The 56,034-nt window shown below is 70.8% G+C and carries 50 protein-coding genes and 4 pseudogenes (1 of these 54 only partly in view); 19 read left to right on the top strand and 35 right to left on the bottom strand.

Going from position 1 to position 56,034, the window contains the following annotated elements; all coding sequences use genetic code 11:
• Both P3T29_RS23760 and P3T29_RS23755 read left to right on the top strand, forming a co-directional pair.
• Positions 1-1,301, top strand: the 3' portion of a protein-coding gene (locus P3T29_RS23760; protein WP_280718625.1) for a hypothetical protein. It extends 661 nt beyond the left edge of the window; the window shows 1,301 of its 1,962 coding nt (coding positions 662-1,962); the start codon falls outside the window, past its left edge; it ends in the stop codon at positions 1,299-1,301.
• A gap of 20 nt (positions 1,302-1,321) precedes the next feature.
• A pseudogene (locus tag P3T29_RS23755) lies at positions 1,322-1,855 on the top strand (hypothetical protein); the annotation flags it as partial.
• Positions 1,856-1,941: 86 nt separating this feature from the next.
• Here the strand turns inward: P3T29_RS23755 and P3T29_RS23750 are convergent.
• The 4 genes and pseudogenes from P3T29_RS23750 to P3T29_RS23735 all read right to left on the bottom strand — a co-directional run bounded on the left by P3T29_RS23750 (position 1,942) and on the right by P3T29_RS23735 (position 4,881).
• Positions 1,942-2,487: a Uma2 family endonuclease gene (locus tag P3T29_RS23750; RefSeq protein ID WP_280718624.1), complete on the bottom strand. Its 546-nt coding sequence runs from the start codon at positions 2,485-2,487 to the stop codon at positions 1,942-1,944.
• A 283-nt stretch (positions 2,488-2,770) separates the two neighbouring features.
• Positions 2,771-2,923, bottom strand: a pseudogene (locus P3T29_RS23745) (DUF255 domain-containing protein); the annotation flags it as partial.
• Positions 2,924-3,058: 135 nt separating this feature from the next.
• Positions 3,059-3,739, bottom strand: a complete 681-nt coding sequence (locus P3T29_RS23740) for a response regulator transcription factor (protein ID WP_280718623.1) — start codon at positions 3,737-3,739, stop codon at positions 3,059-3,061.
• Entirely contained in the window at positions 3,736-4,881 is a 1,146-nt protein-coding gene (locus P3T29_RS23735) for a histidine kinase (RefSeq protein WP_280718654.1), read from the bottom strand. Before P3T29_RS23735 ends, P3T29_RS23740 begins: the two co-directional genes overlap by 4 nt.
• A 190-nt stretch (positions 4,882-5,071) precedes the next feature.
• Between P3T29_RS23735 and P3T29_RS23730 the strand changes: the two genes are divergently transcribed.
• The 5 genes from P3T29_RS23730 to P3T29_RS23710 all read left to right on the top strand — a co-directional run bounded on the left by P3T29_RS23730 (position 5,072) and on the right by P3T29_RS23710 (position 7,999).
• Positions 5,072-5,770: a hypothetical protein gene (locus P3T29_RS23730; protein ID WP_280718622.1), complete on the top strand. Its 699-nt coding sequence runs from the start codon at positions 5,072-5,074 to the stop codon at positions 5,768-5,770.
• The gene (locus P3T29_RS23725; protein WP_280718621.1) at positions 5,767-6,576 is read left to right on the top strand and encodes a hypothetical protein; all 810 of its coding nucleotides are present in this window, start codon (positions 5,767-5,769) and stop codon (positions 6,574-6,576) included. Before P3T29_RS23730 ends, P3T29_RS23725 begins: the two co-directional genes overlap by 4 nt.
• Complete coding sequence (locus P3T29_RS23720) at positions 6,573-7,496, top strand: ABC transporter ATP-binding protein (RefSeq protein WP_280718620.1); 924 nt, start codon at positions 6,573-6,575, stop codon at positions 7,494-7,496. Before P3T29_RS23725 ends, P3T29_RS23720 begins: the two co-directional genes overlap by 4 nt.
• 31 nt (positions 7,497-7,527) lie before the next feature.
• A complete protein-coding gene (locus P3T29_RS23715) occupies positions 7,528-7,692 on the top strand; it encodes a hypothetical protein (protein ID WP_280718619.1) in 165 nt (54 codons plus the stop codon).
• A gap of 184 nt (positions 7,693-7,876) precedes the next feature.
• On the top strand, positions 7,877-7,999 hold the full coding sequence (locus P3T29_RS23710; protein WP_280718618.1) for a hypothetical protein: 123 nt from the start codon (positions 7,877-7,879) through the stop codon (positions 7,997-7,999).
• A gap of 43 nt (positions 8,000-8,042) precedes the next feature.
• Here P3T29_RS23710 and P3T29_RS23705 read toward each other — a convergent pair whose 3' ends face one another.
• Both P3T29_RS23705 and P3T29_RS23700 read right to left on the bottom strand, forming a co-directional pair.
• Complete coding sequence (locus P3T29_RS23705) at positions 8,043-8,192, bottom strand: hypothetical protein (protein ID WP_280718617.1); 150 nt, start codon at positions 8,190-8,192, stop codon at positions 8,043-8,045.
• Positions 8,193-8,204: 12 nt separating this feature from the next.
• Complete coding sequence (locus P3T29_RS23700) at positions 8,205-9,941, bottom strand: histidine decarboxylase (RefSeq protein ID WP_280718616.1); 1,737 nt, start codon at positions 9,939-9,941, stop codon at positions 8,205-8,207.
• A gap of 111 nt (positions 9,942-10,052) precedes the next feature.
• Here P3T29_RS23700 and P3T29_RS23695 point away from each other — a divergent pair, with 111 nt between their 5' ends.
• Complete coding sequence (locus tag P3T29_RS23695) at positions 10,053-10,544, top strand: Lrp/AsnC family transcriptional regulator (RefSeq protein WP_280718615.1); 492 nt, start codon at positions 10,053-10,055, stop codon at positions 10,542-10,544.
• A 26-nt stretch (positions 10,545-10,570) separates the two neighbouring features.
• Here the strand turns inward: P3T29_RS23695 and P3T29_RS23690 are convergent, their stop codons facing one another.
• Positions 10,571-11,368, bottom strand: coding sequence for a GntR family transcriptional regulator (locus P3T29_RS23690; RefSeq protein WP_280718614.1), 798 nt, complete (start codon positions 11,366-11,368; stop codon positions 10,571-10,573).
• Positions 11,369-11,581: 213 nt separating this feature from the next.
• Between P3T29_RS23690 and P3T29_RS23685 the strand changes: the two genes are divergently transcribed.
• Entirely contained in the window at positions 11,582-13,921 is a 2,340-nt protein-coding gene (locus P3T29_RS23685) for an alkaline phosphatase family protein (protein WP_280718613.1), read from the top strand.
• Between the two features lie 108 nt (positions 13,922-14,029).
• On the opposite strand, the gene dpgD is transcribed toward P3T29_RS23685, so the two are convergent.
• Entirely contained in the window at positions 14,030-14,878 is an 849-nt protein-coding gene (dpgD, locus tag P3T29_RS23680) for an enoyl-CoA-hydratase DpgD (RefSeq protein ID WP_280718612.1), read from the bottom strand.
• Positions 14,879-15,083: 205 nt separating this feature from the next.
• Here dpgD and P3T29_RS23675 point away from each other — a divergent pair.
• Positions 15,084-15,215 (top strand): annotated as a pseudogene (locus tag P3T29_RS23675) (type III polyketide synthase); the annotation flags it as partial.
• Positions 15,216-15,295: 80 nt separating this feature from the next.
• Here the strand turns inward: P3T29_RS23675 and P3T29_RS23670 are convergent.
• From P3T29_RS23670 to P3T29_RS23625, 10 genes are all read right to left on the bottom strand, one after another.
• Positions 15,296-16,060, bottom strand: coding sequence for an isocitrate lyase/phosphoenolpyruvate mutase family protein (locus tag P3T29_RS23670; protein WP_280718653.1), 765 nt, complete (start codon positions 16,058-16,060; stop codon positions 15,296-15,298).
• 14 nt (positions 16,061-16,074) lie between these two features.
• On the bottom strand, positions 16,075-17,217 hold the full coding sequence (locus tag P3T29_RS23665; RefSeq protein ID WP_280718611.1) for a hypothetical protein: 1,143 nt from the start codon (positions 17,215-17,217) through the stop codon (positions 16,075-16,077).
• Positions 17,214-18,470 (bottom strand): 3-deoxy-7-phosphoheptulonate synthase class II, encoded by a 1,257-nt coding sequence (locus P3T29_RS23660; RefSeq protein ID WP_280718610.1) that lies wholly within the window; start codon positions 18,468-18,470, stop codon positions 17,214-17,216. The genes P3T29_RS23665 and P3T29_RS23660 overlap by 4 nt, the downstream gene beginning before the upstream one ends.
• Positions 18,471-18,487: 17 nt before the next feature.
• Positions 18,488-19,987, bottom strand: a complete 1,500-nt coding sequence (locus tag P3T29_RS23655) for a lyase family protein (RefSeq protein WP_280718609.1) — start codon at positions 19,985-19,987, stop codon at positions 18,488-18,490.
• Positions 19,984-22,017, bottom strand: a complete 2,034-nt coding sequence (locus P3T29_RS23650) for an FAD/NAD(P)-binding protein (protein WP_280718608.1) — start codon at positions 22,015-22,017, stop codon at positions 19,984-19,986. Before P3T29_RS23650 ends, P3T29_RS23655 begins: the two co-directional genes overlap by 4 nt.
• The gene (locus tag P3T29_RS23645; protein ID WP_280718607.1) at positions 22,010-22,939 is read right to left on the bottom strand and encodes an EamA family transporter; all 930 of its coding nucleotides are present in this window, start codon (positions 22,937-22,939) and stop codon (positions 22,010-22,012) included. Before P3T29_RS23645 ends, P3T29_RS23650 begins: the two co-directional genes overlap by 8 nt.
• Positions 22,940-22,970: 31 nt before the next feature.
• Positions 22,971-23,648, bottom strand: a complete 678-nt coding sequence (locus P3T29_RS23640; RefSeq protein ID WP_280718606.1) for a class I SAM-dependent methyltransferase — start codon at positions 23,646-23,648, stop codon at positions 22,971-22,973.
• A 70-nt stretch (positions 23,649-23,718) separates the two neighbouring features.
• Complete coding sequence (locus tag P3T29_RS23635) at positions 23,719-26,235, bottom strand: AMP-binding protein (RefSeq protein ID WP_280718605.1); 2,517 nt, start codon at positions 26,233-26,235, stop codon at positions 23,719-23,721.
• Positions 26,222-26,869 carry a thermostable hemolysin gene (locus tag P3T29_RS23630; protein ID WP_280718604.1) on the bottom strand — a complete coding sequence of 216 codons (648 nt, stop codon included), beginning with the start codon at positions 26,867-26,869 and terminating at the stop codon, positions 26,222-26,224. The genes P3T29_RS23635 and P3T29_RS23630 overlap by 14 nt, the downstream gene beginning before the upstream one ends.
• Complete coding sequence (locus P3T29_RS23625; protein WP_280718603.1) at positions 26,857-28,329, bottom strand: amidase; 1,473 nt, start codon at positions 28,327-28,329, stop codon at positions 26,857-26,859. Before P3T29_RS23625 ends, P3T29_RS23630 begins: the two co-directional genes overlap by 13 nt.
• Before the next feature lie 420 nt (positions 28,330-28,749).
• Here P3T29_RS23625 and P3T29_RS23620 point away from each other — a divergent pair, with 420 nt between their 5' ends.
• Together P3T29_RS23620 and hisC are read left to right on the top strand one after the other, a co-directional pair.
• On the top strand, positions 28,750-29,661 hold the full coding sequence (locus P3T29_RS23620; RefSeq protein WP_280718602.1) for a hypothetical protein: 912 nt from the start codon (positions 28,750-28,752) through the stop codon (positions 29,659-29,661).
• 141 nt (positions 29,662-29,802) lie between these two features.
• Positions 29,803-30,885 carry a histidinol-phosphate transaminase gene (gene hisC / locus P3T29_RS23615; RefSeq protein ID WP_280718601.1) on the top strand — a complete coding sequence of 361 codons (1,083 nt, stop codon included), beginning with the start codon at positions 29,803-29,805 and terminating at the stop codon, positions 30,883-30,885.
• Positions 30,886-30,994: 109 nt separating this feature from the next.
• On the opposite strand, the gene P3T29_RS23610 is transcribed toward hisC, so the two are convergent.
• The 8 genes from P3T29_RS23610 to P3T29_RS23575 all read right to left on the bottom strand — a co-directional run bounded on the left by P3T29_RS23610 (position 30,995) and on the right by P3T29_RS23575 (position 41,772).
• Positions 30,995-32,185 carry an ATP-grasp domain-containing protein gene (locus P3T29_RS23610; RefSeq protein ID WP_280718600.1) on the bottom strand — a complete coding sequence of 397 codons (1,191 nt, stop codon included), beginning with the start codon at positions 32,183-32,185 and terminating at the stop codon, positions 30,995-30,997.
• Entirely contained in the window at positions 32,185-33,456 is a 1,272-nt protein-coding gene (locus tag P3T29_RS23605) for an MFS transporter (protein WP_280718599.1), read from the bottom strand. Before P3T29_RS23605 ends, P3T29_RS23610 begins: the two co-directional genes overlap by 1 nt.
• A complete protein-coding gene (locus P3T29_RS23600; protein ID WP_280718598.1) occupies positions 33,453-36,032 on the bottom strand; it encodes an ATP-grasp domain-containing protein in 2,580 nt (859 codons plus the stop codon). The genes P3T29_RS23605 and P3T29_RS23600 overlap by 4 nt, the downstream gene beginning before the upstream one ends.
• A 70-nt stretch (positions 36,033-36,102) precedes the next feature.
• Positions 36,103-36,717 (bottom strand): DsbA family protein, encoded by a 615-nt coding sequence (locus P3T29_RS23595; protein WP_280718597.1) that lies wholly within the window; start codon positions 36,715-36,717, stop codon positions 36,103-36,105.
• 38 nt (positions 36,718-36,755) lie between these two features.
• A complete protein-coding gene (locus tag P3T29_RS23590; RefSeq protein ID WP_280718596.1) occupies positions 36,756-38,426 on the bottom strand; it encodes a class I adenylate-forming enzyme family protein in 1,671 nt (556 codons plus the stop codon).
• Between the two features lie 60 nt (positions 38,427-38,486).
• A complete protein-coding gene (locus tag P3T29_RS23585) occupies positions 38,487-39,356 on the bottom strand; it encodes a prephenate dehydrogenase (protein WP_280718595.1) in 870 nt (289 codons plus the stop codon).
• On the bottom strand, positions 39,353-41,401 hold the full coding sequence (gene pabB / locus P3T29_RS23580; protein ID WP_280718594.1) for an aminodeoxychorismate synthase component I: 2,049 nt from the start codon (positions 41,399-41,401) through the stop codon (positions 39,353-39,355). The genes P3T29_RS23585 and pabB overlap by 4 nt, the downstream gene beginning before the upstream one ends.
• Positions 41,398-41,772 (bottom strand): chorismate mutase family protein, encoded by a 375-nt coding sequence (locus tag P3T29_RS23575; RefSeq protein ID WP_280718593.1) that lies wholly within the window; start codon positions 41,770-41,772, stop codon positions 41,398-41,400. Before P3T29_RS23575 ends, pabB begins: the two co-directional genes overlap by 4 nt.
• 496 nt (positions 41,773-42,268) lie before the next feature.
• On the opposite strand from P3T29_RS23575, the gene P3T29_RS23570 reads away from it, so the two are divergent.
• From P3T29_RS23570 to P3T29_RS23555, 4 genes are read left to right on the top strand one after another with little or no spacing between them, the layout of a single operon-like run.
• Positions 42,269-43,543: a phosphodiester glycosidase family protein gene (locus P3T29_RS23570; RefSeq protein ID WP_280718592.1), complete on the top strand. Its 1,275-nt coding sequence runs from the start codon at positions 42,269-42,271 to the stop codon at positions 43,541-43,543.
• Positions 43,540-44,574, top strand: a complete 1,035-nt coding sequence (locus P3T29_RS23565; RefSeq protein WP_280718590.1) for a decaprenyl-phosphate phosphoribosyltransferase — start codon at positions 43,540-43,542, stop codon at positions 44,572-44,574. The genes P3T29_RS23570 and P3T29_RS23565 overlap by 4 nt, the downstream gene beginning before the upstream one ends.
• The gene (locus P3T29_RS23560; protein WP_280718589.1) at positions 44,571-45,920 is read left to right on the top strand and encodes an FAD-binding oxidoreductase; all 1,350 of its coding nucleotides are present in this window, start codon (positions 44,571-44,573) and stop codon (positions 45,918-45,920) included. Before P3T29_RS23565 ends, P3T29_RS23560 begins: the two co-directional genes overlap by 4 nt.
• Positions 45,917-46,678: an SDR family NAD(P)-dependent oxidoreductase gene (locus P3T29_RS23555; protein WP_280718588.1), complete on the top strand. Its 762-nt coding sequence runs from the start codon at positions 45,917-45,919 to the stop codon at positions 46,676-46,678. The genes P3T29_RS23560 and P3T29_RS23555 overlap by 4 nt, the downstream gene beginning before the upstream one ends.
• Positions 46,679-46,698: 20 nt before the next feature.
• On the opposite strand, the gene P3T29_RS23550 is transcribed toward P3T29_RS23555, so the two are convergent.
• Together P3T29_RS23550 and mca are read right to left on the bottom strand one after the other, a co-directional pair.
• Positions 46,699-46,890: a hypothetical protein gene (locus P3T29_RS23550; protein ID WP_280718587.1), complete on the bottom strand. Its 192-nt coding sequence runs from the start codon at positions 46,888-46,890 to the stop codon at positions 46,699-46,701.
• 61 nt (positions 46,891-46,951) lie between these two features.
• Positions 46,952-47,836, bottom strand: a complete 885-nt coding sequence (mca, locus tag P3T29_RS23545) for a mycothiol conjugate amidase Mca (protein ID WP_280718586.1) — start codon at positions 47,834-47,836, stop codon at positions 46,952-46,954.
• A 151-nt stretch (positions 47,837-47,987) separates the two neighbouring features.
• Between mca and P3T29_RS23540 the strand changes: the two genes are divergently transcribed.
• Together P3T29_RS23540 and greA are read left to right on the top strand one after the other, a co-directional pair.
• Positions 47,988-48,425, top strand: coding sequence for a DUF4307 domain-containing protein (locus P3T29_RS23540; protein WP_280718585.1), 438 nt, complete (start codon positions 47,988-47,990; stop codon positions 48,423-48,425).
• Between the two features lie 309 nt (positions 48,426-48,734).
• Positions 48,735-49,232 (top strand): transcription elongation factor GreA, encoded by a 498-nt coding sequence (gene greA / locus P3T29_RS23535; RefSeq protein WP_280718584.1) that lies wholly within the window; start codon positions 48,735-48,737, stop codon positions 49,230-49,232.
• Positions 49,233-49,352: 120 nt separating this feature from the next.
• On the opposite strand, the gene P3T29_RS23530 is transcribed toward greA, so the two are convergent.
• The 4 genes from P3T29_RS23530 to P3T29_RS23515 form a co-directional block, all read right to left on the bottom strand.
• Positions 49,353-50,144, bottom strand: coding sequence for an ABC transporter permease (locus P3T29_RS23530; RefSeq protein WP_280718652.1), 792 nt, complete (start codon positions 50,142-50,144; stop codon positions 49,353-49,355).
• A 73-nt stretch (positions 50,145-50,217) separates the two neighbouring features.
• Complete coding sequence (locus P3T29_RS23525; RefSeq protein ID WP_280718583.1) at positions 50,218-51,237, bottom strand: ATP-binding cassette domain-containing protein; 1,020 nt, start codon at positions 51,235-51,237, stop codon at positions 50,218-50,220.
• Between the two features lie 135 nt (positions 51,238-51,372).
• On the bottom strand, positions 51,373-52,584 hold the full coding sequence (gene ilvA, locus P3T29_RS23520; RefSeq protein ID WP_280718581.1) for a threonine ammonia-lyase: 1,212 nt from the start codon (positions 52,582-52,584) through the stop codon (positions 51,373-51,375).
• Between the two features lie 93 nt (positions 52,585-52,677).
• Complete coding sequence (locus P3T29_RS23515) at positions 52,678-53,832, bottom strand: cystathionine gamma-synthase (protein WP_280718579.1); 1,155 nt, start codon at positions 53,830-53,832, stop codon at positions 52,678-52,680.
• Positions 53,833-54,301: 469 nt separating this feature from the next.
• Here P3T29_RS23515 and P3T29_RS23510 point away from each other — a divergent pair, with 469 nt between their 5' ends.
• Positions 54,302-54,505: a hypothetical protein gene (locus tag P3T29_RS23510; protein WP_280718578.1), complete on the top strand. Its 204-nt coding sequence runs from the start codon at positions 54,302-54,304 to the stop codon at positions 54,503-54,505.
• Positions 54,506-54,540: 35 nt separating this feature from the next.
• Here P3T29_RS23510 and P3T29_RS23505 read toward each other — a convergent pair whose 3' ends face one another.
• From P3T29_RS23505 to P3T29_RS23495, 3 genes and pseudogenes are all read right to left on the bottom strand, one after another.
• Complete coding sequence (locus tag P3T29_RS23505; protein WP_280718577.1) at positions 54,541-55,017, bottom strand: hypothetical protein; 477 nt, start codon at positions 55,015-55,017, stop codon at positions 54,541-54,543.
• A gap of 89 nt (positions 55,018-55,106) precedes the next feature.
• Positions 55,107-55,472 carry a hypothetical protein gene (locus P3T29_RS23500; protein WP_280718576.1) on the bottom strand — a complete coding sequence of 122 codons (366 nt, stop codon included), beginning with the start codon at positions 55,470-55,472 and terminating at the stop codon, positions 55,107-55,109.
• 268 nt (positions 55,473-55,740) lie between these two features.
• Positions 55,741-55,947, bottom strand: a pseudogene (locus tag P3T29_RS23495) (adenylyl cyclase); the annotation flags it as partial.
• Positions 55,948-56,034 lie beyond the last annotated feature (87 nt).

Raw genomic sequence — 56,034 nt, 5'->3', positions numbered from 1 at the left:
TCGTCAGCAGTGTGCTCCTCTGGACCCTGGCGCTGATCGCTGATCCGACCCAGGCGGTCGTCGAGTTACTGGTGGCGCTCGGCGCGGGCCTGACCGCGGCCCGTTGCGGTCTCCGGTGGTGGGGCCGGGAATCCCGGCCGGGCCCCGCATCCGGGCCCCGCGTCCCGCACCCGCGCGATCCCGCCTCTGCCGAGGGCGGGTTCACCAAGGGCGTCCGCCATTCGTTCGATCACTACTTCAGCGTTCGCACGCCCTACGGGTTCGCCCCGGACGCCTGGCTCGCCCACACCGCTCAGGTCCGCGGCAGCCTCGCGGCCGAGATCGCGGACCTCTACCGGGAGAGCCGGATCGGTGTGGAGCGGGTCAACTGGCTGATCCGGTACCTCGCCGAGGACACCCGGAACCGCCACAACGACGGCACCCTGTTCCAGCACCGCCAGGAGCAGACCCCGGGCAGGACGAAGGCCCTGACCGTAGCGGCCCTCGCCGTTCTCGGCGCCGCGGCCCTGGCCGCGTTCGGCACGGCGGTCTCGGGTGCCGCCCAACCTCGGCCGCTGTGGGTGTTTCTGGCCGTGCTCGGTGCGGCCTGGTCCGGGCACGCGGCCGCTTCCCGGTGGTATCAGATCAGGCGCGAGGAGTACCGACTGATCCGCGAGACCCAGGAGTACCAGGAACAACTGACCGCACGACAGATCGCCCACCAGCGCTGGCAGTCGTTCCTGGACGCGACACGCCCCAGCGAGCTGGAAATGGAGACCTGGCTCACCTGTGACAAGACCTCGTTCGTCGATGAGGCGCTCCGGCACCACCAGCTCACCTGGCGCGACCTGATCACCCACACCATCCTGGTGGCCCCGGGTCCTTCCTACAAACGGGGCCGGGTCAGGGGCGGCCCCTGGCGGTACTCGCACTACGTCTTCCGCCTGTTCCTGTTCACCCAGGACGGCATCCGCGAGGTCAGCTCCGAGTTCAACTTCTCCGACGCGACGCGCAGGAACGAGCAGCGGAGCAACTACCGGTTCGACGCGGTGTCCTCCGTGCAGGTGACGGAGAACGTCGACGTCGGCTACGACCTGGAACTCGTCCTCACTAACGGACCTGCCAGGAAGATCCGCATCAAGGACGCCGACGCCCATCAACTGGCGCCGAACGAGAACTCCCAGGAGATCTCCGAGATCAACCTCAGCGCGACCGGCTCCACTCACACCTTCCGCCTCCTGGAGGGGATAGCGGCGGACGGGAAGAGCTGGATCGAACGGCACGGCCCCGACAACCTGACACCCTTCCAGATCGCCGGCTGATCCCGAACTCGACCATAGGAATGCCTGTGACCTCCACGGACGATGTCACCGAGAGCAAGATCCTGCTGGCCGAGTACGACTGCCTCAAGGACGAACAGAAGACCCGCATAGGGTTCCGCGACAACCTGCTCTACTTCACGCTCGCCGCAGCCACTGCGGTCGTGGTGGTCACCGTCCAGAGCGGACAGTCCCGACTGCTGCTCTTCGTCCCGGCGATCTGCCTGATCCTGGGCTGGACCTATCTGGTCAACGACGAGAAGATCTCGGCGATCGGCTGCTACGTCCGCGACCAACTGGGACCGCGCCTGGGGAAACTCGCCTCCGCCCATGGCACAGTGTTCGGCTGGGAGGTCTACCACCGCAACGTTGCGGGCCACGCCATGCGCAAGCGGCTTCAGACCGTGGTGGACCTGTGCGCCTACCTGGTCCTGCCGATAATCTGCACCACCGCGTTCTGGTGCTCTCCCACCGTTCAGCCCCTGCTCGCGCTCACTTCTCTCGTGCAGACGCTCGCCCTGGCCGTGCTGGGCTGGCAGTTCCTGCGCCGTACGGAGCGGCAGCACCAGCCCCGCCGGACCCGCTCCACACACGCGTACGACGCCTCCAGTGCGCGGAGGCGCGAGCGGGCTCCGCTGTACGGTCAGCAGGCATCCGGCTCGGGCCGGGGCAGTTCGTCCAGGTCGAGGGTGTAGGTCCGCCCGTCGGCCAGCTCGATGGGCAGCTTGCCCGAGCCGTACTTGTGGGTGTGCGCCGCGATGTAACCGGAGCTGGTGGGCTGGGTGTGGACGACGACCTCCGCGGCGTACGGGTCCACCACCACATAGACCGGGATGCCGTAGCGGCCGTACTTCGCGGTGCAGTCGTCGTAGTCCTTGCGCGCGGAGGAGACTGACACAACCTCGGCGATCAACAGCACGTCCTCGAAGCCGTAGCGCTTGCCCTGCCGCTGCGCGTCCTCCCGCAGGATCGCGAAGTCCGGGGCGGAGTTCTCGTCGGCCGGGAAGTCCAGGTAGACGTCGGAGGCTGTCTTCGCGTGCCGGCCGAGCAAGAGCGAGTCGATCTGCATCGACTTGATCGTGCTGGAGTGCTCGAAGCTCTGCGGAGTCATGACCACCTTCCCGTCGGTACCGAAGAAGACCACGTACCCAGCGGGGAACTCGGTGTGCATGACCGCGTCGATGCTCATCAACGGCTCCTTCCTGTCGCCTCTCAGGATATGGGGCCACGGTCCTGCGCGGGGTCCACCATGAGAGTGCCGGCCGGGGCGGCGTCATACTCGTGGACAGGAGCAGCGGGGTGTGCCCTCCAAGCGCTGGGCGGATGCAGGCGTACTGTTCGGGCGAGGCGGCCAGCTGAACTATGACCCGGGCGTCCATCTCCCTGCACAGTCGCTCATCGTACGTGCCCACGCCGGCACTCCCCGAAAACATCCCAGGTCAGAACTACCGGGTTGTGTTAAGTCATTGGAACCAGTGACACGCTGCGTAGCCGACCAATGGCAGAACGGGCACGTTGCGCCGCCGTGCTTCCTCGAAAGCCTCCGGTCCCCAGGGCCACCAGTCGACCGGATCATCGGCGCGCTGAAGCAGATAAGGCGAGGTCACACCAGCCAACCGGTTCATACGCCCCAGCCTCTCAAGTTCCCCGCCCCCGACGACGGAACCCGCACCCGCTTGGCCGATTTGCACTCATGCGCCATCACGTGATGAACGGGGATCCCCCAGTCCCCCGCCTGACTCGGCCCACCGGCGCTGGTGCTATCGGCCGCTGTTCCGTTGATCTGCGCTGCCCGGCATGAGGTGGGATTCCCAGGCCCAGGCGGTGATCTCGCTGCGGTTGCGGGCTCCGAGTTTGTTCTGGATCGCGGCGAGGTGGCCCTTCACGGTGCTGACGGAGATGAAGAGGGCGGCCGCGATCTCCTGGTTGGTGCGGCCCCGGGCGACGGCGCGGATGACGTCGGTTTCCCGGTCGGTGAGCGGGGGGTTGGGCTGGAGGGCGGGGGAGGTCTTGATGGGGGCGAGGTTGCGGAGCAGGCGCCGGGTGATCGATGGGGAGATCAGGGCGTCCCCGGTGCTGGCGGCCCGCACGGCGGCGGTGAACAGGGTGGGGTCGCCGTCTTTGAGGACGAATCCGAGGGCTCCGGCCTGGAGGGCGCCGTAGACGTACTCGTCGAGTCCGAAGGTGGTGACGATGACGACCCGGAGCGGGTCGGCGATGCCCGGTCCGGCGAGTGCGCGGGTGACGTCGATGCCGTCGAGGCGGGGCATGCGGATGTCGATGAGGCAGACGTCGGGCCGCAGTTGGCGGGCCAGGGCGACGGCCTCGGCACCGTCGCGTGCTTCCGCGACGACGGTGATGTCGGGCTCGTCCTCCAGGATGAGGCGCAGGCTGGTGCGGATCATGGCCTGGTCGTCGGCGACCAGCACGCTGATGCTCACGGGCGGTCTCCGGCATGCAGGGGCAGGGTGGCCCGTACCGACCAGCCGGCGCCGGGCTGCGGACCGGCGTTGAGCGTACCGCCCAGTGCCTCGACGCGCTCGCGCATGCCGACCAGGCCGTAGCCGCCACGCGGGGAGGCGCGGATCGGGGGGTGCGGCGGAGCATCGTTGTCGATCTCGACGGTGATGTCCGTGCTGTCCTGGGAGATGGTGACGGTGGCCGCGCAGGCGCCGCGGGCGTGGCGGGCGATGTTGGTCAGGGATTCCTGGACGACCCGGTACACGGTGGTGGTGACCACGGGTGGCCAGGTCGGCGCTGCGGTGGGCAGCCGGAGATCGACGGCCGGTCCGTGCTCTTCGAAGCGGCGGACCAGGTCGATGAGTTGCTCGGGGCCCGCAGTGACGGCAGCGCCGTCCTCCGCGTCGCGGAGCAGGGCTACCACCCGTCGCATGGCGTCCATGGCGTCGGTGCCCGAGCGTTCGATGTCCGCCAGGGCGTCGCCGAGGAGGTCGGGCTGCTTGCGGAGCATGATCTGGGCGGCGTGGGTGTGCATCACGATGCCGGAGACATGGTGGGCGACGACATCGTGCAACTCCCGAGCTAGGGCCAGGCGTTCGTCTCGCCGCACCGCCTCGACGGCGGCCTGGCGGTGATGCTCCAGAAAGCGCAGGACGAGCCCCGTGCCAAGACCGGCCAACCAGCCCTGGACGCCCATGTGGAACGGGGCAACGGCATGTGAGGTGGTCACGAGCCGGCCGAGTACCGTGACCGCGAGCCCGGCCGCGGCGACCACGGCGGCTCGTCCGGGCGGCAGGACCCGGACCGCCGAGCCGGCGAGGACGGTCAGCGCCAGGGACGCGGCAACGCCGGGCTGACCGGTCAGATACCCCATGCCGGCGGCGAGGACGGCGGCAGCCGCGACGGACAGGCCGATGGCCACGGCGACCAGCCGGTTGCGCTCCCGGAGCAGCGCTGCGACGCACACCACCGCACCGACACCGCATTCGAGCAACCAGCCCCGGCCGCCCGCGTGGGCGGCATGCCAGTAGGCCGTCGCTGCCAGCACCGCCGCGAAGGCAAGCCCGAGCAGGACGTTGGTTCGTCTGGCGGCCAGTGCGGCCAGTGCGGCCAGCCGTTCCATCACACTCACGGTGCTCAGGCTACGGAACCGGTCGCGGCCGCCGCACCGGCCAAAAGGACCGCTCCGATCCGCCCGATCAGTACTTTTGGCCGGTACGAGTCCCGGTCGGCGTGACCAGGCTTGACGGCATGCAACGAGACCTTGACACATTCTGCGGCGACGCGGGACCTGCACGAGCCGGCAGGTGGACATGAACCGGTCCACCTGGGCCCGCCTCCGATTGGAGCTGCGGGTCATCGGCATCGCCCCGCCGGTGACGGCACTGGCGGCAACGCTGGGCGGCGCGATCCTGGTGATCGTCATGCATGCCACCGGGGCCGGCGCGGAGCACCTCGACCTCGCCGCCGGCGCGGTCCTGGCGGGCTTCGCCCCGCTCGGCACCGCCGTCGCGGCCTCGTCGGTCGTGGGGCGTGATCCCGGCGCCGAGCTGGTCATGACCACTACGGCCTACCGCCGGGTGCTGTTCCTGCGGGTCGGCCTGGTGGTGGCCCCAGCGGCCCTGGTCACGCTGTTGGACGCCGTCGTGTTCCGCGCCTTGAACGCCTGGCCAGTGGGGCAGGGCACGGGCGGTTACGTCCTGGTGTGGGCCCCGCCGATGCTCTGGCTGGTCGCACTGGCGATGCTCATCGCGATCGGCCTGCGCAGCCCGGCCGCCGCAAGCGGCCTGATCGGGGGCCTGTGGCTGGCCCAGTACCTGATGACGCCCGCCATCCGGGACAACACGGTGCTGCGGGCGCAGTACATGTTCATGGGCGTCGCCGCCAAGGTCCCGGCGCACGAATGGACCGTCAACCGAATCGCCCTGCCCGCCGTCGGCGTCGTCGCCGTGATCGCGGCCGGCCTGCTACTGGGGCGTCCCGAACGATTTGTGGGGAGCGATACCGCATGACCACCGTCCTTCAGCGAACCGCCCCGCCGACAGCAGCTCGCACCTGGTGGGCGAAGACCGTCGCGGCCGCCCGCTACGAGTACCTGATGCAGGTACGCCGCCCGGCGGTCTGGGTGGTCGTGGTCGGGCTGATCGCGCTGCGCTGCGCATCGCCCTTCCCGCCCGGTTTCACCAGCACCACGGACAACACCTTTCTGGTCGCGGACTGGGCGGGCAACTTCATGCTGTGCCCGATCGGCGTCGGCGCCGTCCTCGCCGACCGCGCCTGGCGGGAGTCCCGGCTGGGGCTGAGCGACCTGCTGACCTCGACGCCCACCGGCATCGGCCCGCGCCTGTGGGGCAAGGCCATCGGCGCCGGCGCGGCGACCATCACACCGGTCGCCGTCGCCTGGGTGGGCCTGCTCGGCTACCTGACCGCCCAGCGCGGGGCCGGGGTGATCCCGGTCGGCCTCGCGGCGTTCGCCGCCATCATCCTGCCCGGGCTGATCTTCATCTCGGCCTGCTCGGTCACCATCCCGTACCTGACCGGGCCCGTGCTGTACCGGCTGGGCCTGTTCGGCTACTGGGTCTGGGGCAACATGGTCGGCCCGCGCTTCGGGATCCCCACCCCCGCCGGCACGCCCTTCGAAGCCATCGGCGAGTACCCGGCCGGTGCCTGGTTCCACGGCACCCTGTTCGACGCCAGGCAGCGGGGAATCACCCCGACCGGCGGCGAGGCCGTTCTCAGCATCGCCTTCCTGCTGCTCATGGCGCTCGCCGCCCTCGTGATTACCCAGCTCGTGCTCACCAGGAGGAGCCCGTCATGACCGCGCCCAACGTGACCATCACCGATCTGACCGTCACCTTCCGGCGCGGCGAGATCCGCGCCCTCGACGGCATCAGCCTGCGCCTGCCCGTCGGCATGGTCGGTCTGCTCGGCCCCAACGGGGCCGGCAAGACCACCTTCATGCGGGTCCTCACCGGGGTGCTGCTGCCGACCTCGGGCACCGTCGCGGTGGACGGCACCGAGCTCACGTCGCGCAGCCAGCGCCGAGAGGTCAAGGCCACCACCGGCTACCTCCCCCAGGAGCTCGGCCTGTACCCGGACTTGACGGCCCGCCAGTTCCTCGACTACATGGCGCTGCTCAAGGGCATCACCGACCGGCGCGCCCGCCGCGTCCGCGTCAATGAGGTCCTCGAACTGGTCTCGCTCAGCGATGTCGCCAACCGGAAGGTGAAGGGCTACTCGGGCGGCATGAAGCGCCGCGTGGGCATCGCCCAGGCGATCCTGAACGACCCCCGGCTGCTGATCGTCGACGAACCCACCGTGGGGCTGGACCCCGAGGAGCGGCTGCGGTTCCGTAGCCTGCTCGCCAGGCTGGCCGGCGACCGGACGGTGCTGCTCTCCACCCACATCGTCGACGACATCGTGCAGACCTGCCCGAACGTCGTGGTGATCGAGCGCGGGCACGTCGCCTTCCAGGGCGCCATCGGTGACCTCGCCACCCGTGCCGAGGGCATGGTGTGGCACCTCACCCAGCCGGCCACCGCCGTGCCGCCCACCCTGCCCACCGTCAACGTCACCCCCGGCATGACCGGCACCACGTACCGGGTCATCAGTTCCGGCACCCCCGCCCCGGACGCGGAGCGCGTCAGCGCCACCGTCGAGGACGGCTACATCGCCCTGATGCACGCCATCGCCCCGGAGCGGGCCCAGCACCCCGGCCCCAACCTCCGCGCCATCTGACCCCACCCCGCCAACATCCAAGGAGCAGAAGATGCCCCACCAGCCACTCGCCGCCGTCCTGGCCGCCGCCGACACCACCACCGGCTTCCACCCCGGCCCCGCCTACTTCGTGCTCTGGGCCCTCATCATCGGCGCCATCATCGGCGGTCCCATCTACGTCGTCCGCCTGGTGCGCAACCGCCGCAACCGCCGTTGAACGCTGCCTGAGCACACGGCGGTTGGCGCCTCCCGTGGCGCTCGGGTGGACCTTGCCCTCAAGCGCCTCCCCAGAGAGCTCCTCCTCGACCGGGGGGCGCAGAACGTCACCGTATGGGACGTGATCTGCGCTCCCGTGCCCTTACTCGTCCGCAGCGGGAGTGCTGCCCTCCAGGTGCTGGCGAATGCCGGCGGAGCTCCGCCGATCACCGTACTCCGGCGACCACATCTGCGTCGCCATGCGTGCTGCCAACCAGTACGGAACCTCGGCGTGGACCCAGAGCCTCTGCTTCGACACCCCCTACTGACACCGGACCGGTCGCGGGCGGACGTGGCCTCGCCCGCCCGCGACTACCACCCGCCGGCGCCGGGAGCCACCATCTCCCACAGGCTCAGCAGCACCGGCACCCCGCGCCGCGCCGCGCCGGCGAACGCCTCAGGGTCCAGGGCCACCAGGTGCCGGCGCAGGTACGGGGAGGCGGCATCACCGAGTCGGTTCACGCGGTCAGCCGCTCACGACAGGGGCGCCGCACCGAGGATGACGGGGTCGTCGGCCAGATCCGCCAGCAGCGCGTCCAGCTTGGCGCGGTCGACCGAGGACATCAGGAAGACGTGCACGTAGCTGCGGCGGGTGCTCTCGTCGCCCGGGACGGTCAGGACGTCCTGCGAGGAGAGGGACCACTTGGCCACCAGCTCGGGGCTGGGCTTGCGGAACCGTACGGTGATGGCGCCCGGGGTGCGGGCCGGCCAGAGGTCGACGTCCTTCTCCAGTTCCAGCAGGCGCAGTTGCTGCTCCAGGTAGGCGGCCAGCTGCTGGGAGCGGCGGATCCGGTCCACCTGGTCCTGGTGGGAGTAGCGGGAGAGGTGGTCCCAGAGCACCAACGGCGAGAAGCCGTTGCGGGAGCCGGCGAAGGTGGTGTCGGGCGCACCGGTGTACTCCGGCTGGGACGGGGGTGCGACCTGGTACTTGACCTTCGTCATGTAGATGCCGCACGGCCAGGGCGCGCCGGGCCACTTGTGGCCGCTCATGGCGATCGAGGAGACCATGTCGAGCTCGCCGAACTCCCGGGTGGGCAGGGTGAGGCCGAAGTCGAACTCCGGCAGCTCGGTCTCGGGGATCCAGCCGAAGCCAGCCGCGTCGTCGCCCGGACCCGCCGCGTCGTCGCCCGAGCCGGACGGGCCACCCACGCCGGACGGGCCACCCGCGCCGGCCATCCGCACGAACGGCACGTAGCCGGCTCCGAGGGCGCCGTCCACGTGGATCCAGAAGCGCCGGCGCAGGTCGACCAGCGGCTCGCCGGTGACCGGGTCCTTGCCGTGCACCACCTGCCCCTGGACCAGGCCGTGCTTCTCGAAGATCGGCAGCAGCCGCTCGCAGACCCCGCGCACGTCGTCGTGGGCACCCTTGAAGGTGCTGCCGAGGTTGAGGCTGACGAAGACCGGGTGGCCCTTCGCGGCGAAGAACTCCACCAGCACCGCCAGGGCGTCGGCGTCGATCTCGCCGGTGCCGTCCCAGGAGTGCCCCGAGGGGCCGCTGCGCGAGGGCACCTCGGTGGGCCAGTCACGCGGCTCACCAGCGGGCCCGAGCAGCGGGCACTCGCCGGGGTACTGCTCGGTGCCCACGGCGTGGAAGGTGTCGACGCCCAGCACGCAGACGGCCTTGGCGAAGGAGTAGTGGGTGTCCTCGGAGTAGAAGGCCACCGGGCGTCGGGCGTTGGGGTTGGCCGACCCGACCGGTCCGACCGGTCCGACCGCCCGGTCGCCCGAGCTCCCGGTCGAGGGCTGGATCAGCGGCTTGCCGCTCAGGTAGTCCCGGGCGTTCCAGAGCGCGTACATGTTGCCCTCGGTGGAGCCCATGGAGAGCACATAGCCCCAGTACGACTCGGGGTCGTCCGGGTGGTGCGGCCCGTCGGCGTGCCAGAGGGCGGCGTAGTAGTCGAGGACGGCGCGCTCGACGACCTTGGTGTTCGGCTTGTAGCCGCCGCTCTGGAACGGGTCGCCGAGGTTGTTGATGTTGTGCTGCATGAACCGGCCGAGGTCGAAGGCGCTACCGCCCATCTCCTGGGTGGCCTGGAAGCCGAGCAGGTGCCGGCGCTTCCTGGTCAGGTACTCGTCCATCCGGTTGAGGGCGCGCAGCCGCTGCTCCTCGTCCAGCCCGCCCGCCGGTATCGCGAACTCACGCACGTCCGGCTCCAGCCGGGACGGGTCGTCGTGGGTCGCGAAGGCGGGCAGGGTTTCGGTTCGGATCATGGCAGCCAGAATGGAACATGCGGCAGTTCGAGGGGAAGTCTTCCGTAGAAGATTCGGAATCAGCCCTTGATGCCTTGCATATCATCGGCATGAGCAGCGACCCTGGACCCTGTGCCGAATAATCATCACACCCGACAGACGCCGCTCGACGACGTGGACCGGGCGATCCTGCGGATCCTCGCCGACGACGCCCGCATCCCGAACAACGCACTCGCGGACGCGGTGGGCATCGCCCCCTCGACCTGCCTGGCCCGGGTACGCGCGCTGCGCGAGCGCGGGGTCATCCGCGCGTTCCGGGCCGAGATAGCCCCCGCCGCGATCGGGCTGCCACTGCAGGCGATGATCTCGGTCCGGCTCCGGGCCCACACCCGGGAACAGAACGAGAGCTTCCGAGCCACCGCCCCCGACCTGCCCGGCGTCGTCGCCGTCTTCCACATGGCCGGCTCCGACGACTACCTCCTGCACGTCGCCCTCGCCCACCCCGACGCCCTGCGTGACTTCGTGGTGGACCACCTCACCACCCACTCCGCAGTGGCCCAGACCCGGACCAACCTGATCTTCGAACAGATCGCCGGCCGCCTGCAGCTGACGCCGGGCCCGTGAACGCCACTCCCCAATTGCCGGTCGACCTATGACAGTTCCGGTGTCGAAAGTTCCGGTGTCAGGCGGGTGGTGAAGCTGAAGCGGTCGCCACGGTAGAGGGATCGGACGCACTCGATGGGGCGGCCGTCCAGGTCACGGGAGACGCGGTTGATCAGCAGCATGGGCAGGGCCGGGCTGGTGCCGATCAGCTGCACCTCGCGGGGTGAGGCCAGGACGGTCTCGATCCGTTCGTCGGCTTCGGCGAACTGCACCCCGGCCGCGCGCAGGAACGCGTACAGCGAGGTGGCCGGGTCGAAGTGGGTGGCGAGGGTGGGGAAACGCTGCACCGGGAGGTAGGTGCTCTCGACGCCGATCCGTTCGTCGTCGGCGAGCAGCAGCCGTTCGAGGTGGACCACGGTGGCGCCGACCGGGATCTGCAGGAGTCCGGCGAGGTCGGCCTCGGCGGGGAGCTGTTCGAGGGTGAGCAACTGCCGGCCAGGACGTCGGCCCTGCCGGCGGACCCCTTCGGTGTAGCTGGCGAGGATGAGCGGCTGGACGAACTTGGGTCCTGCGACGACGGTCGAGCGGCCACGGCGCTGGAGCCTGCCCTCCAGGCGCAGCTCCCTGATGGCTTGGCGCACGGTCATCCGGGAAACCCCGAAACGCTCGGCCAGCTCCCGTTCGGTGGGCACGGCGGCGCCCTGGCTCAGGGTGTCCAGGACCGTTGAGATCTTGTGCTTCACCTGGAAGTACTTGGGAGCTTCGCCGTGCTCGGGCAGGCCCTCGCGGGCGGGCCGCAGCGCGGCGGACGGTGGGGCACTGGCCTCGGCCGGGCGTGTGGTCACCCCGTCAACGGTAGCCGAGGCGGGGTCCGGGGAGCGGGGGCGCGGCCGCCGGGCCGGGGGCGCGGCAGGCCGTTCGCCCAACCGTCGTCCGCTGGGCAGCTGGCGGTCTTGCGCTGTCCGCCCGCCACCGCCATTCTCGTCGCGATTGGGCTAGCCCAATCGCGACGTACGGACGTTCTGTGGCTCGGCCCCCGCTTCCCTCGGAGGAACTCGATGTACGGCAAGCTCAGATCAACCAACCCTTGGACGAGCCGGGCGGTGGCGGCCGCGCTGCTGGGCGCGGCGCTGTCCGCCCCGGCCGTCTCCCCGGCCGCCGCCGCGACCGGCAGCGCGAACCTGCTGCTCAACTCCGGCGCGGAGACCTCGCAGTGCAGCCCCGGCGGCTGGGAGGAGACCACCCTGCCGGGCTGGCAGATCACCTCCGGCGACCCGGTGATCAACTGCTACAACGCGACGAACGGTGCCAACACGACCACCCCCGGCTCGCCGTCCAAGGGCACCGCGTACTTCCAGGGCGGCTCGCGCGGCTCCTCGGAGATGACGCAGACCACCGACGTCTCCTCGGCGGCCACCGCGATCGACGCGGGCGGCGTGCACTCCACCGTCTCCGGCTGGCTCGGCGGCGTCAGCAGCTACAACGACGCGGCCGCAGTGAGGATCAGCTACCTCAGCGCGTCCGGCGCCTCGCTGGGCACCTCGTCCATCGGCCCGGTGCTGGCCGCCGACCGCTCGAACACCACCGAGTTCCTGCAGCGCAGCGCGACCGCCACGGTTCCCGTCGGCACCCGGTCGATCCTCACCGCAGTCGACTTCACCATGACCGGGACGCAGAACGACGGGCTGGCCGACGATCTCTCGTTGACCCTCGACACCGCGACCGCCGCCCCGGCCCTGACCGTCCCCGCCTCCACGGTGCCCGGGTACGACCACGTCTTCGTCGTCATGATGGAGAACAACAACCTCTCCGCGAGCTCGAACACAGTCGACGGCGGCGCCGGGATCATCGGCAACTCCGCCGCGCCGTACATCAACAACACCCTGGTGCCGATGGGGTCATTGCTGACCAACTACCACGCCGGCACGCACAATTCGGACCCGAACTACGAGCAGATCGCGTTCGGCAACTCCTACGGCCGCAGCAACAAGGCGGCCGGCGGCGGCAACGCCAACTGCATCACCAGCACGGCCTGCACCGCCACCAACAACGGCCTGAGCGACAACCTGGACGCGGCCGGCAAGAGCTGGAAGCAGTACGTCCAGAGCCAGACCAGCAACTGCCAGACCACCGACAGCGGCAACTACTCCGCCGACGACGTGCCGTTCTACTACGCGGCGAAGATGAAGAACGACAACGCCTACTGCCAGGCGCACTGGCAGCCGCTGCCGCAACTGCTCAACACCGACCTGGCCTCGACGGCGAGCACCCCCGCGTTCACCTGGTTCGACGCGGACGGCTGCAGTGACATGGAGGGCTGTGGAATCGCCTCCGGTGACACCTGGCTGAGCCAGACCCTGCCGACCCTGTTCAACTCCCCGGCCTGGACGCAGCAGAAGTCCCTACTCATCCTCACCACGGACGAGGACGGCAGCAACGCGCCCGGCGGCTGGGGGCCCGGACAGACCAACCAGGTCATGACGCTGGCGATCGGTTCGCAGGGCACCGTCAAGGCCGGGTACCAGGACGCGAACCGGTACGACCACTACAGCACCGCCCGGGTCATCGAGGGCGCGCTCGGGCTGACCACGACGATGACCGACAACGACAAGTGGGCCACCCCGTACAACGAGGTGTTCACCACCGCCGGTACGGGCACCGGCGGGAACACCGTCGCCGTCACCGGCCCCGGCTCGCAGAACTCGACCCTCGGCACCGCGATCAGCCCGCTGCAGATCCAGGCCTCGGACTCGGCGAGCGGCCAGACCCTGACGTACGCCGCCACCGGCCTGCCCGCCGGCCTGGCGATCAACTCCTCGGGCCTGATCACCGGCACTCCGACCGCTGCGGGCAGCTCCACCGTGACGCTCACCGTCACCGACGGCACCGGCGCGGCCGGCACCACCACCTTCGGCTGGACCGTCGGCGCGGCCTCCGGGTGCACGTCGGCCCAGCTGCTCGGCAACCCCGGCTTCGAGACCGGCACCGCAGCGCCGTGGACCGCCACCGCCGGCGTCGTCAACAACGACACCACCTCCGAGCCCGCCCACTCCGGCAGCTACGACGCCTGGCTGGACGGCTACGGCGCCGCCCACACCGACACCCTGTCGCAGGCCGTCACCATCCCGACCGGCTGCAAGGGGACGTTCAGCTTCTGGCTGCACGTCGACACCGCCAAGACCGGCACCACCGCCGCCGACACCCTCAAGGTGACGGCCAACGGCACCACGCTGGCCGGCTACTCCAACCTGAACGCCAACACCGGCTACGTCCAGGAGTCGTTCGACGTCTCCTCCTTCGCCGGCCGGACCGTCACCCTCACGTTCACCGGCACGGAGGACTCCTCCTCCGCGCAGACCAGCTTCGTGATCGACGACAGCGCGGTCAACGTCTCGTGACGCACCGTGCCTGAGAGCGCTGAGAGCTGCTGGTAGAGCAGTGGGCAGGGCAGTGGGCAGAGCGCCGGGGTGAGCCGAGAGGCCCACCCCGGCGCTGTCGTCCCGTGGTCAGCGGGCCTCCCACCGAGGGTCACGCTTCTCGGCGAAGGCGAGTGGGCCTTCGATCGCATCCTTGCTGTGCATGCGCCGCTCTTCCCATGGGTAGCGCGTCGCGAACGCCGACTCCAGCGTCATGGTGGCGGACTTCGTGGCCGCTTCCTTGATCGCCCGGACCGCGAGGGGCGCGCAGCGCACGATGTCGGCCACCCAGCCCTCGACACAGGCCTCCAGGTCACCGGCCGGGACGACCTCATTGACGAGACCGAGTTCGTACGCTCGCTGAGCGTTCATCGGACGCCCCGTCAGAAGGTGTCCCATCGCGGTCTTCCACGGAAGCTGCCGGGTCAGTCGGAATACACCGCCGGCTCCGGCCATCAGGCCGAGCTTGGCCTCGGGCAGCGCAAAGGTCGCGTCCACGGAGGCAATGACGATGTCACAGGAGAGTGCGAGTTCGAAGCCGCCGCCCATGGCGTACCCCTGGACCTTGGCGACGACCGGCTTGGCCAGCTCGAACCGTTCCGTCAGACGCGGCCAGCCGGGCTTGCCCCGGCTACCGAAGGTGGACGGGCTCGCAGTGCCCTCGCGTTCCCGCCCGGCCAGCTCCTTCAGGTCCTGGCCGACCGAGAAGGCACGGGTGCCGGCACCGGAGAGCACGGCCACCCACATGTCGTCATCGGCCTCGAAATCGTCCCAGACCCAGGCGAGCTCCTCGTGCATGCGCAAGTCCATCGCATTGAGGACCTCGGGCCGGTCGAGAGTCACGTAGGCCACCCGGCCGACCTTCTCGTAGCGCACTCTCGACAATTCCGGAGAGTGGCCGCCAACGCCTTCTTCGTTGATCCCCGATTCCCATGACATGGCGGCAAGCGTAGCGCCTGTGCGCTACATCGTCTATTCCCTACTTCGACAGCGTGCCATGCGGAGGATTTTCCGTGAAACTGTTTGACAGGGCCCCGCAGAGCGGCCCGACCATTGCTATCGGTGGGCTCCCCCAGCGGAACCGAGAATCCTGGGCGCCGGTACCGCCTCCCAGCAACTTCGTGCACACAGCAAAAAATGCGGCCTTTCCAGCGGGTCCTTTCTGTTCTCGCACGAGCGGCTGCGCACCGAAGGGTGCACCGAACCCGGTGAATTCGGTGAATTCGTGACCATGGGTCCGGGATCCACAATCGAAATGGCCCTGGCGGGCTGGTGACAGAGTTTCCCCGGGCGGCACCGGGCATCCCGGGGCGGGATGCCCGGCGGCGAGCGCCCGGCGGGATTGTCAGACCGGGCCTATGCCCCGGACAGCTCGCGGGCCAGGTCCTGGACGGTGGCGGTGATGCGGTTGTGGAGGGTGTGGCCGAAGGTGACCCGGGTCGCGCCCAGGCGGCCGAGTTGCTTCGGGGACGGGCCGCCCGGGAGGGCGAGGGCGTTGACGGGGATGCCCGCGCCGGCCGCCAGCTCGGGGAGCAGGTCCGTCGGCGCGAGGATGGGGTAGACGCAGTCGGCTCCCGCCTCCGCGTAGCGCCGGGATCGGGCCACGGCGTCCGAGACGTCCTTGTCCCCGTACAGGAAGGTGTCGACGCGGGCGTTGAGTACCAGGCGGCCGGCCGACTCCGCCTGGAACTCGGCGAGCCAGGCCGCGTGTTCCTCGATGGGCTTGAGCTTTCCGGTGGCCGGGTCGGAGTCCTCCAGGTTGCAGCCGACCGCGCCGGCCGCCAGCAGCCGTTCGACCAGCTCCGCCGGGGGCAGGCCGTACCCGGCCTCGAGGTCCGCCGTCACCGGGACGTCGACCGAACGGACGATCCGGGCGACGGCGGCGAACATCTCGTCCACCGGGGTCTGCTCGCCGTCCGCGTACCCGAGTACGGCCGCGATCGCGCCACTGGAGGTGGCGAGCGCCGGGAAGCCGGCTTCGGCGAAGGCCCGGGCGCTGACCGCGTCCCAGGGGTTGGCGAGGACCAGGGGGTCGGCGGCCGGACGGCCCCGGTGCAGGGCGCGGAACGCCGTCGCGGCCGCCCGGGCCTGGGTGCCGGTCATCGCCTCGGTGCCGGTCATTGCTTGGGTACCGGTCATCGGAGCGCTCCCGTGAGGCGGGCCGTGGTGTGGATGCGGTCGGTGCCGGAGAAGCGGGTCACCAGTTCGCGCAGGCCGCCGTCGAGCAGGTCGCCACCGAGGATCTCGTCGACCGTGCGCAGCGTGCCGTCCTCGGCGAAGAGCTCCGCGCCGAAGCCCTTGGCCATCGCCAACTGGGTCTCGGCCGCCGGGTTCCCGGTGGTGAAGTCGAGGTCGAGCGCGGCCGAGACGGCCGACTCGAAGCTCTGGGCGAGCCGTCGGTTGAGATCCTCGATCTCGGCCAGCAAAGCCCGGACCCGCTCGCGGTCGCTCTCTCCGAGGGCCGGGTGGATGAGCTTCATCGCGACATGGTCGACCTTGACGTGCCGCGCCTCGTCCAGGCCGTGGGCGTGCAGCAGCCGGGTGAAGAACCGGGTGCGGTCCGGGTCCAGGGCGTCCGTCCGGTGCTCGAAGACGGTGATCACGGACTCGCCGACGTACGCCGACAGGCAGAGCGCGACCAGCTTCACGTACGGGTGGTCGTCCGTCCGGAAGACCGCCAGCCGCTCCTCGAACAGGCCGTTCGCGACCCGGGGTTCGATCCCCGAGACCGCTCGCGCGTAGCGGTAGAAGGTGTTGGCGTGCTGGAACTCCTCGGCGGCGAAGCAGGACAGCGCGTGGTGCAGCTCGTGACCGTGGTTGACCGCGTCCGGCAGATCGTGCAACTCGCCCATGGCCAGCGCCATGACGGCGCTGACGTGACGCTCGATCTCGGCGAGCTGGGCCAGCTCCTTGGCGATGTAGGCGGCCGCCTTCGCGCCGTGCCCGGGCTCGCCGAAGGCGACCACCGAGAGGTACTCCAGCTCGGCCGGGGTGGCGGCCTCGGACCAGTCGAAGGCATTGGGGTGGAAGGTGTTGACATGCGCGAACCGCATCACGTCGGTCAGTTCCGCCCGCACGGCGTCGGCGATACCGGCGACACCGGCGGACTCGGGCCCGCCGGGATCGGGGGAGGTGGGCATCTCGGTGCTCCTTCTGGCGAGGCTGGCGAGGCTCGCCAGGGTGGTCGGGCGGGCGAAGGTGGTCATGCCCGCAAGGGTGGTCATCCGGCCGGGGGTGTCGGGCCGGGTGGGGCCGCCGGGGCGAGTGGCGGTGTTCATGCGGATCGGTACCTGTCGGCGACCGAGAAGGCGAGGTCGAGGGCCTGGCCCCGGTTGAGGCGCGGGTCGCAGGTGCTCTCGTACCGGCGGCCGAGGTCCTCGAACGTCACCTCGTCCGTGCCGCCGACGCACTCGGTCACGAAGTCGCCGGTGAACTCCAGGTGGAAGCCGCCGGGGTGGGTGCCGAGTTCCCGGTGCACGGCGAGGAAGCCCTCGGCCTCGTCGGCGATGTCCGCCACCCGGCGGGTCTTGTGGCCGGTGGGCGAGGTGAAGGTGTTGCCGTGCATCGGGTCGCAGACCCAGGCCACCTGCGCCCCCGAGGCCGTCACCTTCGCCACCAACTCGGGCAGTACGTCACGGATCTGCCGCGCGCCCATCCGGGTGATGAAGGTGAGCCGCCCGGGTTCGCGCTCCGGGTCGAGCAGGTCGATCAGCGCCATGGCCTCGTCGGCGGTGGCCGAGGGACCCAGCTTCACGGCCACCGGGTTGTCGACCCGGGCGGCGAACGCCAGGTGGGCGCCGTCCAGTTGGCGGGTCCGCTCGCCGATCCAGAGCAGGTGTCCAGAGCCGGCGTAGTACCGGCCGGTGCGGCTGTCCCGCCGGGTGAGGGCCGCTTCGTAGTCGAGGATGAGCGCCTCGTGGCTGGTGTAGACCGCCTCGGTCTCCGCGCCGCCGGTGACCGCGCGGATCAGGTTCAGGGTCACGGCCGAGGAGTGGTAGGCACGCCGCAGCCGCTCCGGGTCGGGGCGGCGGGCCTCCGGGGTGAACTCGACGCTGTTGACCGAGTCGCCCCGGTAGACCGGGAGTTCGAGGCCGTCGATCACCTCGGTCGGGTTCGACCGGGGCTTGGAGTACTGGCCGGCGATCCGGCCGATCCGGATCGCCGGCAGCCCGGCGGCGGCGGACAGCACGGTGGCCATCTGGTCCAAGGTGGTGAGCTTGGCCCGGATCTGGCGCTCCGAGGTGCCCCCGAAGGTCTCCGCGCAGTCGCCGCCCTGGATCAGGACGGCCTCGCCACGGGCGACGGCGGCCAGCCGGTCGCGGAGCCGGTCGGACTCCTCCGGCAGGACCAGGGGTGCACAGCTGCCGAGGTCGGCCATGACCGCCGCCAGTGCGCTCTGATCCGGCCAGTCGGGTTGTTGGGCGGCGGGCAGGTCGCGCCACGAGACATGCCCTGGAACGAGGGGGTCCGGAGCGAGGGGGTCGGGAGCGAGGGCGGGGTCGTACGAGGCTATGAGGTCAGTGACAGTCATGGCTCTTTCGATCCTCGTCAGGGCAGGGTGGCGGCGTCGGCGAAGACGATGTCGCTGTCGATATCGGCGTCGATGTCGGCGGATGCACCCGGGATGTCCCCCGGGCGCTCGCCCGGGGTGCGCAGCACGGCCCGGTCGACGAGTGGTCCCGCCGCGCCGGTGTATCGGACAGGGTCGAGCAGTCCGGCCAACTCACCCTGGCCGAGGACTCCTTGCAACTGCGGAAGCGCGGCCAGGACCTCGCCGAGCGGGACGGCGTCACGGTCGGCGGTGGTGGAGGCGTCGGTGAGCAGGGTGCGGGCCACCGACTTGCCGAGCCGGGGTGCCAGCACCGCCACGATCCGCTCGGCGACGACCTGGCCGCCGGTGAGATCGAGGTTGGCCCGCATCCGCGCCGGGTCGAGGTCAAGGTTCTCGGCCAGTTCCACGGCCGTGTGGGCCGCGCCGCCGGCCACCCGGAGGCAGTCCCGCAGCAGCTGCCACTCGGCGTGCCAGACACCGGCCGACCGCTCGTCCTCGGCGACCAGGCACTGGGTCAACCCGGCTGCCAGTACCGGGACTTGCAAGGCGGCCGACCGGATCATGGTGGCCAGTACGGGGTTGCGCTTGTGCGGCATCGCGGAGGACACCCCGCGCCCGGCGGGGGCCGGCTCGCAGACCTCGGCGATCTCGGTCCGGGCCAGCACCTGGACGTCGGCCGCGAACTTGCCGAGCGCCCCGGCGGTGTGGGCGAGCGCGGCGGCGAGGTCGGCGACCGGGGTGCGCAGCGCGTGCCAGGGCAGTACGGGGACGGCGAGCCCGGTCTGGGCCGCGTAGGCGGCGGCGAGCCGGTCCAGGTAGTCGCCCGGATCGACCGGAGCGCCGCCTTCGGCGTCCACCCCCGCGTACTCCAGGTAGCCGGCCAGGGTGCCCGCCGCGCCGCCGAGCGAGATGGGCAGCCCCCCGTCCAGGACGCGTTCCAGCCGCTCGACGGAGTCCAGCACCAGGTGGCGCCAGCCCGCCACCTTGAGGCCGAAGGTGCTCGGCACCGCGTGCAGCGCGAGGGTACGGGCGACGGCCGGGGTGTCCCGGTGCTCGGTCATCAGCCGGCCGAGCGCCGCCGCCGTCCGTCGCAGGTCGGCCGTGATCAGCCGGAGCGTGCGGGCGGCGACCAGCATGCTGCCGGTGTCCATCACGTCCTGGCTGGTGGAGCCCCGGTGCACGTACTCGGCCGCACCGGGGTCGGCCTCGGCCACCAGGGCCGTGAACGCCCGGACGAGGCCGACCACCGGGTTTGCCGTCTCCCTGGCGGCCAGCGAGAGGGCGCGCACGTCCAGCAGTTCGGCGCGCGCCCGCTCGGTGATCACCTTGGCGGCGGCGGCCGGCAGGGTGCCGAGCCCGGCCTGGGCCCGGGCGAGCGCGGCCTCGGCGTCGAGCATGGCCTGCAGCCAGGCCCGGTCGCCGGTGGCCGTCTCGGCGGGGGTGCCCGCCCGGACCGGGGAGAGCAGCCCGGTGTCGAGTTCGATCCGATCGCTCACGAGCTGGGCCGTCCGACGGCCGCTCCGGCACAGGCCTGCCGGGCGGGCACGGGCGGCAGCGACCGCACCGCCTGGACGATCGCGTCGGAGTCCTCCAGGGTGACCGAACCGACGCCCGGCCGGATCCCGGCGGCCGTGACCCAGTGCACGGACTCGGTGGGCACCCCGTACGCGAACCGCCTGGGGTGCGCCTGTCCCTGGGCGTCGACCACCCGGTAGGGGCGGCCGGTCACGGCCAGACCGCCGGTCTCGTACTCCGTCCCGGCGGCGCCGTGGATCCGGTACGGGCGGCACTGGCCACTGGCCAGCAGGTGCCGCAGCAGCGGGTCGGCGGTGCGACGCAGGTCCGGCTCGGGCAGCCGGGCCTCGATCAGGGTGGTGGCCAGGACCCGCAGTCCGGGTATCCGGCCCGCCGTCACGACGAAGGCCGACTCCTCGTCCTCGGCCCGGACCCGCATCCCCGGTCCGGCGATCTCCACCACACCTGCCTCCATCAGCGCGACCAGCTCCTCGATCCGGGAGGCGGGCGGGCCGATCGACAGGAAGGCGTTGAGCGGGGTGTACCAGGATTCGAGCTCGTCGCGGTGCGAGTTGCCCTCCAGCCCGCCGTGGTCGACCACCATCCGGATCTCGTTGCGCAGGTCGCGCAGCACGTCGAGGGCTGCCTTCAACGGACCGCTGACGTTCCCGAGCCGGGCCGCCCGGACGTCGGCGGCCAGGTGCTCCAGGAGCCAGGCCTTGAACTCGGCCGAGTCGGCGAACTCCCGGTCGCCGTACGGGTTTCCGATCCGCTCCCAGTCCCAGCGGTCGGCCTGGGTGACGCGGGCCTCGTCGAGCAGCCGGTCCTCGTCCGGGCCGTCCGCCACGCCAAGGTAGCGCTCCAGGAAGCGGCTCACGTCGGTGCCGTCCGCGCGGGCGGTCAGCAGGGTGGAGTAGTAGACGCTGCGCACCTCCTTGGAGATCAGCGGCCACAGGTCGGTGCCGAAGTTGACCCAGCCGCCCTCGGCCGCGCGGTCCTTCAGCCCGCCGATCCACTCGGGAGTGAGCAGCCGGGGCAGGTAACGGCCGTGCGCGCCCTTCTCGTTGTCGCCGCGCGCGTGGTACGGGATGCCCCGGCGCGAACCGGCGACCAGGTGCGGTTCGGTGCCGGAGGGGCGGTAGACCAGCTTGCCCTGGTCGTCCCGGTCGAAGGAGCCGCCACGGCCGACGGTGAGCAGGGCCATGTGGTCGAAGAAGTTCAGCCCGAGCCCGCGCAGTGCCACCGTCTCGCCGGGGGCGATGACGCTCAGGTCGACGTCCGCCGGGTTGGCCGGAGAGACGTAGTTCAGGCCGTTGGCGCCGGCGAAGGCGGCGAACCCGATCTCCGACTCCGAAGCGAGCAACGGGACATGGCCGAGTGCCAGCACGACCGCCGCCAGTCCGGTCAGCCGGGTGCCGTCCTCCAGCAGCAGTTCCTGGGTCCCGCCCGGGCCGGTCTCCTCGTCGTCGAGGGCGACGGCGCGCGAGCGGTGCAGGCAGATCTCGACGTGCGCGGGCGCACCGGCGACCACCCGGCTGAACACCCAGGAGAGGTAGGTGCCGTAGAGCGCGCGGGTCGGGTAGGAGTCCGGGCCCAAGTCGCGGGCCTCGGCCAGGGTTTCGTCGCTCACCGGGCCCGGGAGGTCGTCCAGGGCGCCGTGCGCGAGCAGCTTCGCCCAGGTGTACAGCGCGGGCCCCTCCTCCAGCGGGCCGTCGATGTTCACACTGTCGTCGGTGAAGATCGTCACCTGTGAGGCGACGGTGTTCATCAGGAGGTGGCGGGGCTGCACGGTGCGCCACACCCGGCCGGCTCCAGCCGGGGACGGATCCACGACGTGGACCGTGAGCCGTTCGGCCGACGGGGACTTGCGCTCGTTGGCGCACAGCCGCTCCAGGACGGAGAGTCCGCGCGGGCCTGCCCCGACGATGCCGATCTCCACCCGGCTGCTGCTGTTCAGGTGGCTGTTCACGTGGTTGGTGTTCACGGACTGCTCTCCGATCTCGCTAGACATCGGACCCCACCCGAGCGGGCTCAGCGAGGGGCGCGGGAATTGGTGCGGGTACGGCTGCGGATCTCGGCGCGGGGCTCCGTTGCCCCCCGACCACCGCGAGGAGGATCATGGCGATCCCGGTCAGTTGCCAGACTGTGAAGGACTGGTCCAGCACCAGGTAGCCGACCAGGGAGGCGACGACCGGGCTGAGCAGGGCGAGGAAGGTCACCGCAGAGGGGGTGAACTGCTCGATGCCCCGGAACCAGAGGGGGTAGGCGAAGGCGCTGGAGATCAGCGCGAGGTAGCCGTAGCCGAAGACGTTCACCGGCGTCAGGTGGGTCGGCAGACCCTCGACCAGGACGGTGAGCGGCAGCAGGACCAGCCCGCCGGCGAGCAGTTGCCAGCCGCTGAAGACCCGGAGCGAGACGCCCGGGGGACGGCCCCACTTCTTGGTCAGCACCGTGCCGGAGGCCATCGAGACGGCCCCGCCGAGCGCCGCCGCGACGCCGAGCGCGTCCAGGTGGGTCGCGGCACCGGCCACCAGCATCACCATGCCGGCCGTGCCGAGCACCGCGGCCCCCAACTGGAGTGCCCGGATGCGCGATCCGAAGACCATCGTCACCAGCAGGATCACGATGATCGGCTGCAGCGAACCGGCCACCGCCGCCACCCCGCCGGGCAGCCGGTAGGCCCCGACGAAGGCGAAGGCGAAGAACGCGCCGATGTTGAGGATGCCCAGCGCCAGCGCCCGCCAGATCCAGATGCCGCGCGGCAGCGTGCCGCGCCACAGCAGGAGCAGGATGCCGGTGGGCAGGGCCCGGGCCAGCGCGGCGAACAGCGGGCGGCCCGGGGGCAGCCACTCGGTGGTGGCGATGTAGGTGGTGCCCCAGATCATCGGGGCGATGGCGGCGGTGTACCGCAGGGAGGAGGCTCGACGGCCCATGATGGAGTCCTTTGCCGTTGTGGACCGGCGCTCAGGGGGCAGCGGTGATACGGGTGGAGAGCTCGATGCCCTCGCCGACCGGGAGGTCGACCGACACGTAGTCACCGCCGGTGCGCACCCGGTCCAGGTACTCCTGCGGGAGCATCGACAGGTTGTCGGCGAGCACCACCGTGCCGGGGTGCATCTTCGGTTCGAGCAGTTCGAGGACGGGCAGGCAGAGGTCCTTCCACCCGTCCAGCAGGATCAGGTCGATCGGGCCGGGTACGGAGGCGAGGGTCTCGCGGGCGTCGCCCTCGCGGATCTCCACCACGTCCGCCAGGCCCACCGAGGCCAGGTTCTTCCGGGCCTGGACGACCTTGGAGGCGCTGAGCTCGGAGCCGACGACGCTGCCGAACCCGTTGTCCCGGACGCCGGCGGCGAGGTGGATCAGCGAGATGCCGAAGGAGGTGCCGAACTCCACCACATGGGTCGGCCGCAGTGAGCGCACCAGCAGGTAGAGCAGCTCGCCCACGCGCGGCTGGACGGGCAGCAGGGCCTCGGCGACCAGCTCGACGGACTCCTCCAGCGACGGCGGGGCGGCCCGCCCGGCGACACCGGCCAGTGCCCGGCCGACGATCTCGTCGTCCTGCCGCGAAGCCTCGTAGAGGGCGGCGAGGACCTGGGCCACTTTGGGATCGTGCAGGCTGTTCGGGTTTTCGTACGCGGGCATGGCGGACTCCTGGTGTGGTCTGCGGGTGAGCGCCGGACATGGGCTGTGGACGGGCTCCGGGCGGGGCTGTTCAGGAGCCGGGGAGCAGGTCGCGCCGGAGGTAGCTCTGCGCGTTGTAGATGGTCCGATCCGGGTCCTCGATGGCTCTGCGACCGTGCATCACACGGGTGTTGTCGATGAGCACGACGTCCCCGTCCTGCCACTCGACGTCCTCGGTCACCTGTGCGGTGACGCGCTCCAGCTCGGCCAGCAGGGCGGCGGGCAGCTCGCTGCCGTCGGCGAAGGTGATCACCGGCTTCTCGTAGTTGTACGAGGGGCCGAAGATGCTGTTGGCCCAGGAGAGCCGGTCGCCGAAGAGCGTCCGGTGGGCCGCCGGGGTGCGGTACGCGTACGTGACGGAGCCGTCCGGCAGCGGTTCGACGACGGTGCTCTCCGGATCCTCGACCAGGCCGGTGAAGTCGTCCAGGGTGATCTCGTCGAGCGGCTTGACGCCGCCCAGCCGGTGGAAGGCGAACGCCCTCCACTTGGGCTCCTCGACCCGTCGGCTGTACTGGATGTCCTGGGCGGCGAAGGCCGTCCTGGCCTCCTCCCCGACGGCGTCCCAGACCCGGTAGCCGTCGCAGACGGTGGTCTGCGAGCCGCTGGCCGCCGCCTTCTCGCAGAGGAACCAGGTGAGGTCCGGGCGGAAGGGGCTGTTGCCGTTCTCCAGGTGCAGGCCCACCGCGTCCGTCCCGGCGTCGACCTTCTGCGCGACGTCGCCGCCGTGGAAGGAGCGCGCCGGGTCGAGGGTGACCCGGTCGGAGTGGTTCTTGACGAAGAGCGAGAACGCCTCCAGGTCCGGCCGGAAGCCGCGCAGCACGAGGAATCCGGCCTCGGCGAGGAGCCGCGTGACGTACTCGGGGGCCAGCTCTCCCAGCGAGTCCTGGCCGGGCGCCGCGAGCACCAGCCGGCCCGAACCGCTGCCGTAGGGCTGGACGGTGGACATCCGCTTCTCCTCTTCGTTCCCTGAGACGGCCGTTGCCGTGGCCGTGGTGATGGTTTCGAGGTCCCCGTCGTGGATCGCCCGCTCGATGGCAGCGCGCATCGGGCGTCCGGTGACGGTGAAGAACCGGTGGTACGAGGGCTCGTCGGCGGTGGCGAGGCGGAGCCGGCCGACCTGCTCGACCTCGGAGAGGTGCTCGCGGCCGAAGGCGGCGAGGGCGGCCCGCGCCTGCTCCGGATCGGTGTCCGGCCGGATCACGAACAGGCCGTGCAGCACCGGCAGTTGGTTGCCGACCACGGCGACCGCCTGGACGAAGGGCAGCCGGGCGTACTGCGCCTCGACCCATTCGGGGGCGACGTTCCGGCCGACCGAGGTGATGATGACGTTCTTCTTGCGTCCGGTGATCGTGACGAACCCGTCGGCGTCGATCTCGGCCAGGTCGCCGGTGTACAGCCAGCCGTCCAGGACCGGGCAGCTGGTCGGGTCGTCGCGGGTGTAGCCGTCGAACAACGAGGTGCTGTTGACCAGCAGTTCGCCGTCCTCGCCGAGCGCCACCCGGACGTGCGGCAGCGGTCGGCCGACCGTACCGAACCGCCGGGCGGCGGGCGTGTTCCAGCTGACCACCGAGCTGTTCTCGGAGAGGCCGTAGCCCTCGTACACGGGGAGGCCGAGCTCGTCCAACTCCCGTAGCACGTCCGGGTGGACGGGCGCTCCGCCGCAGCAGACCAACGGCACCTCATCAGTGCCGAAGAGCGCCGGGGCGACCTCCCGGCCCGCCGCGCGGGCGGACTTGGCGGCGGTCGCCAACGCGCCCGCCAGCGCCGGGGTGGCGACCAGTGCGGTCGGCCGGGCGGCCCGCAGGTAGCGCAGGATGCCGTCGGAGGCGTCGGCCGAGGTGCCGACCAGGGCCGCCTGTTGGGGCAGCAGGGTGACGCAACCGCCGTCCAGCAGCACCATGTAGAGACCCGTCACCTGCTCGATCAGCAGGCTGAACGGCACGGTGGACAGGTAGCGGCCGAACGCCTCGGCGGGCATCACCGCGCTCAGCGAGGCGATCAGCGCGCCGATCCCGTTCGCCCGGATCCGCACGCCCTTGGGGCGCGAGGTGGTGCCGGAGGTGTGGATGACCTTGCAGACCCAGTCCGCGTCGACGGGATCGACGGAGTACGGGCGGCTCGCGGTGGCGAGCAGCTCCGACAGCTCGACGTCGACCACCGGACAGCCGGCGGGCAGCACCTGCGCCTCGCCCCACTCCGCGAGCCGACGGCGGCCGGGCCCGTCGGTCAGCAGGACGTCGATCAACTCCAGCATCCCGGAGGCCTGTTCACGGGTGAAGGCGAGCGGCACCGGGACCTCGACGGCCCGCCCGGCGAGCAACGCCAGGTCCGCCACGACGAATTCGGGGGTGTTGCCGCAGACCACGCCGACCCGGAGCCGGGCTCCCGTGGTCTGCCGGTCCGCCAACTGGTCGGCCAACTGCCGGGCGGCGCGGGTGATCTGCCGGTAGCTGAACCCGTCCGCCTGCTCGCCGTTCAGGTCGAGGACCTGGACCAGCGGACGGTCGGTGTCGGCGTACCTGCCGAGCGCGTTCTCAACGTCCCGCATGGCCGGACACCTCCTGGGAGTGCATGGCGTCGCCGAGCAGCGTCACTTCGGGGTCGAGGAACGAGTACCGGCCGGTGGCTTGGGCGAACAGCGGGGAGATCACCCGCAGCGAGATGACGCCGACCTGCGGCTTCCGCTCGTAGTAACTGCCCCACGCGCGGCGCTCGTCCGGCTCCAGGCCGTCGGGCTCGGCGTCGCCGAGCGGGGTGAAGTCGATGCCGGCGGTCTCCAGGGACTCCCGCAGGCCGCTGGTGGCCGTGCAGAGGATGTACTCCATGCCCAGGGTCCAGGCGATGACGGGCGTGATCTTGATCATTTCCTGGCCGGAGCCCTTGCAGCAGCTGGCCAGCGCGCCGACCTCGATCACCCGGTCCCGGGCCACCGGCACACCGAACCGCCGTTCCAGCTCGACGTCGATCGGCGCGTCGAGGTAGCGCTCGGAGAAGAACGGACCACCGTTCGCGTAGGCGATACCGGCGCAGGCGATCACAGCGTCCTCGAAGTGCCCGACGATGAAGCGGTCGGGATCGGGCATCACCTGCGCCTCGTAGGTTCTCGCGTAGGTCTTTCTGACGAGGTCGGCGGCGGCCAGCCAGGGGTCTGACAGTCGCCGCGCGATGCTTATCTTGAGCATGAGGTCTCCGCACGGAGTTCGGGGAGCCGCTGGGCCCAGGGCTGGGCGCGCTCCAGTTGCGCGGCGAGGGAGAGCAGGCCCGCCTCGTCGCCGAATCGTCCTGTGAAGTGCACGCCGACCGGGAGCCCGTCGGCCGTCCACTGCAGCGGGACCGACACGGCCGGCTGGCCGGTGAGGTTGGCCAGCGGGGACTCGTGGACGAACTCCACGGCCCGGGCCATCTGTTGGTCGGGGGTACCCTGGGAGAAGCTGCCGAGCTCCGGGGCCGGTGAGGCGGTGGTGGGGGTCAGCAGGGCGTCGTAGTCCTCCTGGAACCGGCCCAGCGTCCGGGCCGCCTGCTGGAGCCGGATGACGGCGAGCAGGTAGTCGGCGGCGCTGATGGCGCGCCCGCGCTCGTACAGGCTCCAGGTCAGCTCCTCGAAGAGCTCCGGGGCGGGGGTACGGCCGCTCAGCAGCCCGGCGGCGGTGATCGCGGAGGACACTCCGGCCGCCCAGACCACCAGGAAGGGGTCGACCAGGTCGGCGAAGCCCACCGTCGGCTCCGTCCATACGACTTGGTGGCCGAGCTCCGCGCACAGCCGAGCCGTCCGCTCGACCGCCGCGACGCACTCCGGGTCCACCGGACCGACGGCCGGTGCGGTGCTGACGGCGATCCGCAGTGGCCGGGCGGGGTCGCGGAGGGTGGCGCTCAGGTAGGAGTCGGGGCCGGCCGGCGGCGCCCAGTACGGGTCGCCGATCGACGGACCGGCCACCGCATCGAGCACCGCCGCGCTGTCGCGGACCGAACGGGTGACGACGTGCTCGGAGGCCAGACCGTTCATCAGGTCACCGACCGAGGGCCCCAGCGGGGTCCGGGCCCTGGTCGGCTTCAGGCCGAACACGCCGCAGGCGGCAGCCGGGATGCGGATCGATCCGCCCGCGTCGTTGGCGTGCGCCACCGGCACCAGGCCGGCCGCAACCGCGGCCGCCGAACCGCCACTTGAGCCACCGGCGCTGCGAGTGAGGTCCCAGGGGTTACGGGTCGCGCCGTGGAAGCGGGGCTCGGTCGTCGGCAGCACGCCGAACTCCGCACTGTTGGTCTTGCCGAGCACCCGCAGCCCGGCCCGCCGGAACCGCGCCACCAGCTCGCTGCCCGCGCTCGGCGTGTAGCCGGCCATGAAGGCCGAGCCCAGCGTGGCTTCGATACCGGCGGCGGACGGGCCGAGGTCCTTCAGCAGGAAGGGCACTCCGTGCAGCGGACCGGTGGTCCGACCCTCCGGCCTTCCCGCGAGCGCGAGTTCGGCAAGTTCGGCGAGGGCCTGCTCGAAGTGTGGAATGACAACGGCGTTGACGCTGCCGTCGTAGGACTCGATGCGCTCGATGGCCGCCTCGGTCAACTCGCGCTCCGTCAGCTCGCCCTTGGCGATCAGCTCGGCCTGCGCGAGTCCGTCCAGACCGCGCAACTCCCCCGTACCGTGCATCCCTCATCCCTCCCCGACTGTGCCGACATGCGGCGGACGGCATATCTGACGTGACGTCAGTTCCAACCCACATCCTCGGCGCCGACCGCAGCCGCTGCAGCCACCCCGGCCGCTCCAGTCGCTCCATGGCCGGTCACGGCCGAATTCCCGACGGCGATGAATGCCGTCACCGCAAGGGCTGCGGCGCTGAATACCAGGCCACACCGGGACCGCCATGTGGCGGAGTCAGAATCCCTGCGCTTCATTTCTCGTTCCCTCTTCCAGGAATGTGCTTCTTTTGGAGACCGAAGAGATCCGAAAAGGACCGGGGCGATCGTCCGAGCCCGTCCTTGAGTACCAACCTTCCCCCGCCGAGGGTGAGTTGGGGAGAGCTATGATCCTTCGGGTCGGCGCACTGCCGGGAAGCGAAGGATCCTTTTGATGAAGAAACGTGACAACGAGGACAGTCCGGGCGGAGGAGTGGAGCTTCGACCGACACCGCCGGTCCACCCCGCAGACCCGTCCGAGGACTCCGTCGACGTCCAGCCTTCCGAAGTCGACAACGGTCTTCACGCCATCGCCGCCGCCCTTGCGGACCTTTCGCAACGCGTCGCCGAAGAGGCCAGACGGACCGTCCGAGATCAATCCGAAGAAGTTCCCGACAGCACACCGCAGGCGCCCGGTGACACGCAGTACTTCGCCGCCATCCAAGGACTCACGCAGATCAACGAGGCCATCCAGGAGGCGCTCGACCACGCCCAGCACGAGATCCTCACCGCCCAACCGGACGGCCCACGCCCGCAGTTGGTCCTCGACAACGCCCTGAGCGCGGTGCGCACCCGGATCGCCGCCGGCGTCCGGATGCGCACCCTCTACCAGCACAGCACCCGCTTCGACGAAGCCACCAAGCGCTACGTGCGGGAGGTGGCGAATTACGGCGTACTCATCCGGACGCTCCCCGAATTCTTCGACCGCCTCATCATCGTCGACCGGCTTGTCGTGTTCATCCCGGCCACCTCCGACCGGACCACGGCGATACGGATCGAAGAGCCCGCCGTGGTGCGATTCCTGGCCGACATCTTCGAGCGGGCCTGGGACCGCGCGGAGCCCTATCCGTTCCTGCCGGTACGCGCCGCCGAGGCCGCGCCCGAAGTCATACCGGCGCTACGTGACACAATCCGCCGGTTACTTATCGAAGGGCGTTCCGACAAGGAGATCGCCCGCCGACTCGGCATTAGCCTGCGCTCGCTGCAGGCCCATGTCGCGCATCTCAAGGACGAGTACCAGGCTCAACACCGGCTCCAACTCGGTTATCTGATGGGGATGGAGGAGGCCCTCCAGGAGCAGGAATAACCCTGCCGGAGCGGCGAGTCACCCCCTCCCCCGCGCGCCACCGCCCCGCGCCCCACCGTGCGGAAGTCTGCGAGCGGGGGACCTCCGACCGCACCACCACACCCGTACTCCGCCTGTACTCCACCGAGAAAGGTGCACGAGATGACCCATCCGCGACTGCGCTCAGCCGTCACCGACGCCGCCCCCAAGCCGGCCCGTCCGCCCGGCGCCGCGCCGGTGACTCACGTGCCGGTGACTCACGTGCCGGTGACTCACCTGCTCGCCGCCAACGAGAACCCCTACCCGCCGCTGCCGTCGGTGCGGGAGGCGGTGGTGGCCGCGTCGGGCGGGCTGCACCGGTACCCGGACATGGCCGTCACCGAGCTCACCACGGCGATCGCCGAACGGTACGGCGTCCCGCCGGAGCACGTGGCGACCGGCACCGGTTCGGTCGGCATCATCAAGCAGCTGCTGCAGGCCACCTGCTCGGAAGATGACGAAGTCCTGTACGCCTGGCCGTCGTTCGAAGCCTATCCGCACCTCGCGGAAATAGCCGGGGTCCGTTCCGTCCGGGTCCCGCTGCGAGAGTACGCACACGACCTGGATGCGCTGGCCGACGCCGTCACCGACCGGACCGGACTGGTCATCGTCTGCAATCCGAACAACCCCACCGGCACCGTCGTCCGCCGGGCGGAACTGGAGCGCTTTCTGGACCGCGTTCCCGGTGACGTCCTGGTGGTACTCGACGAGGCCTACCGGGAATTCGTCCGCGACCCCGAGGTCCCGGACGGCATCGAGCTCTATCGCGACCGCCCCAACCTCGCCGTGCTGCGCACCTTCTCCAAGGCGTACGGGCTGGCCGGCCTGCGGGTCGGCTTCGCCGTCGCCCACGAGCCGGTCGCGGCGGCGCTGCGGGCCTGCTCGGTACCGTTCGGCATCACCGGGATCGCGCAGACGGCGGCCCTGGCCTCACTCCGAGCCGAGACCGAACTCATGGACCGGGTGAGCACGTTGGTGGACGAGCGGGATCGGGTGGTGGCCGCCCTGCGCGCGCTCGGCCTGCCGGTGCCGCCCACCCAGGCCAACTTCTTCTGGCTCCCGCTGGGCGACCGGGCCACCGCCTTCGGCGAGGCCTGCGCCGCCGCCGGTGTCCAGGTACGCGCCTTCCCCGGCGTGGGCGTCCGCGTCACCATCGGCGAGCCGGCGGCCAACGACCTCGTCCTGGAGATCGCGGCCAAGTTCTAGGCAACTGGCCAACCACAGAAAGGGGCGCGGGGAACTGCGCGAAACCGGAAGGCACCGACCCGCAGCCTTCCAACCTCGCACAGTTCCCCGCGCCCCTTCAGGCTGACTCCTAGTCGACACTCACCCGCAGGTGCTTCCGGACGTGCTCCAACGCCTCCTCGCGCTCCTCGGGCGAGGCCGCGTCGACCAGGACGTGCCCGAGCCGCGCGGACGACGAGGTCAGCGGGCCGACCACGTCCCCGACCTGCTTGCGCAGCCGGACCCGGACGACCGCCGGGTGGGCGAGTGCCTCCTCGACGCCCTCGATCCGGCTGATCCGGCCGGGCTCGACGGTGGGGAACCAGGTCGCCGCGTACCGCACCGGGTCGGCGTTCAGCAGCCCGTCCAGCGGCAGCCCGAGCGCGAGCCGGATCACCGCCTCGTACAGGTCGAACCCGTACGTCAGGCCGACCGCCTCGCCGAGGTAGTCCCCCGGGGTCCGGACGGCGATCTCCATCAGCGCCGGGCCGTCGGGGCCGAGCCGGAACTCCAGGTGGACCAGCCCGGTCCGCATCCCGATCGCGCCGAGGACGCCACGGGTCAGCGCGTTCACCTGGTCGGCGGTCTCCCCGTCCTCGAACCGGTGGCCGATCCGGTGGCACAGTTCGACGAAGTACGGGGGCGGGGTGGTCTCCTTCGCGGTGAAGTTCTCGAACAGCACCTCACCGTCGCGGACCAGCGCCTCCCAGCTGAACTCCGGGCCGAGGACGGCCTGTTCGACGAGGACCGTGCCCTCGGCGCTCCGGCGCGCGATCAGCTCGGGGACGGCGGCGGCATCGAGCACCAGCTCCACGCCCGAACTGCCCGACTCGCTCAGCGGCTTCACCACGACCGGCAGCCGGTCGAGCATCCACTCCCGCGCCCTGCCGACGTCGGAGGCGAGGAAGAACTCCGGCTGCGGCACCCCGTGCGCGGAGAAACCGGTGCGCTGCAGCGCCTTGTTGCGGGAGATGACGGCGGCGTGCAGGGACGGTCCCGGCAGTCCGAGCCGGTCCTGCGCGAGCGCACCCGCGAGGACGTGCGGTTCGGCGAAGGCGAGGACACCGTCCGGGACGCTCGCGGCCAGCGCCTCGGCGACCCCCTGGTTCCACGACTCCTCCGCCTCGCCGTCGACCCGGTGGTACGTGACGCCCAGGTCGGTCGGCCGGTTGTCGTAGGCCGCGGCGGACTCCACCGCGCTGACCTTGAGCCCGAGCCGGGCGGCGGCGTCGAGATAGGGCCGGCCCATGACGCCGACGCCGACGATCAGGAGTTCCTTCATCAGGCTTGCCCTTCCGCGTTGACGAGAATGAACGAGTTGTCGGCCGGCCGCGCGGTGGCGCCCTCCAGGGCCCGGACGACCGGGGTGACCAGGAAGGCCGCCAGGCAGAACACCGCCGCGAGGACGATCCAGCCGGTCGTTCCGGCGGCGATCACCCCGCCGGTGATCACGGCCGGGCCCACGATCCGCTGGCCGGTACCGCCGAGGCTGAAGACGGACAGGTAGATGCCCTTCCGGTCCTCGGGTGCGAAGTCGTCGCTCAGATCCCAGCCGCCGACCGACTGCCACATCTCGCCGAAGGTCAGCAGCACGCACCCGGCCAGCAGCACCGCGCCACCCGCGATCGCCGAGGACAGGGTGCCCGCCAGCGCCATCACCAGGGCGCTGGCGGCCAGCGCCAGGCCGCCGAGCCGCAGCGCCAGCGCCGCCCCGCCGCTGCGCTCGGCGACCTTGGACACCGGCACCTGGAGCACGATGGAGAGCACGGTGTTGGTGAGGATCAGCACCGGTACGAAGCCGGCCGACGCTCCGGTGGCCTGGAGTGCCCAGAGCGGCAGACCGACCGACAGCAGGGTCATGTGCAGGCTCAGTACGCCGTTGAGTCCACTGAGCAGCAGGTAGCGCCAGTCCCGGAAGCCCTTGATCGCGGTCAGCGGTCCGACCTTGCGCTGGGCGGTGGCCTGTCCGGCCAGCCGCATCCGGGCGAGCAGCACCGCCGACAGGACGAAGGCGGCCGCCGTGCCGAGGATCATCGCCTGGTACGCCACCCTGCTGTTGGCGGCGAGCAGCGGCGCGGCGATCAGCGCGCCGGCCGAGAAGCCGATGTTGCGTACGGTCCGGACGATCGCCATCGTCCTGGTCCGGTCGGCGGCCTCGGTGGTGGCCTGCGCCACCGCCTGGCTCATCGGCTGGGTCGCGGCCTCGGCGGCGGCCAGGCAGGAGGAGACGATCACGAACCCGACGATGCCGTGTACGTAGGCGAGGGCCGCGAACCAGCCGGCCCGCCACAGGTACAGACCGACCAGGGTGCGCTGCGCGCCGAGCCGGTCGGCGAGCGCGCCGATCGGCACGGTGGCGACGAACCCGACGATCCCGGACACCGCCATGCCGAGGCCGACCTGCGCGGCCGACAGCCCGACCGAGCGGATGAAGAAGATGGTGGCCCCGGTCAGGTAGAGACCGGTGCCGATCGCATTGATCAGCGAGGTGACGGCGAACGTACGCCCGGTCGGGGTGGCGGGTATGTAGTCCCGCACCGACGGCATCCTCATGACTCGACCTCCCCCACTTCGGAGGCGCCCACGCTGACCGCGATCCGGCCGACCGCCCGCTCGGCGTTGCGCACGGCGTCGGCGGGATCCGCGCCGACGGCGATGACGGAGCCGATCCGGTCCCAGGAGCTGGTCGCGGTGGACTGGACGTCGTCGCCGACGGCGACCGTGAGGTGCAGCGCGTGCACCCCGGCCGACGCGCGCGCCTCCTCGACGCCCTCGATCCGCTCGACCACCCCGGTCGGCGAGGTCAGGAAGCGTACCGACGCGCCGGCCACCGCGTCCTGGCGCACGGTGGGCGCGTCGCCGCCGAGCACCTGGAGCAGCTCGCGCAGGATGTGGGTGTCGTAGGCCAGGTCGATCAGCACGGTGATGCCGTCGCCGGGCAGCCGGCCCGCGCACTCGACCAGGTACGGGCGGCCCTCCTCGACGATCCACTCGGAGTGCAGGATCCCGGAGCCGAAGCCGGTGGCCTTGACCAGGGCGGCGAGCCCTTCGGCCAGCGCCGTGGAGGTGGCGGCGGGCAGCTCGGCGGGGAGGACGTGACCGGTCTCCACCGGGTAGCGGGAGTCCTGCACGCTCTTGTCGGTGATGTTGAGGAAGCCGATCGTCCCGTCGTGGACCAGCGCCTCGACGCTGACCTCCGGTCCGTGCAGCCGCTCCTCGGCCAGGAAGCGGGCGGCGTCGGGGTACTGCGCGCGCAGGGTCGGCTCGTCGGCGCTGGTGGTGTGCAACCAGGCCGCCTCGACGTCGTCGTCCGGGCCGAGCAGCTGGACGCCCAGGCTGGCCTGCCGGTTGGCGGGCTTCAGCACGTACTCGCCGCCCTGCCGGGCCCTGAACTCCTCGACGTCCGCAGGGCTTTCGACCAGGGCCCAGGCCGGCTGGGCGATGTCGGTGCCGGCCACCGCCGCACGCAGCCGCGACTTGTCCCGCAGCACCCGGGCAGCGCGCAGGCTCGCGCCGGGCAGCTCCCAGGCCTCGGCGAGCGCGGCGGCCGTCACGACGCCGTACTCCACCATCGGCACCACCACCCGGACCCCGGCCGGACGGGGGAAGGTCCCGGCGAACCGGGCGGCGTGCGCCTCGTCCTGGCTGGCCGTGGGGAAGAGGGCGGCGACGCTGCGGTGGCCGGCGACCAGCTCGCGGATGCCGCGCGCCTCGATGACGGCGGGCTCCTCCAGCAGCAGGACGGAGTTCTCCGGCAGCAGCTTGTCCAACTTGCCGAGCGCCACCGGGCTGTAGCCGACCACGACATGCGTGACGCTGTCCGGTACGACTGGCGTGGTGTGGATGGTGACCGCCTTGCGCACCTGCTCCTCCAACTCGTTCAGTTCGTCGACGGTCAGGGCGTCGACGAACAGCGACACCGCGCGGTCCTCGGAGCTGTTCAGCTCGCCGAGTTCGCTGCCCCGGTCCTGGTGCACGAGCACGGCCCGCAGCGTCGGCGGCTCGCTGTCGCCCGCCCGTCCGATGTGCGGCCACAGCCCGCCGTCGCCGACCCACTGCGGCACGGCGGCGAAGCCGTCGACGGTCACGTCCCGCAGGATGCCGGGGGTGTGCTCCAGGTAGATCTGGCGCGCGTAGCGGGAGGGCGCGGGGTAGGAGGCGGGCTCGCCGAGCGCGATCCGGATGATCTGCGGCTCCAGCGGCGCACTGGTGGCCAGCTCGTAGAGCACGCAGATCCCGTCGCCGGGGGTACGGGCCGCGACCTCCATCAGGAAGGGCGTGCCGCCCGGCCGCACCCGCCACTCGGCGTGCGCGATGCCGTCCTTGAAGTCCAGCCCCCGCAGTGCGCGCCGGTTGGCGTCGAGCAGCACGGCCTCGGTGCCGGCCAGGTCGCTCGGCACCGAGTGCGACAGCTCCACGAACGTGAGGGCGTGCGAGTCGGTGGTGTCCTTCCGGGTCACCGAGGCGAAGATGATCTGCCCGTCCTGGACCAGGCTCTCGACCGAGTACTCCTGGCCGGCGACCCGCTCCTCGACCAGCACCGTCTCGTACGGCGGGTAGCTGTCCAGCTGGAGCCGCAGCGCGTCCTCGTCCTGGACCAGCGCCACCCCCGAACTGGAGTGCCGTCCGGCCGGCTTGACGACCACCGGGAAGGGCACGGCGGAGAGGTCGAACCCGGCCCGCTCCTCCGGCGCCACGATCAGCGACACCGGGCTGAACTCCGGCAGGTACCAGCGCTGGAGGTACTTGCTGCGGCAGGCGCGGGTCGCCCGCAGGCCGGGCCCCGGCAGGCCGAGCGCGTCGGCCAGCAGGCCGGTCGGCTCGACCTGGGTCTCACCGGCCGCGTAGACCCCGACGATGTTGTACTTCTCCCGCCATCGCCGGGCGCTGGATATCACGCCCGGCAGATAGGAGTTCTCTCTACTGACATCCCCGTCGACGAAGGCGAACTCGTCGATGGCGGAGGCCGGATGCGACGGGTCGGCGGCGGTGCTCAGCGCCTCTTCACGCCAGTTGGAGGGGGTGATCAGCAGGACCTTCAGGCCCCTGCGGGTCAGCTCCGAGAGGTAGAGCGGCGTACGGCAGACCACCAGGAAGGACCCGGTGAGCACGAAGGCGTCCTGCTTCATATCCCTATTCCTCAGAAAGACGCGGACCGTCCCTGCCGAAGGGTCTCGAGAGGGACGGTCCGGGGGCGGGTCAGCCGAAGTTGAGCTTGCCGGTGCGGGTGCGCTTCAGCTCGAAGAAGTCCGGGAAGTTCGCGAGCGCCCGGGCACCGTCGAAGATGCGGACCGCCTGCTCACCGCGCGGGATCGAGTTGAGGACGGGGCCGAAGAAGGCCACCCCGTCGATGTGGATGGTCGGGGTGCCGACGTCGTCGCCGACCGGGTCCATGCCCTCGTGGTGGCTCTTGCGCAGGGCCTTGTCGTAGGTCTCGCCCTCGGCCGCCGCCAACAGCTCGGCGGGCAGGCCGAGTTCGGCCAGCACCTCGGCCGCGACGGCGAGGAAGTCCTTGTTGCCGTCGTTGTGGATGCGGGTGCCCAGCGCGGTGTACAGCTCGGGGATGCGGTCCTCGTGCTGCTGCCAGGCGGCGGTGACGATCCGGGCCAGGCCGAGCGACTTGTCGACGAGTTCGCGGTACCAGTCCGGCAGTTCGCGGTCCTCGTTGAGCACGTACAGGCTCATCGGCAGGAACCGCAGGTCGAGTTCCTGGAGCTGCTGCACCTCGAGGATCCAGCGCGAGGTGATCCAGGCGAACGGGCAGGCGGCGTCGAAGTAGAAGTCGACCTTGGCAGGCGAGTCGGTGGTTGTCATGACGGGAGTCCCTCCAGGGGGCTTCGGAGTGTGCCGCCTCAGAACGCGGCGGCGAGGATCTTACCGGCGTCGTCGCGACCGTAGGTCTCCAACGTGCGGTACTTCTCGCGGAGTTGACGCTTGAGCACCTTTCCGGTCACGCCCACCGGGAAGTCCGCCTCGGCCTGGGCTATCTCCAACAACGCGAGCTCCGGGTGCCCGGCCGCCAGAAGCGCCTCGTTGGCCCGGGCGAGCAGCTTCGCGGGCTCGGCCACCGCCGCGCCGGTGGTGACCACGGCGACCGCGACCTGCTCGCCGTCCCGACGGCCGGCCACCACGGCGGCGTCCGTCACGTCGGCCACGTCGTTGAGCAGGACCTCTTCCATGAACACCGAGTAGCCGGTGCCGTGGGCGGTCTCGATGGCGTCGACGGCGCGGTCCACCAGGAAGTGGTCACCGTGCGCGTCGCGGTATGCCATGTCGCCCGTCAGCCAGTAGCCGGAGAGCGTGTAGCGGTAGGTGGTGTCGTGGTCGGCCCAGTAACCGGGGGTGATGGCCGGGCCCTTGGCACCCAGGAAGCCGATCTCGCCGTCACCGGCCACCGACCCGTCCTTGCGCAGGATGACGACCTCGGCGACGCCCACCGGCTTGCCCGCGCAGCGGTCGTTGCGCTCGGTCTCCAGGGTACGGATCTTCAGCAGCACGCCCCAGCCCAGCTCGGTGGTGCCGAGCCGGTCGAAGAACGCGGACGGCTTCAGGCCGGGGCTGCGCCGGGACAGCACGCTGGTGATGTGCGCCTGGTGCACGGCGTCGCCGATCGAGGTCCAGACCGCGACCGAGTCCAGCGCGCCGTCCGGGAGGTCGAGCGCGTGCAGCTCGGCGTAGCCGTGCGCGAAGGACATCACCGAGGTCGGCTTGAACTTCTGTACGTCGGCAGCCAGTTCGGCTCCCGTACGGTCGCGGAGCGCGACCAGCGGGGTGCCGGCCAGCACGGCGTACACCGTGTACGCGACGCAGCCCAGGTGCGACTGCGGCAGCGCCGTCATCATCATGGCGCCGGCCGTCTCGGTGTGGTCCACCAGCCGGAACTGCGGGCCGGCCACGATCGAGCGGTGGGTGTGGATGGTCGGCTTCGGCCGGCCGGTGGTGCCCGAGGAGTGCAGGATCACCACCGGGTCGGCGTCCACGTGCCTAAAGCGCGAGCCGTCGGGCAGCTCGGCGGCGGGCGGCGCCGGCAGCTCCTCCAGGGACTGCGTCCAGGCCAGGCCGGTCAGCCCGGCGAGGCCGTCGCCCAGCTCGTCGATCCGCGCCTGGTCGGCGTACAGGCCGACCGGGGTGGTCTGCTCGATCAGCGAGGTGGCGATGGTCCGGGTGGCGTTGCTGTTGATCAGCACCGCGATGGCGCCGATCTGCGCGAGGGCGTAGAAGTGCACCGAGTACGCGATCGAGTCCTCGAACCAGACGGCGACCCGGTCGCGCGGCTCGACACCCTTCGCCAGGTACCAGGCGGACCAGCTCTGGGCCAGCTGGTCGAGCTGGTTCAGGCTGAAGTCGTGCTGCTCGACGCCGTCGGTGTTGACCATCGGGCGGTAGCTGTGGACGAACGGCAGCTCGGGGTGCGGGTTGGCGGCGATGGCGGAGCTCAGCAGGTTGCCACCACCCACGGTCGGGTCGGCGGCCAGCGCCGCACGCTGCTCCGGCGACAGGACGGTTGGGGCGAAGTCCGACATGGCTGAACCTTTCAGTGATGGCTTACAGGGTGTGGGTGGGGCTTCAGGCATGGGTGGGACTCAGGCCGACTCGAAGAGCCGGGCACAGGTGTCCCGGTAGTGCTCGAGTTCCGGGCCGAAGGCGTCGCGCACCTCGTGGAGCATGGCGGCGAAGTCCTCCTCGGTGCCCGTGGCGAGCAGGTCGGCGAACCGCCGCACACCGTCCGCCAGGGCCTGCCGGGCCGCCAGGGCCTCGGGGTTGGCCGCCTGGACGTCCCAGTAGACCTCCGGCGTACCGGCGGCCACCCGGGCGAGCATCGCCAGCAGCACGTTGTGCGGCGGCGGCGCGATCTGCCTCAACTCGGTTGTGCTGATGCCGAACTGACTCAGCGCCAGCCCGAAGGAGAGCAGCGTGGCGTGGGTGAGCGCCTGGGTCGCGCCGGCCAGCCGGTCGTGCTCCTGCGAGGTGACCGGGACGACCTTGCCGCCCCAGAGCCGGATCAGGTCGAGCAGGGTCCGCGCCGCAGGCCCGTCGTGCACGACGACGGCGGCGACCGGACGCCCCTCGAAGCCCAGCGAGGGCGCGAACATCGGGTTCAGGCTCAGCGCCTCGACCCCGGGTGCGTCCGCGAGGATGCTCTCCACGATCCGCTGCTTGACGGACAGGGTGTCCACCAGCAGCGCGTCCGGGCGCAGCACGGCGGCCAGGCCCTTCACCGCAGCCACCGCGACCGGCTCGGGCACGGCCAGCACCACCAGGTCGGCGGCGGCCAGATCCTCGGCCAGCTCCGGGCCGAAGTCCGTGATGTCGCCCTGCTCGTACCGCAGGCGCCCGTCCTCGGGCGGCCTGCCGTCGACGACCAGGAGCTCGACGTCCGAATTCGCCAGGCAGCTCACGAAGAGCCCGCCCACCGCTCCCGAACCGCCGACCACCACGGCCCTCCTGATCACTTCACACCACCTACCGGCTCCAGAGCGGTCGCCAGCACGGCGCTGATCATGGCGCGGGACTTCACGACCGTCTCCTCGAACTCCTCCTCGGGGTCGGACAGGGCGATGATCGCGCCGCCCACCCCGAAGCTGACCCGGTCCTCGGTCGCGACCAGCGTGCGGATGACGATGCTCAGGTCCGCCGCGCCGCTCAGTGCGAACCAGCCGATCGAACCGGAGTAGACGCCGCGCGGCCCCTCCTCCAGCCGGTCGATGATCTCCATCGTGCGCAGCTTCGGCGCACCGGTCATCGAGCCACCCGGGAAGGCCGCCCGGACGGCGGAGACCGACGACTTGCCCCGGCGCAGGGTCCCCCGGACGGTGGACACCAACTGGTGCACCGGCGCGTAGGTCTCCACGTGGAACAGCTTCGGCACGTGCACCGAGCCGACCTCGCACACCACGTTGAGGTCGTTGCGGATCAGGTCCACGATCATCAGGTTCTCGGCGCGGTCCTTCTCCTGGCTGAACAGGTCCAGCCGAAGGGCCTCGTCCTCGGCGGGCGTCGCGCCGCGCGGCCTGGTGCCCTTGATCGGCTTCGACTCGACGACCCGGTCGGTGCCGATGGTGAGGAACCGCTCGGGCGACGCGCTGAGCACCGCGACCCCGGGGAAGTCCAACAGCGCGCCGTACGGCACCGGGCTGATCCGGCGCAGGTGGGTGTAGGTGCGCAGCGGGTCGATCTTGGCGTCGAGCGTGACGGTGTTGGTCAGGCAGACCTCGTACGTCTCACCGTCGCGGATCTCCCGCATGCTCTCCACGACCCGGTCGAGGTAGGCGCCCTTGCCGTGCCGTAGCTCGGCGAGCCCCTGCGCGGCCTGGTCGGTCATCCCGACGCCGGAGAAACCGGCGGTCACCGCGTCGGCGTCCGCCCGGGCCGGCAGCGCGCGCAGCCGGGCCTCGGTCTCGTTCAGCCAGGACCGGGCGGCCGCCGTGTCCCCGCCCTGCGAGAGCGCCAGCAGGTAGCTGACCCCCTTCGCGTGGTCCACGGCCAGCATCCGGTCCGCGAAGAGCAGGGCCGCGTCGGGCGTCTCGGACTTGTGCACCGTCTCGCCGCCGGACTCGGCCTTCAGCTCGTAGCCGAGATATCCCACGTATCCGAGGTTGAAATCGAACGGCAGGCCCGCCGGAACGGGAATGGAGCGGGTCTTCAGCTGCCCCTCGAGGTATTCGAAGAAGCCCTGCGCCACGAACTCCTCGGTACCGTCGGAGTAGCGGACACCGACCGCGCCGTCCGCGGTCCGGTAGGTGACGTACTCGGCGAGCGGACCGCTGCCGTCGCCGAGGAAGGAGAAGCGGGACAGGCCCTCGATCACGTTACCGCTGTCCAGCCAGAAGCCGTGGTCGTTCCCGGCGAATATCTCCTGGTAGGCGACCTCGGTGTCGGGCATGACGGGAATCTCCCGCACGTGCACCTCGTAACCGGGTGCGGAGTGCGCGAGCGCCAGGTCCCGGAAGTTCGCCAGGAGTTCGCGGCCGTACTCGCTGCTGATCGACTCCGGGTGGAACTGCACGCCCCAGATCGGCCGGGTCTTGTGGCGGACACCCATCAGGATGCCGTCCTCGGTCCAGGCGATCGGCTCCAGCACGTCGGGCAGCTCGGTGGCGATCAGCGAGTGGTAACGGACCACGTCGAACGGCGTGGGCAGCCCGGCGAAGATGTCCGCGCCGGTGTGGTGCACCGCCGAGACCCGGCCGTGCATCGGCTCGGGGGCGTGCCCGACGGTGCCGCCGAAGAGGTGGGAGATCCCCTGGTGGCCGAGGCAGACACCGAGCAGCGGCAGCCCGCTCTCCATGATCACCCGGGCGCTGACACCGAAGTCCTTCTCCCGCTCGGGGCGGCCGGGCCCGGGCGAGATGACGATCGCGTCGAACTCGTCCAGCTTGAGATCCGACCAGTCGGTCCCGTTCCGGACGACGACCGGCGGCTCGCCGTTCACCTCGCCGAGCAGCTGGTACAGGTTGTAGGTGAAGGAGTCGTAGTTGTCGATCAGAAGAGTTCTCATGCCGCGGCTCCGATCACCAGGTCTTCGACCCTGCAGGTTTCCGCGATGACGAGATCGTAGAGCTCGTGCAGAAATTCCTGACTGAGTCCGTGTTCCGCTCCGAACTTCTCGGCACGCTCGTGCACGAGGTTGATCCGGTGCGGCTGCATCATGGGAACGCTGTTCTCCCGCTTGAAGTGAGCGATCTCGATGCAGATTTCGATACGCGCCCGCAGTTCTTCAAGAAACCTCTCGTCGATGCGATCGAGCCTCTCTCGGAGTATCTCTATGGTCAAATCACCGGCAGGTACCGCACTTCCGGGCATATGCATTCCCCTCCCAAGCGCTGATCCGGCCCCGGAAAATACGGTTCCATATATTCCGGCGCTCACCTCATACTGAAACCATGCCCGCGCGATTCTGTGGCGACCAGCCCCTGAATGGTTCGCAATCACGCACTGCACACAGCGGAGGGATCCGGCCCGGGGGCGGAGCGGACCATCCGGACGGGAGCCGCACCGGGCGGTCGCCCCGACGGAGTAGCGGAGAGCGACGGGATCGGACCGCCGGAGCCACCTCGCGACGAACAACTGACATATCGTCAACTTTCGTCTCCCGCAAGCTGTTTGGCGATATCTGCAGCCCGATTCACCGGGCGCCGCCCAGCCGCCGACCGGCCCGTCCGGCGTGGCCGGTCGGGCGGATCCGGGTGAGCCTGAGCGGGCCAGACAGTTCGCGGGCCGCCACAGCGGGTGCACCTGGGCGGCCGGGCTCTCCCGGGCCGCCGGGCCGCAGCCGTTGGCGGTCCTGTTTGCCTGCGGTGCTCGGACTTCCGAAACCCGCAGGCACCTCGCTCGCATCTGGGTGCGGCGGGAGGGAGAGAGTGGCGTGGGACCTTCGACGAAACCCGAGGAAGCCGGCGAAGAGGCCGGGCAGGATGCCGAGGCCGAGCTCCCGGAGCCCGCCGGACGCCCGGTCGGCCGGCTACGACGGCTGATCCGGAACCTGCTGGCCAGGCGGTCCGTCAAGGCCGTCCTGGTGCTGTTCGCGGTCTGCCTCGGCTGGCTCGCCTGGTCGGTCGGCGGGGCACTGGCCGCGCCCGGGAACGACAGCGTGGCCGCCCGGCTCGCCGAGTGGGGGCGCGACCACCACCTGGGCCAGGTGGTGACCATGCTGGAGACCGCCCAGTACAAGCTGAACCCACCGAAGATCGGGGGCACCCCGAACTTCGCCATCGGGCTGCCCTCCGCCGCCGCCAAGCCGTCGAGCCCGGCGAAGGCCGACCCGTCGAAGCCGGACCCCTCGAAGCCGGACCCCCACCCGACGATCGCCGCGTTCTACCCGCCCCCGCTGACCTCCCCCGCCGGGGCACCGCTGCCCGGCGAGGGCACCTGGAAGGTGCTCGGCAGCGTGCGCGGCACCCCCGCCATCCAGACCGCCCTGATCCGCCCGGATGCGGAACACACCTCCTACCTGGCCGGGGTGGTGTCGATGGACTCCCGGCTGCTGCGCTTCCAGCTCCACCCCGGTACGGACGATCCCGGACCGGACAACTGGGGCGTGCCGCCGTCCATCCCGCCCGAGGCACGGAACGGCCTGCTGGCGAGCTTCAACGGCGGGTTCAAGGTCCGGGAGGCGCACGGCGGGTTCTATCTCAACGGCGTCACGCACGGCACGTTGAGCCCCGGCGCCGCCTCGCTGGTCTTCTACAAGGACGGGCACGCGACGGTCGGCACCTGGGACAGCGGGGTCACGATGACCCCGGACGTCGTCGGTGTGCGCCAGAACCTCCGCGTCATCGTCGACCACGCCGCCGTCCCGGACGGTGTCGACAGCGACATCGAGAACGGCTGGGGCCTCACCCTCGGCGGCAAGTACTTCGTCTGGCGCTCGGGGATCGGCGTGACGAGCTCGGGACGGATGATCTACGTCTACGGGCCCGCGCTCTCCGTCCGCACCCTGGCGGACCTGCTGCAACAGGCCGGCTGCGTGGAGGCGATGCAGCTGGACATCAACCCCGCCTGGATGTCCTTCAACTACTACCAGGCCGGGCCCGACCCGCTCAGCCCGACAGCGCTGAAGCTGCTGCCCGACCAGGAGCGGCCCGCCGACCGCTACTTCGAGCCGACCAGCCGCGACTTCACCGCGGTGTACGCCCGATGAACCGCGGCACCCGCCCGCCCGGCCGGCGGTCCCCGACGCTGCCCGCACCCGACCTCGCCACCCCGAACATCGCCGGCCCGAAGCTCGGCGTACCCGACCTCGCCACCCCGGAGCTGGTCACCCCGGCCACCGCTGCCCCCGCCGCCGCGCGGCCGCTCCGGTTCGGCTGGCCGGTCGCGGTGCTGCGCACCTCGCGACCGCGCCAGTGGCCGAAGAACCTGCTGGTGTTCGCGGCCCCGGTGGCCGGGGCCACCCGTGGGCGGGCGGACGGGATGGCGTACGCGCTGGTCGCGTTCGGGGTGTTCACGCTGGCGTCCTGCGCGGTGTACTTCGTCAACGACGTCGTGGACGCCGAGCGGGACCGGAGCCACCCGCGCAAGCGGACCCGCCCGGTGGCGTCCGGCCAGCTCGGCGCGGGCCACGCGCTCGGCGTCGCGGCGGCCTGCGTACTGCTGGCCGTGGCGGGCGGACTGGCGATCGGCAGCGCCGGGCTGACGGCCACCGTCACCGCCTATCTGGCCCTCTCGTTCCTCTACTCCTTCGCCCTGAAGCACATACCCGTGCTCGAACTCGCCCTGGTGGCCTCCGGGTTCGTCCTACGGGCGCTCGGCGGCGCGGCGGCCGCCCAGGTGCCGCCGTCGGGCTGGTTCGTGCTGGTGTGCAGTCTGGGCGCGCTGCTGGTGGCGATCTCCAAGCGGTACACCGAACTGGCCGGCCTCGGTACGACGGCGGCGGGGCACCGCCCCTGTCTGCGCCGGTACACGCCCGGGGGCCTGCGGCTCGCGCAGCGCTTCGTGAGCGTGGCGATGATCGCGGCGTACCTGAGCTGGGCACTGCTCAACGGGTCACCATGGGCTGTGGACTGCCACCTCGTCACCGCGATCCCGCTGGCGGCGGCCCTGTTCCGGTTCGACTGGCTGACCGGGCGGGCCACCCTGACCCGGGTGGAGGACCTGATCACCCGGGACGGGCCGATGCTGGGCTGCGAGTTCGTCTGGCTGCTGCTCTTCATCGCCGGGATGCGCGGATGACCGCCCCCGCAGGGCCGGGCCGGCTGCTCCAGGGCTGGGGCCGTACCACCGGCAGCCGGTCCCGGGTGGTCGGGCCGCTGGAGCCCGCCGCCCTGCGCGACCTGCTGGCCGGCCGGCCCGAACGCGGTGTGCTCGCCCGTGGTGCGGGCCGCAGCTACGGCGACGCCGCGCAGAACGCGGGCGGCCTGGTGCTGGCCCCGGCGACCGGCCCGTACGTCGAGCTGGACGCCGCCGCCGCGACCGTACGCGCCGCCGGCTCGACCACCTTCGCCGAGTTGCTCGCCGCGCTCGTCCCGCAGGGCCTGCTGCTGCCCGTTCTGCCGGGCACCCGTCACCTGACGGTCGGCGGCGCCGTCGCGGCCGACGTGCACGGCAAGAACCACCGCACCGACGGCTCGCTCTCCCGCTGGCTGGAGAGCATCGAACTGCTCGGCGGGGACGGCGAGTTGCGTACCATCACCCCGGAGACGGACGGTCCGGCCTTCCGGGCCACCGTCGGCGGCATGGGCCTGACCGGGGTGATCCTCGCCGCCACCCTCCGGCTGATCCGGATCCGCAGCGCGCTGCTGCGGGTCGGCTCGTACCGCGCGCCGGACCTCGACGCGCTGATGGCGATGCTCGAGACCGCGACCAGCCGCTACGCGGTCGCGTGGGTCGACACCACCGCCACCGGCCGGTCGCTCGGGCGCGGCATCGCCGACCTCGGCGACCACCTCCCGGCCCCGGATCCCACCGCCGAGCCGGACGGCCTCCGGTACGACCCTCCACGCGCGCCGCGCGCCCCGCACCTGCCGCTGGGCGTCTTCACCCCGCTGACCGCCCGCGCCTTCAACGGCCTCTGGTACCGCAAGGCCCCCCGGGAGCGGCACGCCGTCCAGGGCCTGCCCGAGTTCTTCCACCGGCTCGACGCGCTGCACGAGTGGAACCGCGCGCTCGGCCCGCGCGGCTTCCTGCAGTACCAGTTCGTGGTGCCGCTGGAGGCCCGGCAGGTCGTGGTCCAGGTGCTCGAAGCCCTGCGGCGGAGCGGCGCCGCGCCCTTCCTCGGGACGCTCAAGCGCTTCGGACCGGCCGGCGGCGGTCCACTGTCGTTCCCGCTGCCCGGCTGGTCGCTCGCGGTGGACCTGCCCTCGGCCGGCCGGGCCACTGCGGAGCTGCTCGACCGGCTGGACCGCCGGGTGGCGGAGGCCGGCGGCCGGATCTACCTCGCCAAGGACGCCCGGCTCGGCCGCCCGGCCTTCGACGTGATGTACGGCCCACTGACCGAATGGCGCGCCACCCGCGCCCGCCTGGACCCCGCCGAGGCGATGCGGTCCGACCTGGGAAGGAGACTGGGACTGTGCCGATGACCAAGCACCCCAAGATGACCGCGAGCGACTTGCCGGGCCGCATCCTGCTGCTGGGCGGGACGAGCGAGATCGGCCGGGCAATCCTGCGCTCGCTCGACGCGCCGCCCGACACCGAGGTGATCCTGGCAGGGCGGGACGAGCGGCGGATGGCCGAGCTCGGCGAGACGCTCCCGTTCCGGGTCCAGACCGTCCGGTACGACGGCACCGCCCTGGACACCCACCAGCACTTCGTGGACGAGATCTTCGCCGCCGGCCCGGTCGGCCTGGTCATCTCGGCGGCCGGCATCCTCACCCCCCAGGAGGTACTCGACCGGGACCCGGCCCAGGCCGGGTTGCTCGTGCAGACCAACCTGACCGGTCAGGTGACCACCCTGCTGGCCGTCGCCGGGCACCTGCGCGCCCAGGGCAGCGGAGTGATCGTCGTACTGTCCTCGGTGGCGGCCGTGCGGCCCCGGAAGGCCAATTTCGTCTACGGCGCGACCAAGGCCGGGCTCGACGCCTTCGCCCGGGGGCTGGCGGACTCCCTGCACGGCAGCGGCGTACGGCTGCTGCTGGTCCGACCGGGGTTCGTGATCGGCCGGATGACGGCAGGTATGTCCCCCGCCCCGGCGGCCACCACGACGGCAGCCGTCGGCGCGGCCGTCGCGGCGGCCCTGGCGAGCAGCGCACCCGTGGTCTGGGTGCCGCGCGGGCTCGCCGTCCTGTCCACCGCGATGCGCCTGGTACCGCGCCCGCTCTGGCGGCGGCTGTCCCGCTGAACCCCGCCCGGTGGGCGGCGCTACTTCTTCGAAGCCTCGGGCTCCTCGACGAAGTCGACCCGCTTGAACTGCTTGTTCATCGACTTGACCAGGAACCAGGTGGCGAGGCCGAGAGCGGCGAAGACCACGAAGCCCAACAGGCCGGGGGTCACCTTGTTGTCGTCCAGCGCGAGGCCGGCGGCGAGGTGGGTGAGGTTCACGGGGGTGCTCATCTCTCCATGGTGACCCGGCCTTACTCGGGCCGGGTCACCGGGGTACCGCGGGTCGGGTTGATCAGGCCGTACGGGTCGACACGCGCAGGCCCGCGAAGAGGTCGTCCTCGGGCAGGTCGGTGTCGATCAGCGAGCGGGCCAGCTCGTAGTCCTCGGTCGGCCAGACGTCGCGCTGGACGTCCAACGGGACGCGGAACCACGGGCCGTCCGGGTCGATCTGGGTGGCGTGCGCGATCAGCGCCTTGTCCCGGGTGGGGAACCAGTCGGCGCACTCCACCCGGGTGGTGATCTCGCGCTCGGTGCGGCCGCTCTTCTCCCAGCCCGCGATCCACTCGCCGTACGGGGAGTCCTGCCCGTGTTCGGTGAGGTAGGCGTGCAGGGCACGGATGCGCCCCATCGGGAAGCCGTGGTTGTAGTAGAGCTTGGACGGCTGCCAGGGGTCGCCGAGCTCCGGGTAGGCGTCCGGGTCACCTGCGGCGTCGAACGCCAGCATGCTGATCTTGTGAGTCATGATGTGGTCCGGGTGCGGGTAGCCGCCGTTCTCGTCGTACGTCGTGATGACGTGCGGACGGAACTCGCGGATCAGCTTCACCAACGGGCCCGCGGCCACGGCCACGTCCTCCAGTGCGAAGCACCCCTCCGGCAGCGGCGGCAGCGGGTCACCCTCGGGCAGACCCGAGTCCACGAAGCCCAACCACGCCTGCTTGACGCCCAGGATCTCCCGGGCGGCGTCCATCTCCTTGCGGCGCACCTCGTGGATGTTCTCCTCCACCCACGGGTCCCCCTGCAGCTTCGGGTTCAGGATCGAACCCCGCTCCCCGCCGGTACAGGTGGCGACCAGGACATCCACACCCTGGTCGATGTACATGGCCATCGTGGCCGCGCCCTTGCTGGACTCGTCGTCCGGGTGGGCATGTACCGCCATCAGTCGCAACTGCTCAGTCAACGCCTGGTTTCCTTCCGGGAATGTCCGGTTCGTCGGGCCGACTCCCCCGCTGCCTTCGGCGCGGACGTGCCCCTCCTATAGTGACTGACCGAAGGGCCAGTACATTCCCTCTGCCGGCCGACAGCCCCTCGGCGAAAGGACTGAGCGCACCATGGACTCCGGTACTACGTCCTCCCCCGCGACCGCCCCCGCCGCGCCCGGGCTGCCCGAAGGCCGCTACGGCCGGCGCAGCGACCGCGACGCGGACCGCCGGCTGAAGGTGGTCGGCGCGGTCTGCGGTGTCGTCTGCCTGGGGCTGATCGTCTGGCTGGGCGGCTCCTACCTCGTACGCGAGACCCGGATGAACGGCTCTGTGCTCGCCTTCGAGGCGGTCTCGGACACCGCGATGCAGGTACACCTGTCGGTGAGCAAGACCGACGGCACAGCCGGCGTCTGCACCATCCGTTCGCAGGCCCCCGACGCCTCGGTGGTCGGCCTCTCCGACTTCCCGGTACCGGCCGCCGGCACCAGCTACGACCGGATACTGACCCTCAAGACGACCTCCCGTGGCACCACGGCGGAGCTGATGGGCTGCACGCCCGCCAAGTAGCGGCACTCCGCTCCGCTCCGAGCAGCAGCATTCCGGCCCGGCCGGACCGCGCCGCCCGAGCGGCACTCGTCGTCCGACCGTCGAGCAAGTGCATACTCGATCGGGGGAACGGGAACCGCGACCCGGTGGTTCCCCCGACCGCCCGCGCACGCCCCTCCCACTCGGAGCCGGAAATTGTTAGGCTCGGGGTTTCGCCCCTTCTGAGCCGGACGGCCCGGGAGCGGGCGCTGATTTGTAGATACGCCGAATTATCGCCATCTGCTGACGATCCACCCTCAGCACTGCCCAGTACCGACGAGGAGCACCCCTGTGACCCAGACCAGCGAGAACGTGACCTGGCTCACTCAGTCCGGCTTTGACCAGCTCAAGGCCGAGCTGGCGCACCTGGAGGGCCCTGCCCGCGCCGAGATCGTCCAGAAGATCGAGGCCGCGCGCGAAGAGGGCGACCTCAAGGAGAACGCCGGCTACCACGCGGCCCGCGAGGAGCAGGGCAAGCAGGAGCTGCGCGTCCGCCAGCTGAAGCAGCTCCTGGAGCGCGCCAAGGTCGGCGAGGCACCCACCGACACCGGCATTGTCGCCCCCGGCATGGTCGTCACGGTCGCCTTCGACGGCGACCCGGACGACACCATGGAGTTCCTGCTCGGCTCCCGCGAGGCGGCCGACGGCACGCTCGCCATCTACTCGCCGCAGTCGCCGCTCGGCCGCGCCATCGACGGCAAGAAGATCGGCGAGGACGCGACCTACGAGCTGCCGAACGGCAAGAAGGCCAGCGTCACGATCACCGAGGTCAAGCCCTACGAGGGCTGAGCACACTTTCTTCGCCAGGGGCGCGGGGAACTGCGCGAAACGGAAGGCAGCAAGCCCGCAGCCTTCCGCATCGCTCAGCTCACCGCGCCCCTGTCGTGCAACTGGCCGACCCCGGCAGGGCTACCCCACCGCCGAGCGGTATTTCCGCACGGACAGCCACGAGAACACCGCCATGATGATCAGCGACCACCCCACCGACACCAGCGAAGCGTGCTGCATCGGCCACGCATGGTCCACCGGGCCGACCTGGTTGCCGAAGAGGTCGCGGCAGGCCTGGACGGTCGCGCTGAAGGGGTTCCAGTACGCGATCGGCTGCAGCCAGCCCGGCATGCTGCTGATCGGTACGAAAGCGTTGGAGATGAAGGTCAGCGGGAAGAGCCAGATCAGACCGGCCGAGGTGGCCGCCTCCGGGCTCCGCACCGACAGGCCGATCAGCGCGCCGATCCAGGAGAAGGCGTAACCCAGCAGGAGCAGCAGCGCGAACGCGCCGAGCGCCTTCAGGACGCCCTCGTGGATCCGCCAGCCGACCAGCAGCGCGACCATGGCGAGCACCAGCAGGGTGAACGCGGTCTGGACGAGGTCGGCCACGGTGCGGCCGACCAGTACCGCCGAACGGGTCATCGGCAGCGAGCGGAACCGGTCCACCAGCCCCTTGGTCATGTCCTCCGCGACACCGGCGGAGGCTCCGGCGACGGCGAAGGTCACCGTCTGGGCGAAGATGCCCGCCATCAGGAACTGGGTGTACGCCGAGGAACTGGCCTGCGTCCCGGGGATCTGGATCGCGCCGCCCATGACGAACGAGAACAGCAGCACGAACATGACCGGCTGCATGAGGCCGAAGACCACGATTTCGGGTATTCGGGTCATTCTGCGCAAATTGCGCTTGGCGACGACCCAGGAGTCGTGTGCCATGGCGGAAATGCCGTGGCGCTGCCTGGGGACGGCCGCGCCGATCGCGTGCTCGGTGGCAGTGCTGGTCGACATCTCAAACCTCCTTGCCGTGGCTCTTGCGCCCCTTGGCGGGCCGGCCGGTCTCGTCGGTGTTCCGGTCACCGTTCTGCTCGGCGATAGTGGCGTGCCCGGTGAGCGAGAGGAACACGTCGTCCAGGGTCGGGCGGCGCAGCCCGATGTCGTCGATCTCGATCGACCGGGCGTCGAGCTCGCGGATCACGTCGGCGAGCACCTTGGCACCGCCGCTGACCGGGACGGTGATCTTTCGGGTGTTCTTCTCGACGTCCGGATCGCCCTTGGCGTACGGGGCGAGGGCGGCGAGCGCCTCGCTGACGTCCTCACGCTGGTGGACCACCACCTCGACCCGCTCGCCGCCGATCTGGGCCTTGAGCTGGTCGGCGGTGCCCCGGGCGATCACCCTGCCGTGGTCGACCACCGCGATGTCGTGCGCGAGGCGGTCGGCCTCCTCCAGGTACTGGGTGGTGAGCAGCAGGGTGGTGCCCTGGTCGACCAGGGTCTCGATGACCCCCCAGAGCGCGAGCCGGTTGCGCGGGTCGAGGCCGGTGGTCGGCTCGTCCAGGAACATCACCGGCGGCCGGACGACGAGTGCGGCCGCCAGGTCGAGCCGACGGCGCATGCCGCCGGAGTACGTCTTGGCGGTGCGGTCCATCGCCTCGCTGAGGTTGAACCACTCCAGCAGCTCCAACGCGCGGGCCTTCGCGTCGCGGCTGCTCATCTGGTAGAGCTCGCCGACCATCTGCAGGTTCTCACGGCCCGTCAGATACTCGTCCACGGCGGCGTACTGGCCGGAGAGGCCGATCAGGCTGCGCACCTGGTTGGGGTGTTTGAGCACGTCCACCCCGGCGACGACGGCCCGGCCGGAGTCCGGGCGGAGCAGGGTGGTGAGCACCCGTACGGTCGTCGTCTTGCCGGCGCCATTGGGGCCGAGCAACCCGAGCACCGTGCCTTCGGGGACATCGAGGCTGACGCCGTCGAGGGCTCGTACGTCCCCGAAGGTCTTGACCAGGTTCTGGGCTTGGATGGCTGGCGCCATGAGCCTGCCTCATCTCTCCGACGATAGGACTGACTACGTCCACTGTGACCGGGGAGAGGTGTCCGCGCTACGGATGGCCACCTCGCGACATATCGCGTCAAGGCCGCAGCCGCAGCGGGGACGTTCACCGGCGGCTCACTGGGAGACGACGTACCCTGCGTCCTTCAGCTCGCCGACGACCGCCGCACAGTGCTCCGGACCCTTGGTCTCCAGGTGCAGGTCCACCTCGACCTCGGTCAGCCCGAGCCGGGGGTCGATCCGGACGTGCGCCACGTCCAGTACGTTGGCGTCCACCCTGGTCAGCACCCCCAGCAGATCCGCCAGCGCGCCCGGCCGGTCCGCCAGCCGTACCCGCAGCGAGAGGTAGCGGCCGGCCGCCGCCAGCCCGTGCCGCAGGACCCGCTGCATCAGCTGCGGGTCGATGTTCCCGCCCGAGAGCACTGCGACCACCGGGCCCTCGAAGCTGTCCGGGTGCTCCAGCAGTGCCGCGATCGGGCTCGCCCCCGCCGGTTCGACCACCAGCTTGAGCCGCTCCAGGCTCAGCAGCAGCGCGCGCGAGATCGACTCCTCGGAGACCGTCCGGACCCCGTCGGCCAGAGTGTTGACCACCTCGAACGGAATGTCACCCGGACGGCCGACCATGATGCCGTCGGCCATCGTGGCGAAGTGCTCCAGCGAGACCGGCCGTCCGGCGGCGAGCGACAGCGGGTAGGCCGCCGCACCGGCCGCCTGTACGCCGATCACCTGGACGTCCGGCCGCAGCGGCTTCACCGCCGCCGCGATCCCGGCGAGCAGCCCGCCACCGCCGACCCCGGCCAGGATGGTCCGGACCTCCGGGCACTGCTCCAGGATCTCCAGGCCCACGGTGGCCTGACCGATGATCACGTCCCAGTGGTCGAACGGGTGGATGAACACCGCACCCGTCGCCTCCGAGTACCGCTGCGCCGCCCGCAGCGCCTCGTCCACCGTGGCGCCGTGCAGGCGTACCTCTGCTCCGTAGTCCCTGGTCGCCGCGACCTTGGGCAGCGGGGCGGCCACCGGCATGAAGATGGTGGAGCGCACCCCCAGCAGCGAGGACGCCAGCGCCACCCCCTGCGCGTGGTTGCCCGCGCTCGCGGCCACCACCCCGCCGGCCCGCTCCACCGGGGAGAGCCCGGCGATCCGGACGTACGCGCCGCGCAGCTTGAACGAACCGGTGCGCTGAAGGTTCTCACACTTGAGGTGCACCGGGGAACCGACCAACCCGGACAGGTACCGGCTGCTCTCCATCGGGGTGACCCGGGCGACCCCGGCGAGCATCTTGTGGGCGCCGCGAACGTCGTCCATGGTGATCGGCCAGCTCTGCATGGCGTCAGCCTACGGCGGTGATCCGGCTCACTGCCGTACGTACGCGCAGGGGGGCGCGGGGCTCTGCCCCGCGCCCCCCTGTCGTGGTCACTCCTAGCCGAGCGCCTGCTGGAGGTCGGCCAGCAGGTCGTCGATCTGCTCGATGCCGACCGACACGCGGACCAGGTCGGACGGCACCTCGAGGGCCGAACCGACCACCGAGGCGTGCGTCATCCGGCCGGGGTGCTCGATCAGCGACTCCACACCACCGAGCGACTCGCCGAGCGTGAACAGCTTGGCTCGGTTGCAGACCTCGACCGCCGCCTGCTCACCCGCCGCGACTCGGAACGAGACCATGCCGCCGAACGCCTTCATCTGCTTGGCGGCGATGTCGTGGCCCGGGTGCGAGGGCAGCCCCGGGTAGAGCACCTCGCTGACCTTCGGGTGCGCGGTGAGCAGCTCGACGACCTTCTCGGCGTTGGAGCAGTGCCGGTCCATCCGGACGGCCAGCGTCTTGATGCCACGCATCACCAGCCAGGCGTCGAACGGGCCGGAGACCGCGCCCATCGCGTTCTGGTGGTACGCGATCTCCTCACCGAGCCCGGCGTCTGCCGCGACCAGCGCGCCGCCGACCACGTCGGAGTGCCCGCCCATGTACTTGGTGGTCGAGTGGACCACCACGTCCCCGCCGAGCGAGAGCGGCTGCTGCAGGTACGGGCTGGCGAAGGTGTTGTCCACCACCAGCAGGGCGTCACTGCTGTGCGCGATCTCGGCCAGGCCCGCGATGTCGGCGATGCCGAGCAGCGGATTGGACGGCGTCTCGACCCACACCGCACGGGTGTTCGGGCGCAGCGCGGCCCGGACGGTCGCCAGGTCCTGCATGTTGGCGACGGAGAACTCCACGCCCCAACGGGTCAGTACCTTGGCGAACAGCCGGAAGGTACCGCCGTAGGCGTCGTTCGGGATGATGATGTGGTCGCCCGGCTTGAGGACGGTACGCAGCAGGGTGTCCTCGGCGGCGAGGCCGGAGGCGAAGGCCAGGCCACGGGCGCCGCCCTCGAGCGCGGCGAGGCACTCCTCCAGCGCGGTGCGGGTGGGGTTGGCGGAACGGCTGTACTCGTACCCGTTCCGGAGGCCGCCCACCCCGTCCTGCTTGTAGGTGGACACCTGGTAGATCGGCGTGACGACGGCCCCGGTCTGGGGGTCTGCTTCCTGACCCGCGTGGATGGCGAGAGTCTCGAAGCCCTGGGGAAGCTGGTGCTCGGTCATACCGCTGAGCCTAGTCGGGAACCCGCTCCGAGCGCGGCCCGGCAGCCAACCCGGGGAACCGTCCGTCAGATCTTCCCGGACCATACGGACCGAGCCACGCCGGAATCCGGGCGGCTACTGCGGCCTCGGCGGCACGGGTGTCAGGCTGGGTACCCATTCCACCGACTGGGACTCCTGCCCCACGGGCATCGCCGCCATGGAGGACAGACACGACATGCAACGAGTTGAGCAGCGTGGGCCGCATTCACAGCTCACCATCTGGACCGGTGATGACGGTCCCGTCGGTCTGGGCGCCACCAGTGTCGGTGTGGAGTACCGGGGCCTCCTGGGGCAGCCGTCCTCGTACGGTCTTCTTGCGGCCTCCTACCTCCACCCAAAAGGTGAGCCACGGGCCACTTTCAACCCGCTCCCCAGCCAACCCGGTGCCGTGATCCCCCCGGTGGAGGATGATCACCTCACGCTGGGGCACTTGCAAGCCGAGTACCAGCAGGCGATCGCAGAGGTCGTCGCACAGACCTACACCGGGCTGCACATCACTGCTGCGGTCTCCGGCGAAGCCGGCTCGTCCGTGATGGTCTTCAGACGATTGGCCCTACTGCTGACGAGGTTGAACACCTCGGACCTGACGCGTCCGTCGACGGAAGAACTCTGGCGCGTCTGGGACAACGCCTGACCACCCCTTGCCATTTCGGGCAAATCGCAAATCACCTACATCGCGGCGGCGAGACTCGCGATCCGGCCGATGCGCAGACTGGCCTTGGTGGCGTTCAGCGCTTCCCGGGCAAGTGCGGCCCCGCCAAGGGTCGCTGCGGCGCCGCCGCCGACCGCGATCGTTCGGGCTCCGAGGCCGGCACACGGGCGGCAGATGCCCGGCTGCGGGACCGGGTCGTGGCACTTGGCGCAATCGGCGTAAGCGGGCGCGGCGGCGGGCTGCTCGGGGGCATGGACGGGCGGCATCTTGCGCCGCAGCCGGTTGCGGAGCACCCCGACCGGGGAGTGGACGGTCGCGGGTAGGCCGGGCAGCAGGGCCTGGGCGAGTTCGGCCGGTGTGCTGCCGCGTTCCAGCCACTGCGCGACCAGCGGCGCCAGCTCCATCGCCTCGGCCTCGCCCAGGCGCAGGCGCGGCTCCGGCTTGATCACCCGGAACAGCGTCAGCATCGCCGCTCGGGCCTGCTCGTCCGACACTGCCGGAGGTTCCTGGTCGTCGGCATCGGCATCGGCCGACTGCTCGTCGACCTGGTCGGCGGGGAAGGAGGGGTCTTTGACCCGGTCCTTTACAAGAGGGCCGTCAGCCGGGCCGGCCTTTGCCTGACCGGAGACCGGATGGGAACCCCCGGAAGGTCCGGCCGCTGCGGGGCGTCGAATACGTGGGCCTCGGAACGGATCGTCCCGTCCTTCAACCGCACCTTCATGACCTGGTAGTACCCGGCCTCGGTCAGCTCCTTCAGGGCCCTGCGGATCGCCCCTCGCCCCTGCGGACTGGAGTCCGCCATCGCCCGCCCGTCCTCGCGCCAGCCGTCCGGGCGCGAGAGGAGGTCGACCAGCAGGCCACGGGCCGTGTAGCTGAGCCGACGGTCCTGCAACAGGCCGTTGGGCAGCACGGTGAAACTGCGCGCGTGAGCGCTACGATGTACACGCATTGGGAGCTCTAACTCCTGTTGCCGGACCCCGGAGTGTTCCAGCACTGCCGGGGTCACCTATGTTCGGTTGGAATACGGAACGTAGCACAGACCACGTCGCCCCGCCGAGGACACGGGAAAGCAATCATGATCAGACTATAAGGTCGTCAGTTTGCTTGCGTAGAAACCGTGTTGTCGAACACGCGCAGTGGCCGAGGCTTTCGCCGCACAGCGAATTCTCAACCTACGGCCGTCCAGTTCCAGGGGCGTGGACCGTGCTGGCCTTGGACTAGCGCGCGGCAGCGACCGCATCGGTGTACAGCTCGTTCGTCAGATCGTCGTCCTCGATGCCCAGGCGATGCAGCACGCCTCGCACGGCTTCGAGCGCGGCCGGTACGTCGGCTTCCTCCTCGACCAGGGTTTCGAGTTCCAGGAAGGTCCCGTCGATCTCGGGAACACGCACGAGGGTTGCCAGCATGTGACGGCCAGCTGAGGTGACCCCCGCGATGTGGACACACCTGACAATGGATCTTGTTGATCCAGGAAGGTGAAGATCCGCGTGGCAAGGCCATCGAAGTACAGT

The organism is Kitasatospora sp. MAP5-34, from assembly GCF_029894335.1.
GTDB lineage: Bacteria > Actinomycetota > Actinomycetes > Streptomycetales > Streptomycetaceae > Kitasatospora.
The sequence above is the reverse complement of the archived record's forward strand: the minus strand, read 5'-3'. Positions and strand labels throughout refer to the sequence as shown.

Excerpts from the sequence above, each read along its gene's own strand:
- P3T29_RS23750 (WP_280718624.1), bottom strand. The coding sequence starts at position 2,487 with ATGAGCATCGACGCGGTCATGCACACCGAGTTCCCCGCTGGGTACGTG.
- P3T29_RS23735 (WP_280718654.1), bottom strand. The coding sequence starts at position 4,881 with ATGGAACGGCTGGCCGCACTGGCCGCACTGGCCGCCAGACGAACCAAC.
- P3T29_RS23730 (WP_280718622.1), top strand. The coding sequence starts at position 5,072 with ATGAACCGGTCCACCTGGGCCCGCCTCCGATTGGAGCTGCGGGTCATC.
- P3T29_RS23725 (WP_280718621.1), top strand. The coding sequence starts at position 5,767 with ATGACCACCGTCCTTCAGCGAACCGCCCCGCCGACAGCAGCTCGCACC.
- P3T29_RS23720 (WP_280718620.1), top strand. The coding sequence starts at position 6,573 with ATGACCGCGCCCAACGTGACCATCACCGATCTGACCGTCACCTTCCGG.
- P3T29_RS23715 (WP_280718619.1), top strand. The coding sequence starts at position 7,528 with ATGCCCCACCAGCCACTCGCCGCCGTCCTGGCCGCCGCCGACACCACC.
- P3T29_RS23710 (WP_280718618.1), top strand. The coding sequence starts at position 7,877 with ATGCCGGCGGAGCTCCGCCGATCACCGTACTCCGGCGACCACATCTGC.
- P3T29_RS23700 (WP_280718616.1), bottom strand. The coding sequence starts at position 9,941 with ATGATCCGAACCGAAACCCTGCCCGCCTTCGCGACCCACGACGACCCG.
- P3T29_RS23685 (WP_280718613.1), top strand. The coding sequence starts at position 11,582 with ATGTACGGCAAGCTCAGATCAACCAACCCTTGGACGAGCCGGGCGGTG.
- dpgD (WP_280718612.1), bottom strand. The coding sequence starts at position 14,878 with ATGTCATGGGAATCGGGGATCAACGAAGAAGGCGTTGGCGGCCACTCT.
- P3T29_RS23670 (WP_280718653.1), bottom strand. The coding sequence starts at position 16,060 with ATGACCGGCACCGAGGCGATGACCGGCACCCAGGCCCGGGCGGCCGCG.
- P3T29_RS23665 (WP_280718611.1), bottom strand. The coding sequence starts at position 17,217 with ATGAACACCGCCACTCGCCCCGGCGGCCCCACCCGGCCCGACACCCCC.
- P3T29_RS23660 (WP_280718610.1), bottom strand. The coding sequence starts at position 18,470 with ATGACTGTCACTGACCTCATAGCCTCGTACGACCCCGCCCTCGCTCCC.
- P3T29_RS23650 (WP_280718608.1), bottom strand. The coding sequence starts at position 22,017 with ATGTCTAGCGAGATCGGAGAGCAGTCCGTGAACACCAACCACGTGAAC.
- P3T29_RS23645 (WP_280718607.1), bottom strand. The coding sequence starts at position 22,939 with ATGGGCCGTCGAGCCTCCTCCCTGCGGTACACCGCCGCCATCGCCCCG.
- P3T29_RS23640 (WP_280718606.1), bottom strand. The coding sequence starts at position 23,648 with ATGCCCGCGTACGAAAACCCGAACAGCCTGCACGATCCCAAAGTGGCC.
- P3T29_RS23635 (WP_280718605.1), bottom strand. The coding sequence starts at position 26,235 with ATGCGGGACGTTGAGAACGCGCTCGGCAGGTACGCCGACACCGACCGT.
- P3T29_RS23630 (WP_280718604.1), bottom strand. The coding sequence starts at position 26,869 with ATGCTCAAGATAAGCATCGCGCGGCGACTGTCAGACCCCTGGCTGGCC.
- P3T29_RS23625 (WP_280718603.1), bottom strand. The coding sequence starts at position 28,329 with ATGCACGGTACGGGGGAGTTGCGCGGTCTGGACGGACTCGCGCAGGCC.
- P3T29_RS23620 (WP_280718602.1), top strand. The coding sequence starts at position 28,750 with ATGAAGAAACGTGACAACGAGGACAGTCCGGGCGGAGGAGTGGAGCTT.
- hisC (WP_280718601.1), top strand. The coding sequence starts at position 29,803 with ATGACCCATCCGCGACTGCGCTCAGCCGTCACCGACGCCGCCCCCAAG.
- P3T29_RS23610 (WP_280718600.1), bottom strand. The coding sequence starts at position 32,185 with ATGAAGGAACTCCTGATCGTCGGCGTCGGCGTCATGGGCCGGCCCTAT.
- P3T29_RS23605 (WP_280718599.1), bottom strand. The coding sequence starts at position 33,456 with ATGAGGATGCCGTCGGTGCGGGACTACATACCCGCCACCCCGACCGGG.
- P3T29_RS23600 (WP_280718598.1), bottom strand. The coding sequence starts at position 36,032 with ATGAAGCAGGACGCCTTCGTGCTCACCGGGTCCTTCCTGGTGGTCTGC.
- P3T29_RS23595 (WP_280718597.1), bottom strand. The coding sequence starts at position 36,717 with ATGACAACCACCGACTCGCCTGCCAAGGTCGACTTCTACTTCGACGCC.
- P3T29_RS23590 (WP_280718596.1), bottom strand. The coding sequence starts at position 38,426 with ATGTCGGACTTCGCCCCAACCGTCCTGTCGCCGGAGCAGCGTGCGGCG.
- pabB (WP_280718594.1), bottom strand. The coding sequence starts at position 41,401 with ATGAGAACTCTTCTGATCGACAACTACGACTCCTTCACCTACAACCTG.
- P3T29_RS23565 (WP_280718590.1), top strand. The coding sequence starts at position 43,540 with ATGAACCGCGGCACCCGCCCGCCCGGCCGGCGGTCCCCGACGCTGCCC.
- P3T29_RS23560 (WP_280718589.1), top strand. The coding sequence starts at position 44,571 with ATGACCGCCCCCGCAGGGCCGGGCCGGCTGCTCCAGGGCTGGGGCCGT.
- P3T29_RS23555 (WP_280718588.1), top strand. The coding sequence starts at position 45,917 with ATGACCAAGCACCCCAAGATGACCGCGAGCGACTTGCCGGGCCGCATC.
- P3T29_RS23550 (WP_280718587.1), bottom strand. The coding sequence starts at position 46,890 with ATGAGCACCCCCGTGAACCTCACCCACCTCGCCGCCGGCCTCGCGCTG.
- P3T29_RS23540 (WP_280718585.1), top strand. The coding sequence starts at position 47,988 with ATGGACTCCGGTACTACGTCCTCCCCCGCGACCGCCCCCGCCGCGCCC.
- P3T29_RS23530 (WP_280718652.1), bottom strand. The coding sequence starts at position 50,144 with ATGGCACACGACTCCTGGGTCGTCGCCAAGCGCAATTTGCGCAGAATG.
- P3T29_RS23525 (WP_280718583.1), bottom strand. The coding sequence starts at position 51,237 with ATGGCGCCAGCCATCCAAGCCCAGAACCTGGTCAAGACCTTCGGGGAC.
- ilvA (WP_280718581.1), bottom strand. The coding sequence starts at position 52,584 with ATGCAGAGCTGGCCGATCACCATGGACGACGTTCGCGGCGCCCACAAG.
- P3T29_RS23515 (WP_280718579.1), bottom strand. The coding sequence starts at position 53,832 with ATGACCGAGCACCAGCTTCCCCAGGGCTTCGAGACTCTCGCCATCCAC.
- P3T29_RS23500 (WP_280718576.1), bottom strand. The coding sequence starts at position 55,472 with ATGCGTGTACATCGTAGCGCTCACGCGCGCAGTTTCACCGTGCTGCCC.